This window comes from Nocardia sp. 852002-20019_SCH5090214 (genome assembly GCF_001665865.1).
Taxonomy (GTDB): domain Bacteria; phylum Actinomycetota; class Actinomycetes; order Mycobacteriales; family Mycobacteriaceae; genus Nocardia; species Nocardia nova.
In genome coordinates, this window is sequence record NZ_LZMK01000114.1 from 1 (window position 1) to 55,966 (window position 55,966).

Genomic DNA, 55,966 nt, shown 5'->3' on the forward strand with positions numbered 1-55,966 from the left:
CGAAGCGTAGGCCGAAGATACAGCTTTTAGGGTGGGCACGCCTTAAACTCGCACGGTGGCCATGAATCAACCCGACTTCTGGGTATGCACTTCCGGGACGGCGCTCCAACCCAGTTTTCGGCCCGCCTCGATTTTGGACCGACGGAGCGAGGGAGCGCAGCGACTGAGCGGAGGAGGGAAAAATCGAGGCCCAAGGGGCCGAAAACCCGCCGGAGCGAAGCGGAGGCCACAGGCAGAGTGACGGTGTTCATGGGAGCGGGGAGGGCAACACGCTAGGTTCTTCGGTGTGGGGACGGACGCGGCATTGGGAGAAGACATGAGTGCATCGGCTGTGAGCGATGAAAGCACCGTGGTTGCCGGGGTCGATCTCGGCGATCCCGAGCTCGCGGCGACCGTGCGCAACGGGCTCGACGAGGTGGAGAAGCTGCTGGTCAGCGAGCTCTCCGATGGGGAGGACTTCCTGCTGGAAGCCGCGCTGCACCTGGCGCGCGCGGACGATCGGGTCACCGGTGTCACCGTGCAGACCGAATCGGGCGCGCGGGAAATCCGCTGCGACATCCTCATCGTCGCCGACGGGGTGCGCTCGCCGGTCGGGAAGTTGCTGGGCCGCGTCTGGCATCGCCGCTTCGCCTACGGCGTGGCCGCACGCGCCTACATCCGCTCCGCCCGCAGCGACGACGAATGGATCACGTCGCATCTGGAATTGCGTGATGCCGAAGGCGGTCTGGTGCCCGGCTACGGCTGGGTGTTCCCGCTCGGCAACGGCGAGGTCAACATCGGCGTCGGCTCACTGGCCACCGAACGCCGGCCTTCGCATATCGCGCTGAAACCGCTTCTGCAGCATTATGTTTCGCTGCGCCGGCCGGAGTGGCAGTTCGAGGGCGAGGCGCGGGCCGTCGCCTCGGCGCTGCTGCCGATGGGCGGGGCGGTGTCCAATATCGCGGGCCGCAACTGGGTGCTGGTGGGCGATGCCGCCGGATGTGTGAATCCGCTCAACGGCGAGGGCATCGACTACGGGCTCGAGGGCGGGCATCTGCTGTCCGGACTGCTCGGCGAACCGGATCTGACCACGGTGTGGCCGGATCTGCTGCGGGCCCGCTACGGGCGCACCTTCTCGGTGGCCCGCCGGATCGCGGCGCTGGCCACCCACCCGCGGATGGTGCCGACCGGCGGACCGCCGGTGATGCGCTCGGCGCTGCTGCAGCGCACGGCCGTGCGGGTGATGGGCAATCTCGTCGACGAGGAGGATGCCGACCTCACTGCCAGGGCCTGGCGGGCGGCGGGCCGGGCATCGCTGCGTTTCGACGATCCGGCGCCGTTCAGCTAGCGATACGCGGCACCGACGGGCGGGCAGGAGGCAGCGTGGACAGTCGCAGCGAGAACGACCGCGGCGGCGCACGTCCGCGTCGCGATCGAACGCCGTCGGTGCCGGAGGACCTGCTGCCGCATCTGCGCCGGGCGCGGGATCTGGTGGATCGCGAATACGCCCGTCCCCTCGACGTGGACGAGCTGGCCGCGACCGCGGGGGTGTCGAAATATCACTTCCTGCGCTGTTTCGCCGCCACCTACGGCCGCACCCCCGCGCTGTATCTGGCCGAGCGGCGCATCGAACGCGCGCAGGACCTGTTGCGCGCCACCAACATCACCGTGACCGAGGCGTGCATGCTGGTCGGGTACACCAGCCTGGGCTCGTTCAGCCGCAAATTCACCGAACTGGTGGGGATGACGCCGTCGGCCTATCAGGCGAAATTCGCGGCGGACGGAGTCCCGCGCATTCCGGGGTGTTATGTGTTCATGCACGGGCTCTCCGATCGGAAACCGCCGGAGCCCGCGCCCGATCCCGGTGGCGCAATTTCGGAGAAGCCGGCGGGCGCCGCGGGCTCATAGCCTGAGCTCATGACGACCATCACCAACGTATCGCTGGTCACCGTGTATGTGACCGATCAGTCCGCGGCCAAGCAGTGGTACATCGACAAGCTGGGCTTCGTGGAAACCGCCGATATCTCCATGGGCGACAACGGTTTCCGCTGGGTCACCGTGGCCCAACCGGATCACCCCGAACTCGAGGTGACGCTGATGGTGCCGGGGCCGCCGCTCGACGAGACGATGGCCGAGGCGATCCGCCGCTCACTCGGCAACGGCACCATGGGCGCGCTGGGGTTGCGCACCGAGGACTGCCAGAAGGCCTACGAGGAGCTCACCGCCAAGGGCGTCGACTTCGTGCAGCCGCCCGCCGAGCGCCCGTACGGCGTGGAAGCGGTGCTGCGCGACAACTCCGGAAATTGGCTCGTCCTGGTCGAACAGCGTGAATTCGACGGCGGCGCTTTCGGTCCGGGGGCGCAGTAGCCGATCGTGCGACGGGTGCGAGCGGCCGCGCTGCTCGCACCCACTTTCCGCGATGTGCCGGATCTATGTCCCGGATTTGGCGGCGAAGTACTGCTCGACGAATTTGCGCTCGCTGTTCACCACCCGGTGCTGCAACTGTTCGGCCAGTGGCTCGATGGCCCCGCCGACCAGCGGCACCTTCACCTTCACGCTGCCGCTGACCTCCAGTTCGGAGCCGGTGCCCGCGGCCCGCAGCAGGTATTTGCCGGTCATCTCGGAGGAGATGCCCGAGGAGGTCGCCGAGAAGGTGCCCGCAGCGGAATTGCCCTCCAGCGGACCCCAGTCGTCGGTGCGTTCGAGCACCAGCTCGGCCTTGAGCACCTTGCGGACGATGGCTGGAACCTTATCCTGGCGGGCCGTCTCGGTCATGCGCAGATGGATGGTGCCGGGCCCGTTCGGGTGCGCCAGTTCGATGGTCGCGGTCTGTGCGCCCTCGAAGCGGGCCTGCCAGAATTCGTCGCTGGTGAGCGCCCGGTGCAATTCCTCGACCGGGACGGTGTATGACACGGTGAAGCGGAAGTTTCGGGACATGAGCGCACACGCTATCGGAAGCATGCAATAGCCTGTTGCGGTGTCGGAAACCACCGAGTCTGCTGCGCGCGAGCACCGAGCCGTTGCCGGTTCGCCTCGGCTGCGCCGGACCCGGATCACCCTCGTGGTGATCGCCACCGCGGTGAGCGTGCTGGCCGTACTGCTGGTGCTGGCGGCCTGGCGCGACGACATGTTGATCAGCTCCGACAAGGGCGTGACCAGCGCGGAAGTATTGTCGGCGGGCCGGCTGCGCTCCGCGGTCACCTACGTGACGCCGGACGGTGTCACACACAATCCGAAGGTGGGGGTGCTGTATCCCACCAAACTCACCGCCGGTGAGCGGATCAATGTCGAATACAGCCGCAGCGACCCGGAATTGGTCCGGGTCGCCGGGCGCGACGCCCGGGTCGCGGTCATTCCGGCGCTGTCGGTGATCGTGGTGGTGTGGGTGCTGGCGCTGCCGGTGCTGCTGGTGGTGCGCCGCTTCGAGCGCCGTTCGGTGCGCACCTCCGGCTAGCTGTTCGCCCGAACTTCGCACATCCGTCACATGGGTGTGGTGTCCTGGCGTGCCGCGCATCGCACACTGCAGGTGTGCGTGTAGCGATCGTCTCCGAATCGTTTCTGCCGAATATGAACGGTGTCGTGAACTCCGTGCTGCAGGTCCTGGCCCACCTGGACCGCAACGGACACGATGCGCTCGTCATCGCCCCGGACACTCCCCGCGGCCAGGCCGCGGCACCTCGCTCGTACGGCCGCTTTCCGGTGATCCGGGTGCCGGCGGTCATGGTGCCCCGGGTCAGTTCACTCCCGGTAGGCCTGCCGCAACCGCTGCTGACCTCGGCGATCGAGGATTTCGATGCCGATGTGGTGCATCTGGCCTCGCCGTTTCTGCTCGGTGCGGGGGGTGCGGCGGCCGCCTTGCGCCTGGATCTGCCGGCCGTGGCCGTGTATCAGACCGATGTCGCCGGATTCGCGGCCAGCTACGGATTGGGCGCGGCACACCGGGCGGCGTGGGCGTGGACGCGGCGCATCCACAATCGCGCGGCGCGCACCCTGGCGCCCTCGACAGCGGCGATGGACGACCTCGAGCGGCACGGTATCGCCCGCGTGCACCGCTGGGCCCGTGGCGTGGATGCCGTGCGGTTCACACCCGGCGCACGCGACGCCGACGTGCACGCGCGGTGGGCGGACGGCGACCGCCTGGTGGTCGGATTCGTCGGCCGGTTGGCGCCGGAGAAACATGTCGAACGTCTCGCCGCGCTGGCGAACGATCCTGATATCCGGCTGGTCGTGGTCGGCGACGGACCGGAGCGAGCGCATCTGCAACGCCTGCTGCCGACGGCCGTCTTCACCGGCGAACTCGGCGGCGCCGAACTCGCCCAGGCCTATGCGAGCCTGGACCTGATGGTTCACCCGGGCGAGCATGAGACCTTCTGCCAGGGCGTGCAGGAGGCGCTGGCCTGCGGCACTCCCGTGATCGGACCCGATGCCGGCGGTCCGCGCGATCTGATCGCCCACTGCCGCAACGGATATCTGCTTCCCGTCGACCGCTTCGCGGAACTGCTGCCGAGTGCGGTTGCGGCGCTTCGTGATCCGGCGTTGCGAGCCCGATTCGCCGGCGCGGCACGCAAATCGGTGCTGCACCGCACCTGGCCCGCGATCTGCACCGAGTTGATGGGGCACTATCACGAGGTGATCGGCGGGCAGGAAGCTCTGCACCGCAGCGCGTGAAACGCCGTATCGCAGGCGATCCAGAGACGACCCGGCGCGCCCGACGGTTCAGGCTGCCTTCCGGAGCAGACGGTCGATGACCCCTCGTGCCATCGCCACGCTGTCGTCGTCGCCGAGGCGCAACGCGACGTTGACGGCATTCAGGACGGCCGCGACCTCGAAGCCGGCCGCCTCGGGATCCACGTCGGCGATCTCGCCGGCGTCGACCGCGCGCCGGAACTGCGCTGCCAGAACGGCGACCCAGTCGCGCTGCTGTTCGCGCAATGCGTCGCGGACCGGCCCCGGCCGGCTGTCGAAAATGGGCAGATTCGCGCCCAAGAAGCATCCGCCGGGAAATACCGGGCGCTCGACATAGTCGATCCATCGGTCGACGAGGGCGCGAAGCCGCGCGATGCCCGCCGGGGCGTCCCGCGCCGGACGGACGACGGTCTCCACGAACACCTCCCGCGCCGCGTCGACGGTCGCGAGTTGCAGCTTCTCCTTGGTTCGGAACAGGGTCTGGATGCCGGCCTTGCTGACCTCGAGATCCTCGGCCAACCGGCCGAAACTCAGCCCGTCGAGTCCGTCCACCGAGGCGATCTCGATCGCACGGCGGGTCACCGCGCGGCGCGAGCGCGCACCGCGGCGTAGCCGCTGATCGGCACTTTCCGCTGTCTCGCGCTCCTCGGATACGACCATACGGTCGATCGTATGTCACCGATCGCCGCGAATCGACCTATTGCATTAAACATACGGTCGACCGTATTCTTTCGATCACATCGGCGCTCGACGGCACCGCCGATGGTGACGAGAAGGGATGCCTGATGGATGGCGTAACAGCCGAACAGTCCGTGACCGCGGACGAATCCACGCCGGTCCGGGACCGTTCGACGGCGATCGTGTGGATCCTGTGCTCGGCCGCATTCGTGGCGATGCTCGACGTCTTCGTGGTGAACGTGGCCTTCACGAAGATCGGCGAGTCCTACCGGGGATCGTCACTGGCCGATGTGAGCTGGGTGCTCAACGGCTACGCGATCGTCTACGCGGCCCTGTTGATTCCGGCGGGCCGATTCTCCGATCGTTTCGGCCGCAAGGCCGGATTCCTTTCCGGCCTCGGCCTTTTCACCGCGGCGAGCGTGGCCTGTGCCGCGGCTCCGACGCTGTGGGCGCTGGTGGCGTTCCGGCTGCTGCAGGCGGTGGGCGCCGCGGCCCTGACACCGGCCGGTCTGGGGTTGCTGCTCACGGTGCTGCCGCCGGCGCGGGTGCCGGGCGCGGTGAAGATCTGGGCCACGACGAGTTCGTTCGCCGCGGCCTGCGACCCGGTGGTCGGCGGAGCGCTGGTCGAGATCTCCTGGCGCTGGGTCTTTCTGATCAATCTGCCGGTGGGTGTGGTGACCGGGCTCGCGGCCGTATGGCTGGTGCCGAATCTCGCGCAGCGCACCTCCGCCCGCGTGCCCGATCTGCTCGGGGTGGTGGCGTTGATCGTGGCGATCGGGGCGCTGTCGCTGGCGCTGGTCGAAAGCGATGCGTGGACCGGCGGCGCGACGTGGACGGCATCGGCCGTGGCGGTGCTCGGCGCGGTCCTGTTCGTGCTGCGGATGCGCCGGCATCCGGATCCGGTGGTGCCGCCGGACCTGTTCCGGGTGCCGACGTTCGCCTGGGCCAACGCCACCGTGCTGGCCTTCTGCACGGCATTCGGGGCGTGGTTCCTGAGCATCACGCTGTGGCTCGAGAACGCGGCCCGTTTCGGCACGATCGAAACCGGGCTCGCCATCGTCCCCGGCCCGATCATGGTGCCGATCTTCGCCGCCGTAAGCCAGCGACTGATCCGGCGGATACCGGCGGGAGTCGTTGTGGCCCTGGGCAATGCGCTGTTCGCGGCCGGCGTCCTGCTGGTGCTGTTCACAGCCGCCACTCCGGTGCAGTACGCGACCGCGGTTCTGCCGGGGTGGGTGATCTCCGGCATCGGAATCGGTCTCGCCCTGCCCACGATGATCGCCTCCGCCGCCGTCGATCTGCCGCCGGAACGGTCGGCCACCGGCAGCGCCGTGGTGAACACCGCCCGCCAACTCGGCTACGTCCTGGGCGTCGCGGTGCTGATCGCGCTGCTCGGATCGCTGGACACCACCGACCGGATGGTGACCGCTTTCCGGCACGGCTGGCTGTTCGTCGCGGTCGTAGCCGTCGTCGGCGTGGCAACGGCATTCGGGATCACGCCTCGTGCCCGTCGCTCGAAATGAAGCAGGTCATCATGTCGAATCCCCCGATCACCTCCGCCGCCACGGCCGAGGAATCCGATCCGCTCTGCCTCTCCGAGACCACCGCGGCCGCATTGCTGTTCGATGTGCCGTGGCGACGATTCGCCGTGGCCGGCGACAGTCTGTCGGCCGGCGTCGGCGATCCCACGCCGGGCTACTCGAACGCGGGCTGGCCCGAGCGACTCGTGAAAGTACTGCGGCGCGTACGCCCGGACCTGCGCTATCTCTGTACGGCGAAGGTCGGGGCCACCACGGCGCAGACCTCGGCCCGCCAACTCGACCGCATCGTGGACTTCCGTCCGGACCTGCTGCATCTGCCGTGCGGTCCGAACGACATCACGCGGCGCGATCCCGACTTCGACGAGATCGACACAGCGATGCGGCGAATGTACGACGTCGCGGCGGGCACCGGCGCCCTGCTGACGACGTTCACTCTCGCAAGCGCCTATGTCGTACCGGCGTTTCCGGACTGGCCAGAGCGAATTCGCACCATGAACGACCTCACCCGCCGAATCGCCGCCGACTACGGGGCGGTCGTCGTCGACATGTGGGATCACCCGGTCAACGATCGCGACAACCTGCTCAGCGCGGATCGCATCCACTTCTCGACCTCCGGTCAGGCGGTGCTGGCGACCGAGATGGTCAAGCATCTGACCTACGCACTGTCGAGCCGGACGATCGAATAGCGCAGGCGCCCAATCCTCCCCGTGATCGCGCACCGGCCCGCGTCCCTGCCCCGGGCGGCGGACGCTAGGGTCACTTCCGTGGCGAAGACAGAGTCGTTTCGGGCCTCGTTGGACAAGCAACCGCATGAGGTCGCGTCCATGTTCGACGGGGTCGCGAAGCGGTACGACCTGACCAATACGGTGCTCACCGGCGGGCAGGACCGCTATTGGCGCTGGGCCACCCGCCGGGCGCTGGCCCTGCGGCCCGGGGAACGGGTGCTGGACCTGGCGGCCGGAACCGGCGTCTCCACCGCCGAATTCGCGAAGTCGGGCGCCTGGTGCCTGGCCGTGGACTTCTCCAAGGGCATGTTGGAGGCGGGGCGGTTCCGCCGGGTGCCGATGGTGAACGGCGACGCCACCGCCCTGCCGTTCGCCGACGACTCCTTCGATGCGGTCGCCATCTCCTACGGCCTGCGCAACGTCTCCGAACCGGACGCCGCCCTGCGCGAGATGCTGCGCGTCACCAAACCGGGCGGACGCCTGGTCGTGGCGGAGTTCTCCACCCCGGTCTTCGGGCCGTTCCGCACGATCTACATGGAATACCTGATGAAGGTGCTGCCGAAGGTCGCCGAGGCCGTCAGCAGCAATCCGGACGCCTACGTCTACCTGGCCGAATCGATCCGGGCGTGGCCCAATCAGCGGCAGTTGGCGATGCGGATCGCCGATGCCGGCTGGTCGTCGGTGCAGTGGCGCAATCTGACCGGCGGCATCGTCGCACTGCATCGCGGTTACAAACTGGGGTGAAGTAGCTCACCGCACGCCGTGGTCTCGCCCGCGGAAACGGCGCCCGACCGGGCGTGAACCGGAAATCTCACCGTGCAGATGCCGAAGTGGTGAGGATTTTCGTCATCTGCCGATAACGTTCGGTAAATCCGTCGCAACGGCGGCTCGCCATCATCGGGGATGTGTCGAGCGCCGAGAACTCCACGAGCACCGTCCGGACCGCGTGCTCCTACTGCGGCGTGGGCTGCGGCATCACGGTGCAGACCGAGCGGAACGCCGCCGGCGCACCCGTCATCGCGAAGGTGAGCGGCGACAAACTGCATCCGGTCAACTCCGGGCGGCTGTGCACCAAAGGCGCCACCCACCTCGAATTGATGCGTGCGCCCGGGCGGATGACGACCGCCCTGCACCGGCCCCAGCGCGGACGGGAACCGGTCGAACTGGCCGTCGAGGAGGCCGTGCGGCAGGCGGCACAGCGGTTGCGCGCGATCGTCGACGAATACGGTCCCGATGCCGTCGCGCTCTACGTCTCCGGGCAGATGTCGCTGGAAGCGCAGTATCTGGCGAACAAACTCGCAAAGGGCTACCTGCGCACGATCAATATCGAATCCAATTCACGGCTGTGCATGGCCGGCGCGGGCACCGGATACAAACAATCGCTGGGCGCCGACGGCCCGCCGGGTTCCTACGACGACCTCGACCGTGCCGATCTGTTCTTCGTGATCGGCTCGAATATGGCCGACTGTCATCCGATTCTGTTCCTGCGCATGGCCGATCGGCTCAAGGCCGGGGCCAAACTGATCGTGGTGGATCCGCGGCGGACCGACACCGCCGCCCGGGCCGATCTCTTCCTGCAGATCAGACCCGGCACCGATCTGGCGCTGCTGAACGGATTGCTGCACCTGCTGGTCGGCAACGGCGATATCGACACCGAATTCATCGCCGCGCACACCGAGGGCTGGGAGGCGATGCCGCAGTTTCTCGCCGACTATCCACCGGACCGCGTCGCCGAGATCACCGGACTGGCCGCGGACGATATTCGCACCGCCGCCGCGTGGATCGGCGCGGCCGGTGACTGGATGACGCTGTGGACGATGGGACTCAATCAGTCCACCCACGGCACGTGGAATACCAATGCCGTCTGCAATCTGCATCTGGCCACCGGCGCCATCTGCCGGCCCGGCAGCGGTCCGTTCTCGCTGACCGGGCAGCCGAATGCCATGGGCGGGCGGGAAATGGGCTACATGGGTCCGGGTTTGCCCGGCCAGCGCAGTGCCCTTGTGGAGGCCGACCGCCGCTTCGTCGAAACCGCATGGCACCTGCCGCCCGGCACGATTCGCGCCGAATCCGGACGCGGCACGATCGAGATGTTCCGGGAACTGGCCGAGGGAACCATCAAGGCGTGCTGGATCATCTGCAGTAATCCGGTGGCCTCGGTGGCGAATCGCAAAACCGTCATCGCCGGTCTGGAGGCGGCGGAATTGGTGATCACCCAGGACGCCTATCTCGACACCGCGACCAATGCCTATGCCGATCTGCTGCTGCCGGCGGCGCTGTGGGCCGAATCCGACGGCGTGATGGTCAATTCCGAACGCACGGTCACCCTCCTGCAGCATTCGGTGGATCCGCTCGGCGCGGCACTGCCGGATTGGGAATGGATCGCTCGGATCGCGACGGCGATGGGCTTCGACGGATTCGACTACCGCTCCAGCGCCGAGATCTTCGACGAAATCCGTGGCTTCGCGAATCCGGCGACCGGATACGACCTGAGCGGAATGAGTTACGCCGCACTGCGCGAGGGGCCGATGCAGTGGCCCTGTGCCGATTCCGCGCAGCGCCGCAATCCGATTCGCTATCGCACCGGCTATGCGGGTGCGCCGGCCTTTCCCACCGCGAGCGGCCGCGCCGTGTTCTGGCCCCGGCCGCATATGGCGGCCGCCGAAATGCCCGACGACGACTATCCCTTCGTCCTGAACACCGGTCGCGTCCAACATCAATGGCACACGATGACCAAAACCGGCCGGGTCGCGAAGTTGAACAAATTGAATCCGGCGCCGTTTCTCGAAGTGCATCCCGACGATGCGCGCGCGCTGGATGTGCGTCCCGGCGACCAGATCGACATCGCTTCTCGCCGTGGCCGAGCCGTGCTGCCGGTACGGATCACCGATCGGGTGCGACCGGGTTCGTGTTTCGCACCGTTCCACTGGAACGACGAGCAGGGCGAATATCTGACGATCAATGCCGTGACCAACGATGCCGTGGATCAGGATTCGCTACAACCGGAATTCAAGGTGTGCGCGGTGACGCTGCGACGCGTCGGCCCCGCCCGGGACACCCGCGACGGCATCGACGAGGACAACCGGGGCGGCACCGAACCGGACCACCGTGTCGACGCCGCGGGCGGCAGCCCGATCACATCCGGCGGCGCGCCGGCATCGCATCCACTCGCCGCCATGCTGGGACTCGATTCCGCGCGCGCGCCCATGCTCAGCGAGGCGGAGCGGATCTATCTGGGCGGGTATCTGGCCGCGCTGCAATCGCTTCCGGTTCAGGGACAGCCCGTCCTCCCGGAATCGGCGCCGCTGTCCGACCGCAGCCGCTGGTGGATCGACGGGCTGCTGGCGGGGATGTACTCGCGGGCGGCGGGCTCTCCGCCCGGCGCCACAGTGGCAGCACCCTCACCCGCCGCGCCGGTCGGTCCACAGCAACGGCCGGTGACCGTGCTGTGGGCTTCCCAGACCGGTACCGCCGAAGAATTGGCCGCGACGGTGGCGGCGGCGCTCGCCGAACGCGGGCACGCGCCCCGGCTGGTCGAGATGAACGCGTGCGATCTGCCCGAGCTGACCGGTGACGTACTGCTCGTCACCAGCACCTTCGGCGACGGCGGCCCACCGGACAATGCCGCCGACTTCTGGGATCGGCTGCAGGACAGTGGGATTCGGTTCAACGATCTGCGGTACGGCATCTTCGCCCTCGGCGACTCCTCCTACGACGATTTCTGCGGTTACGGCCGCAAGGTGGATCGGCTGCTGTCCGAACGGGGCGGTGTCCGCTTGCTGGATCGCGTCGACAGCGAACCGGATCACGATGATCTGTCGAACGAGTGGACCGCCGCGGTCCTCGCCGCGCTGGGTGACGGTCGCGGGAATGCGCCCACCGGCGACCATGGTGCGGGTGCGCCCAGCGGTAGCGGTGTGGCCGAGACGTCCGGCGGCTCCGGGGGTGTAGTGCCGTCCACCGGCGGCGGTCGTGCCGGCGCGCCCGCGGGGCTCGGTGTGCGCGTGCTCGACCGCGTCGAGGCCCGCTCCCCCGCGCCCACCCGCGCCCCCCGCTCGATCCCCGCGCCGTTCACCCGCAACGCTCCGGTCCTGGCCCCGCTGGTCCGCAACGAACTGCTGTCGCGGCCCGGATCCGGCAAGGAGGTGCGGCAGTTCGGTTTCGACCTGAGCGGTCTGGACGCCGGCTACGAGGTCGGCGACAGCCTCGGCATATGGCCCTCGAACGGGGTTGCCGCCGTGCGGAATTGGCTGGCGGCGACCGGGCTCGACGGCGCCCGGCCGGTGGAGATCGACGGCCGCGACGTGCCGCTGGAATCGGCACTACGCACGCATTTCGACATCACCAAGATCAGTGGCGATCTGCTGTCCTTCATCGCCGCCCGCAATCCCGGTCAGCAGTTGGCGAAACTGCTGCGCCGCGACAACCGCAACGAACTGGACCGCTATCTGTGGGATCGCCATGCCGTCGACGTCCTGCGCGACTTTCCCGTGCGGGCCGATCTGGTGGAGTGGCTCTCGGTGCTGAAAAAGCTGCAACCGCGGCAATATTCGATTTCGTCGAGCCCGCTGGTGAGTCCGCGCGAGGTACAGCTCACCGTCGGCGTGGTGCGCTACGGCGCGGCCGAGGACCCGCGCGGCGGAGTCTGCTCCACCTTCCTCGCCGACCGCGACGAAACCGGTGGCGTACCCGTATTCCTGCAGCGCGCACCGCATTTCCGCCCGCCGTTGGATCCGAACGCGCCGATGATCATGGTGGGCCCGGGCACCGGCATCGCGCCGTTCCGCGGCTTCCTGCACGAACGCCGCGCGCTGGGATGCCGCGGGCGCAACTGGTTGTTCTTCGGCGATCAGCACGCCCAGGACCACTTCTACTACCGCACCGAACTCGAGGACATGTTCCGCTCGGGCTTCCTCACCCGGCTCGACCTCGCGTTCTCGCGGGACCAGCGCGAACGGATCTACGTGCAGCACCGCATGATCGAGCACGGCGCGGAGCTGTGGGCGTGGTTGCGCGACGGCGCCCACCTGTACGTCTGCGGCGACGCCGCGCGCATGGCCCGCGACGTCGACGACGCCCTCCTGAAGATCGCCCGCATCCACGGCAACCTCGACGAGGATGCGGCGCTGGCCTTCAAGAAGCAGCTGACCGCGGAGAAGCGGTACGTGCGCGACGTGTACTGAGCGCGCTACGCGGCGACGATCGGCGGGTTGAGGCGCGCGAAATCCGGCAAGCGGTAGTAGGGGTAGTACGGATACGGCGGCGTCACGGCGCTGATCTTGTCCAGACGGGCCAGTTGCTCGGGGTCGAGTTGCCAGCCGACCGCGCCGAGGTTCTGACGCAACTGTTCCTCGTTGCGGGCGCCGACGATGACCGTCGCGACGGTCGGGCGGGAGAGCAGCCAGTTCAGGGCGATCTGCGGGACGGATTTCCCGGTTTCGGCGGCGAGTTCGTCGAGGACGTCCACGACGTCGTAGAGCAGTTCGTCGTTCACCGGCGGTCCGGCCTCGGCGGTGCGGTGCAGCCGGCTGCCCGCCGGAAGTGGTTGTCCGCGCCGGATTTTGCCGGTCAGCCGGCCCCAGCCCAGCGGGCTCCACACCATCGCGCCGACGCCTTGATCACGGCCGAGCGGCATCAGCTCCCACTCGTAGTCGCGGCCGACGAGCGAGTAGTAGACCTGATGGGCGACGTATCGCGGATGACCGCCCCGGTCGGCCGCCGCCAGCGATTTCATGAGCTGCCAGCCCGCGAAATTCGAGGCGCCCAGGTAACGGATCTTCCCGGCGCGCACCAGATCAGCGAGGGTGTCGTGCACCTCCTCGACCGGCGTCGCGGCGTCGAAGGCGTGCAGCTGGAACAGATCGAGGTAGTCGGTGCCGAGCCGGCGCAGCGCGGTATCGACGGCCGTGATGAGCCGGGAACGTCCCGATCCCGCCTCGGCGGCTCCGGGCCCGGTGGGCAGGCCCGCCTTGGTGGACAGCAGAACTCGATCCCGGCGGCCGCGAATCGCCTGGCCCAGAATCTCTTCCGAGGCGCCGTCGGAGTACACGTCCGCGGTGTCGAACATCGTGACGCCGGCCTCCAGCGCCACATCGACCATCCGGCGCGCCTGCTGGGCGTCGGTATCGCCCCACGCGCCGAACAGTTCACCGCGGCCACCGAAGGTGCCCGCCCCGAAGCTGAGAGCCGGAACGAGCAGACCCGAGGCACCCAGTCGACGATAGTCCATGATCAACCCCTAACGGAACTGAAGTTTCATTAATAGCAGAGACGATACACTCGATCGGACGCTAATGAAACTGGAGGACCGTTATGAGCTCGGACACCGCCGCACCCGGCTCGGTGCGCCCGGGGGGGCGCACGGCCCGCGTCCGTGAGTCCGTCCTGCGCGCGGCCGGGGATCTGCTGGCCGAACGCGGCTTCGCCGAACTCGACCTCGCCGAGGTGGCGGCCCGCGCGGAGGTCGGCAAGACCACCGTCTACCGCCGCTGGCGCACCCCGGCCGGGCTGGTGGCAGACCTGCTCACCGACATGGCGGAAACCTCACTGCCGCATGCCGACACCGGATCGCTGCGCGGCGACCTCACCGCCAATGCGCGCCTCGTCGCGCGCACCCTGACCGATCCACGTCAGGGGCCACTGTTCAAAGCACTTGTGGCCGCGGCCATCTGCGACCCCGAAACCACCGCGGCCCTGCACCGGTTCTACGACGTGCGGATCACCGAATGGGAGCCGTGCGTCGCGGCCGCGATGGAACGGGGCGAACTCGCCCCCGGAACCGATACGCGCGCAGTGGTTTCCGCGGTCTCCGCCCCGCTGTACTACCGCTTCCTGATCTCCGGCGACCCGATCGACGATGCGGTGGCGGTGACCGCCGCCGACGCCGCGGCGGCAGCGGCCACCGCAGGCCTGTTTCACCCGAAGTAGGTGTCCACACGCAGCTCATCAGTCGGCTCAGCATTCGCCGGGAGCAGGGTTCCCATCGCCGGGAATATGGAACCGGCATCGACCGCGGTAGTTGCCACACTTGGTGTGTTCGGACGGGTTCGGAATGTGTGTGCGGTGGCGTTCTGCGGGGGCAAGCGAGGATTGATGAGAGAGATACATCCCGATGTGCAGATCGCGCTCGACATGACGCGTGAACTGCGGAACCGAGTCGCCGATATGCGGGAACGAGCCGACGCGATCGTTGCGCGGCGGCCTTCGCCCAGCGGCCTCGTCATCCCCGAGGTCGACGCACAGGGCCGGTTGACGGACCTGTACCTTGCTCCCGGCACCTGCGATCGCTTCGGTAACCAGGAGTTGGCCCACGAGATCATTGCGGCGATCAAGGAGAGTACCGAAGACGCTCGGCGGCAATATCACATCGCGATGAACGGTCCCGACCATGTCCCACGGCCGCTGCGGGAGGTCGTCGCCGAGTGGCGACGGTCCGACACCACTTCCCGCTGACGGTCCCCATTTCTGGGAAGGCGGAACAATAGGACTGGAAATACTGGCGGGAGGATCGGCCGAGTATGCCGAATTACATGGACCAGGACCCGGATGACCTGCGAAGGCGGGCCGAGGACCATGGTCGGCGTGCGAAGAAGCTCCGTGAATGGGGACAGATTCCACACGACTGGCTATCGGAATTCCCGTCCGGTTACGGCACGATTGCCGAGCCGGTGCGCGCCGCGCTACAGGACTATTACCAACGCCGCCACGACAACGCGGAACGCCTCGCGGACAACCACGACCGAGCCCGGGACAGGCTGATCGAAGCCGCGAATGCCTTGGAGCACACGGAGAATACCAGCGGTCACCGCATCAGAAATGCCGGAGCTCCGAGTTCGCCGCCGGGCGACGGGCCCAACTCCCACGGGCTCATCGGTTCGCCACCACCACCGCGGCCTGGAGTCCCCCCGAGTTCGCCCCAGCCGTCACCGCTGGACCGGACGCCGACCGGGATGCATTCCGGTCCGGCCGAATCGACCACCGATTCGGACGGCCACGCTTTCATCTCTTCGGCACACGATCCCGCGCCTACCGGACCGAGTTTTCGATCGGCGAACACGACAATCGAGGACGCGGCGCCGGAAGGGGTGCCCGTTTCCGCGTTACCCGGCGCGTCCGAGTCGGGGCCGAGCCAGGTTGCGGAGTTCCGCGATACCGCTGCGACGGCCGAAGGTTATTCCTACGCTCCGGTGCCGCCGGCCGGTCCGCAAGGATTCGGATGGGCTCCCGGCGCGCCGCCTGGGCCGGCAGGCTCGGGTCCAGGGGTAGGCCCGCTCGGATCGGGCGCGACGCCATCCCTTCCACGCCCGCTCGCACCGGGCACCTTCGCTTCGGTAGCGCATGCGCCGGAGCGACGGCGCGCACTCCCACCCCTCGTGGTGGGCGACCCCGAGGACGATCTCGGCCTGGCCCGTACCCTCCTGTCCGCGATCCTGGCGGCCGTAGGGACCTCGACTCCCGACGTGAACTGGGCAGTCGCTGTCCTGCGTACACCGAACGGCGCTGTGGTCATGCTGACATCCAGCGAGGGGCGCGGGTGGCTGCCCGCCGGACTGCACCTTCCATCGGAAGTCGTTTCACCCTGGCAGTTGGCCGAGGTGTTCGGCGTATCCGGGCAGATCCAGATCGCACTCCTCGAAGACGTTCCCGATTCCGCCACAAGGCTGGTGAACTTCGCTCGATTAGCCGCTTCCCGGACCGGAGTGCGGCTCAGCGCGCTGGCGTCATCGGCGATGATCTCGAGCGAGATCATCGCCGATCTCGATGCCCACGTCGCCACGGAGGGCTTCATCGCCCCCGCTGAGGCCTGTGTCGATCTGTCGGTGCCCGGCCCGGGCTTGGTCGATCGGCTGGCGCTGACCGGGGCGGATTGGCTGAAGGCGCAAGCGGAAACGATCAGCGACCGGGATATCAGGGCGAGGTGTATCGAATTGGCCCGCATTGCGGACGAACGCCTGCGGTCCGTCTCCCCCGCCACCGATTCACAGGTCGCGACACGTCGCACTCGTCGAGCGCGGTTGCTGACCATCCTGGGGTCGGGGCCGCTGATCGAGCCCTATCCGGGGCGCCCGATCGGCGTATCCGCTGCCACGCCGAGCGGAGACCGGATGCGTGCGAAGGGTGCTGCAAGCGTCCTCGCCGGTGACACCGCTTCGGGCACCTCATCTGTCGCGGTATTGGAGCGACGTGCGGACGAATTGCTGGCACTGGCCGGCAGCCCGGCACCAGATCGTCAGACGCTGCGCGATGCGCTGTACGTGTATGGGGAAGTCGAAGCGAGTCCCCTGGTAGCCACCTTGCGGTTCGGCGCCGGCCCTTCCGCCGCAGTGGTGACGGCGGATTCGGCGGCTCCGGTTCCAGCGGTGGTGAACGGTTCAGCGGCGCCGGATAGTGCCGGCAGCCTGAGGAGGGCCTGATGGGCGACAAAGACGCAGATAAAGTCATCAGCGACATCGAGGATCGGGACAATTTCGGCGGCTGGGGTCCCTGGCAGGACGACCATCACTTCCAGGGTGACGAAGTGAAGAACACCCTGGAAGAAATCAATGGGCTGAGCGATGCCGACCTGAAGAAAGTCTTCGACAAACTGAGCATGGCTATGTCGAACGGCTATGTGGAATCACCGCTGACGCGACTGGCGAAAGATGCGAAAGATCAGGGATTCGATCCCAAGTATGCCACTCTGGTGGACTCCCTGAGTAAACCGGACCCGCAGGCTGTACTGGATGCGCGGAAAACCGAGAACGAGGCGAAGGAAAAGGTCACCTTCCGGGACGGATGGGGCTGGGAGACGAGGGATGAGAAAAATCATCTCGAGTGGGTGGACCTCTACGTCCCGAAGGGCGCCAGCGACTCGTTGACGGCATTGATCGGGGATACGCAGTTCACAATGCAGTGGGGATTCGACACCCTCGGCGCGCATGAGGCGAAGGACGCACCTCCGTTCAGCAAGATCCTCGATTCGGATCCGAATGTGAAAGAAGTCGACGGCTGGTCCCAGATCAAGGACGATCATGAGAAGATCGTGAAGCAGCTGACCGATCGACAGCATGACCAAGAGGCAAAGCTCAACGGTGTCAACCTCGATACCCTCGATACCAAGATTTTGGGGAAAAAAGTCTTCACCGACTTGAAGACGGTGAAAGACAATCTCAACGACCAACTGAAAATCGATTACCTCCCGGCGGACAACAAAGCGCCCGGCCCGTACTCCACCCGGGATGGTGACGACATAAACTACTATTCCGGTGATCCGCAGCATCCCATCAAGACCACTGTCTACCAGAAGTCCAGTGATGGCAATTTCTATCTGACCGCTCAGGCTGAGCAGATGTTCTACGTCTCCGCGATTCACGCGGCAGTCGACGATTGGCACGAAAAATACAAGGCCGCCATCAAGGATTACAGCGACAAGGCTGCGAAGGTCGACGGTGGCGACGACAACGGCGGCAACAACAACGGAGGCAAGAAAGACGGGGGTAACGACAACGGAGGTAACAACAACGGGGGCAACAACAACGGCGGTAACAACAATGGAGGCAACAACAACGGCGGTACTACGACCACCGGGCAGGATGCTCTGAACGGTCAGGGGAACGATCAACCCCAGAACTTCTCGGATCTGTTTCCCGCCGGTCTCACCGATGGAACCGCGACCGATCCGTCGGCGACCGGCGACGGCACGACAACCGACGCGACCGGCACCGACACAACCGGCACCGATGCAACCGGCACCGACGGCACACAGACCTCGACAACCGAGCCCGCATCATGGCTCAACCAAGCCATTGACGACATCAAGAACAGCGCCACCGCTGCGCCGGCGGCTGCCACATCGGCACAAAACTCCGCCCAACCGGTCAATCCCCTGCTGAACATGATGCCCGGACTGGGTTCAGCACTCGGGGGAATGGGCCAGGGCAACGGGCCGTTCGGGAGCGGTGTCGGAAACTCGGGAGGCGTCGGAAACCCGGACGGCACTTCTGGTTCACGTTTCGGCAGGCAAGGACAGCAGCCTCCGAGTGCACCGTTCGTGCAGCCTGCGGCGGCCACGAGTAGCCAACCCCTGACCGGGTTCCAACCCGGCGTGGTGTCCGCGTCGGCTACTTCGCCCGGACCCGTTCCCGCGAACAGCCATTCGATGGTCGACATGAAACTGCCGGATGGCAGCGCGCAGAAAGTCTCCGCTGTCGTGGCCGACGTCGTGAACAAGGAAATGAACAATCCGAACGGCTGTAACGCCGACGGCGCCTACGGCAACGCACTCGGCCAGTTGACACAGATCGACCCCTCAGCGGCGCACACGGGCGACATCGTGCGGTGGGGCAACCACAGTGCGGTCATCGTGCGGGAAGGCCCGGACAACGCGTATATGGTCGTCGACGGTCAGATGAAACCGCTCAACTTGATGACGCAAGGGTCACTGACGGACTACACGTTCTTCCATCCCTCCGGCGCAGACCCGAGTGATGCCGGGCAGAGTCAACGGAATACCGCGCAATCCGTCGCGGCGACGACAGCGACGGGCCCAGGCGTCAGCGCCGAGCAGAGCCGGCAAATATGACCGATGCCCTGGTCCGAAGTGCTGGAGATTTTCTCGTCGACGTCGCACAGCGCATGGCGCCGGATTGCGCGGCAGACGTCCTGCGCACTGCCCTGCGAAGTGCGTGTGCGGGACGCCTGAACGCGCGCGGACCCGACGGCAGACGTGCCAGTCAACTGACCAGCACCGGAATGCCCTTCGAAATCAGCCTTACCGGAGGACGAGGGGCACGAACTCCCGCCGTTCGTTACGGCACCGAGATCATTCCGCCGGGCCGAGGCAACTCGGCCAGGTTCATCGCGCTGTCGGCCGCAATCAGAGAGCTGGCCGCGCTGCTGCCCGTCGCCGACAGGTCGGTTGTCGAAACGATCGAAACCTTTCTCGAGGCGATCTATCCCCTCAGCCTGCGGCAGTCGGCGCGCAAACCGCTGTGGACATGGCTGGGGGTGGTCCATCACGCTGCATTGCCACATCGGCTGGCGGGTTTGAAGGTTTACGGCACCCCCAACGCCTCACCGGGAGCCTTCGAGCGACTTTGTCGGGCCTGGCCCGGTTTCGAGGAAGTGCTCACTCTGCCCGACGACGAAAAGTACTTCGCTCCCATCTTCGTTGCGATCGAAATCGACGCACTCGGCGAGGTCACTGAGAAGGCCTACCTGCGCCCTCGCTGTCGCGATGTCGTCCTGCCCATGAAGCTCGTGCGAAGTTTCGGCGATCCGGCCTGGGAGGTGCTGAGAGAGTTGGTCGAGTGCGGTGTGGACGCCGCCGGACTTTACAAGAACGACTTCATCGCATGTCGTGCCCGGCGCGGCGACAGAACTACCTTCACGCTGTCGTTCTGTCCGCGACGAGGTGAGAACATCGACGAACTCGCGTCCGAGCTCGCAGCACGGCACCACGGCACCCCGGACGCGATAGATGCGATGACCCACGCCGCGAAAACCACCCACGCCACCGTGACGTTCTCCGTTCTCGGCCTGGGGTTTTCGCCGGAATCCGGGATCGACAAGTTCACCGTGTACGGCACGCCGACCTGGGAACTGCCAGAACGCGGAATGCGCCTGCCGGTCTGATGCGCCGATCGGCGCTCAGGCCGGCCGGTACGGGTCGCGGCCGGTCAGGCCGAGCAGGCGCTCCCAGTCCGACGCATCGGCCGGGACCTCGATCACCGGGCCGAACAGACCCGGAACGCCTTCGCGCGGCGTATCGCGAAACTGCTCGAGCAGCACCGCCACATCCTTGTCGGCGGGCTCGAAGCGGCGGCCGGTGGCGCGGGCCAGATCCCAGCTGTGCATCACTACCTCGTTCAGGGCGAATCCGGCCATCGCGGGCGCGGGGGCGGTGACGCCGCCGACCTCGGTATCGCCCTCCCAGGCGGCCGGGTCGCGCCACGCCTCGGCGAGGGCTTTCAACTGCGTGGTGATCAACTCGCCCCAACCGCCGGGCAGGTCGGCGTCCGGCGCCTGCTCCGGCGGTGCGGAACGGCCGATGCCCTCCTTGGTGGCGCCCTGCCGGAACGCCTCGCTGAAGCCGATGGTGTGGAACAGCAGATCTCGCACGGTGACGCCCGGGCTCGGGGTCGCCGCGGGCAGATCCTCCGCGCCGATGCCGCTGACGATCTCGACCATCGCATCGGTGGCGCTCTCCAGATCGAAGTGGGGTGTCGCCATGTGATCCTCCTCCGAATACGGCCTGTACCGGCACAGGCACCCACAGAAGGGACGGGGCGAGCCGCCGGAATTCATCGGTGACAGCGCGCGAGCGGGTTGCCAGCCGGAGCGGGTGAGGGCATCCTCGACAGTGCCGGATCGCCGTATCCGACATGTCGGACCCCCAGCGGAAGGGAGCAACCGATGACCGATCCCACCATCGACACCACCTCCGTGGACATGGTTCCGGAGGCCGATCAGCTGGAGCAGAGCCTCGAGGTCGCTCCGGAGGAATCCGAAGTCGATCTGCCCGTGGCCACGGCCGACCGCGAAGCCGCCGAGGCCGACCTCATCGAGCAGTCGATTCCCGTGCCGCTCGACGACGAATACGACGAGCCCGAGGCCGAATACTGACCTATTCGATGCCGGCGCGCACCGCGGCATGCAACTCGCGCAGGCTGGATCGCTCGGTCGCGACCTCCAGCACGCGAATGCCGTGGGCGTGCCCGGTCAGTTCCACCGCCAGCTCGGCCGGATCGACCTGCCGATGCGGAATCCGGTAGGCGGCGCACAGCGCTGCCAGATCCATCCCGTGCGGAGTGCCGAAAATGCGCTCGAAGACGCCGGCGTACTGCGGATCACCCTGTTCGAGCAGTTCGAAGATGCCGCCGCCGTCGTCGTTGGCGACCACGATGGTGAGATCCGCCGGACGCGGCTCCCCCGGGCCGATCAGCAGGCCGGAGGCATCGTGCAGGAAGGTCAGGTCGCCGATCAGCGCGAAGGTCCGGCCGGGATGACTCAACGCCGCGCCGACCGCGCTCGACACCGTGCCGTCGATACCGGCCACACCGCGGTTGGACAGCACCTTCACCCCGGGATGGGGATGCGACACCAGCGCCGCGTCCCGCACCGGATTCGAGGCGCCGAGCAGTAGCTGGTCTCCCTCGCGCAGGGCGTCCATCACCACGGAGGCCACATGCAGGCCGGTCGGCTTGGGATGGCGGGCCAGTTCGGTCCGGATCGCGCGGCAGGCCATCGCGTCGAGTTCGCGGCACTGCTCGAGCCATTCCGGACGCGGCGCCCCGGAGGTGACCGCGCGGGTGCCGGTGCCGACGACATTGCCGGAGACATCGGGCCAGCGCGGGCCGGTGGTCAGGGCGAAGACGGTGACATCCGGATCGGCCAGCACCTTCGACACCTGCCGATGCAGCGTGGGACGGCCGGTGATGATCGCCTGCCGCGGCTTCAGCAACGGCAGCGCCAGCGGATGCAGGGCCGGGCCGGGCATCGCGGCGGTGGGCTCGGCGACCGTGGGCAGCTGCGCCAGCTCGGCGCGATAGCCCGCGCCGTGACCGGAGATGACGACGGTATCGGGCGTCAGATCGATCTCCAGCGGGACGTCCAGGGTCGCGTACTGGGTCTCGGTCCACGGCGCGTCACCGATGCGTCCGGCCGGAATCGGCTCGCCCGCAACGGCATCGGGGACCAGCGGTTCCCGCAGCGGGATGTCGAAGTGCACGGGCCCGGCGTTGCCGGACCGGGTGCCGCGCGCGGCGGCCAGGACGCGGCAGACCGCGGCCCGCCACACGCTGTTCTGGCTGCGGTAATCCGGTTCCTCCTCGGCCAGGCCCAGGCTGATCGCGGCCCGCACCTGACTACCGAACAGGCCGAACTGCTCGACGGTCTGATTGGCGCCGCTGCCCAGCATCTCGTAGGGACGGTTGGCGCTGAGCACGATCAGCGGCTGCCGGGCGTAGTTCGCCTCCAGCACCGCGGGCCCGAGGTTGGCCACCGCGGTTCCCGAGGTCATCACCACCGGCACGGGCGCCCCGGTGGACACCGCCATGCCGACCGCGAGGAATCCGGCGGTCCGCTCGTCGATGCGCATATGCAGTCGCAGCCGCCCCGCCGCATCGGCCGCCTGCAGCGCGAAGGCCAGCGGCGCGTTGCGCGAGCCCGGGCACAGCACGACATCGCGCACACCCCCGCGCACCAGCTCGTCCACCACGACCTGGGCCTGTGCTGTCGATGGATTCACACTCTCAGACTGTCAGACCTTCCGGCCGGAGGGGACGTCGACCCGCTCACACCTCGTTCATCGAGTTAGGTTTTGCTAACCCAATCTCCAGGCTGAGCGGTTCGGGAAGTCGACGCCGGGCTGATCGAGCCGGCCGCGGGCCCCCCGCCGTTCGGCATCCGGGGATCACACTCCATCCGGATGCCGAACGACGAGGTCGCAGAACCGCAACTCAGCCGGCGTGCCGCTGGACCAGGTCGCCGACGCGCGGGAGCGCCTCGACCACATGCTTTTTCGCCGACGAACGCAGCGACGAGTACGCCTTCTTCAGCGCCGGACGCGACGAGGCCTCGGCACGAGCGTCGGTCACCGCGAGCAGCGACTCGGCAACCTCGTCGGAGTTGGCGACCAGCAGATCGGCAAACGAGCCGCTACCCGCCGCCTGGTACTGAGCCCAGTACGGTTCCAGTCGCTCGACGAACTTGGGTGCGAACGACTCCAGCGCGTCCGAGACGATGGTCGGGCTGACCTTCTTCACCGCGGCGTAGCCGCCCTTCACGGCCAGGCCCGATGCACCCCCCTTATCCGACACCTCCGCATCCAGAACCTCCTGGGCGTCGGCCAGGAAGGCCGGGCGTTTGGCGTCATCGAGCAGGGATTCAGACAGTGCTGCAACCACTTTCAGGTTCCTCCGGATAGTTTTTCGATGAGCGAGCGCGGGTAACTATACGCATCGGACGCACCGGACACACCGTCCTCTCGCCGACTACGGCTGCCAGGGCAGCAACTGCACCATGAGCCCTTCACAATCGGCGAGCAACGTTTCGGATTCGTCGCGCAGTCGCGCGGAGACGAAAGTCTTGCGCCCCTCCACCCGATCGACGGTCCCCTCGACCGTCAGGGGCGTCTCCAACGGGGTCACCTTGCGGTAGTTGACGTGCAGAAATGCGGTGCGGCTGATCGGCCGGCCCGCATAGTGCACGAGCGAGCCGAACAGATCGTCGAACAGCAGCGGCAGCACGCCGCCGTGCACGGCGTTGTTGCCGCCGAGGTGAAATCGGCGGAATTCGCCGCGCATCCGGACACCGGTGGGACCGGCCTCGGTCATCACCCACGGCGGCAGCAGGAGGCTGCCGCGCCCCGGCAGCGCCGGCACGCGCCCTGACGGGCCCTGCAATTCCGGTGCGCGATAGGGCTCGAGCAGTTCGGCCAGCGCGTTGGCCTGAGCGAGGGCCTGCCCGAATATTTCGTCGGTACAGTCGACCGAGACGGTGAGGTCCTGGAGGGTGCGCATCGCCTCCAGGAACGGCGCGTAGTTCGCGCCGAGTTCGGCCTCCTCCACCTTGGGAAATCCGCCGTGCTTCTCGTACCGATCGGCATCGACCGCACTGGTGTCGATCGCCGGTTCCGCGCGCTCACTCATACCTGCACGGTAACGCCAGTTCTTACACCGTCCAACCCAACCCGTCGGTAGCTCTCCGGTTACAGGACGAATCGGACGAACATCACATTGCCGACGGCCCGCCCCGGCGGGGGCGAACAGCCGGTGACGGGTGGGGTGCATGATGGCTCGGGTGACGTTCAATCCGAAACTCTGGGAGCCCGTCGCGGGTTTCGAGGACCTGACCGACATCACCTACCACCGGCACATCGAACAGGGCACCGTGCGCGTGGCCTTCGATCGTCCGGAGGTGCGCAATGCCTTCCGGCCGCACACCGTCGACGAGCTGTACCGCGCGCTCGACCACGCGCGGACGACGCCGGATGTCGGTGCGGTCCTGCTCACCGGGAACGGGCCCAGTCCCAAGGACGGCGGATGGGCGTTCTGCTCCGGCGGCGATCAGCGCATCCGCGGGCGCAGCGGATACCAGTACGCCGAGGGTGAGACCGCCGACACCGTCGACAAGGCCCGCGCCGGACGCCTGCACATCCTCGAGGTGCAGCGGCTGATCCGGTTCATGCCGAAGGTGGTCATCGCGCTGGTCAACGGCTGGGCGGCCGGTGGCGGGCACAGCCTGCACGTGGTCTGCGACCTGACCCTGGCCAGCCGGGAGCACGCCCGGTTCAAGCAGACCGACGCCGATGTGGGCAGCTTCGACGGCGGCTACGGCAGCGCCTACCTGGCGAAGATGGTCGGGCAGAAATTCGCCCGGGAGATCTTCTTCCTGGGCCGCCCCTACACCGCCGAGCAGATGCATCACATGGGTGCGGTGAACGCGGTCGTCGACCACGACCGGCTCGAGGACGAGGCGCTGGAGTGGACCGCCGACATCCTCGCGAAATCCCCGCAGGCGCAGCGCATGCTCAAATACGCGTTCAACCTGACCGACGACGGCCTGGTGGGCCAGCAGCTGTTCGCCGGTGAGGCGACGCGCCTGGCCTACATGACCGACGAGGCGATCGAGGGCCGCGACGCGTTCCTGGAAAAGCGCGAGCCGGACTGGAGTCCCTACCCGTACTACTTCTGAGCGGCCTCCCGCCGACTCCGTGGCCGTCATTCGGTCACGGAGTCCGGCCGGATCGCGGCGGACCTCGCGAAGCCGCCTCTCGGCCCGAGGCGGTCCCTCTAGGCTCGATTCGTGGACATCCTCAGCAGTCGAATCATCCTGCGGCCGAGCGATTACGAACGCACGCTGGCGTTCTACCGAGACGGGCTGGAATTGGCGATCGCGCGGGAGTATCCGGGCGGCACGGTGTTCTTCGCCGGGCAGTCGCTGATCGAGGTGGCCGCGCACGGACGCGACGAGACGGCCCCCGCCGGCTTCGCGGGCGCGGTGTGGTTGCAGGTGCGCGACGCGAGCATCGCGGCCACGGAACTGGCGACCCGCGGCATCCCCATCGACCGGCCGCCGGTGCGCGAACCCTGGGGCCTGATCGAGATGTGGCTGCGCGACCCGGACGGTGTTCCGATCGTTCTGGTCGAGGTGCCCGCCGACCATCCGATGCGCCGCGACACCCGCAGGCCACCGGAATGACCCCGCCTTACCATCCCGGCCGGTCGGACATGTCGGGAACCTGGCCATCGCGTTAACGGATCGATAACGCACACTGGAGGCGTGACCGCCGAACTGTTCGTTCTGCTCATCGTCGTCGTCACGGCTCTCGTTTTCGACTTCACCAACGGCTTCCACGACACCGCCAACGCCATGGCGACCTCGATCGCCACCGGCGCCCTGCGCCCGCGCGCCGCGGTGCTGCTGTCCGGCGGGCTGAATCTGATCGGCGCCTTCCTCAGTGTCGAGGTGGCCGCCACGGTCGCCGAGGGCATCGTGCGGCTGGACGAGGTGGGCGGCGCGGACCTGCTCGCCATCGTCTTCGCGGGCCTCGTCGGCGGGATCCTGTGGAATCTGCTCACCTGGCTCTTCGGCCTGCCGTCCAGCTCCTCTCACGCCCTGTTCGGCGGCTTGATCGGCGCCACCATCGCCGCGCTCGGCTGGAGCGGGGTGATCTGGTCGGCCGGGCAGAAGGGCGTGCTCACCAAGATCATCGTGCCCGCGGTGCTGGCGCCCGTGGTCGCGGCACTGGTCGCCTCGATCGGCACCTGGCTGGTGTACCGGATCACCCGCAGCAGTGATCAGCGGATCGTGAACCGCAGTTTCCGATGGGGCCAGATCGGCTCGGCCTCGTTGGTGTCGCTGGCTCACGGCACCAACGACGCGCAGAAGACCATGGGCATCATCTTCCTGGCGCTGATCGCCTACGGGTCGGCGCAACCCAGCGACCCGCTGCCGCTGTGGGTGATCGTGGCCTGTGCGGTGGCCATCGCCGCCGGCACCTCGCTGGGCGGCTGGCGCATCATCCGAACCCTCGGCAAGGGTCTGGTCGACATCACCCCGCCGCAGGGCCTGGCGGCCGAATCCACCAGTGCCGCGATCATTCTCACCTCGGCGCATTTCGGGTTGCCGCTGTCGACCACGCAGACGGTGACGGGCGCCATCCTGGGTACCGGCATGGGCCGCCCGGGCGCCGAGGTGCGCTGGTCGGTGCTCGGGCGCATGGTGGTGGCCTGGGTGTTCACCCTGCCGCTGGCCGGACTGGCGGGTGCGATCTGCTGGGCGCTGGCGCATCTGATCGGCGGACTGCCCGGCGTGCTGGTCGTCTTCGCTCTCCTGATCGCGACGGCCGGCCTGATCTATCTGCGCTCGCGCCGGACCCCGGTGCACGCCGCGAACGTGAACGAGCAGTGGACGAGCCTGCCGGGGGCCGACGGCACCGGACCGGCCGTCGAATCCCGGTCCGCCGCCCCCGAGCAGACCGTGGGTACCCCCGATTCGGGGCCCGCCGATTCGGGGCCCACCGGTTCGGGCGCCGCGGACTCCGGTGACACGATCTCCCCCTCCGGCGACTCACGCGCCGCCCATCGCGCCGCAAGGAACTTCTGATGCAGACCCTGATCGACGATCTGACCGAGCTGTGGCGAGTGACCGCCGCCGCCTTGATCTTCGGGGCCGGATTGCCGGCGATCTTCGCGCTCGGGGTGCGGCTGCATTCGATCGCGGGAGATGCGCCACAACCGGATTCCACCCGCCGGCGCGCGGCTGCGGCCTGCGCGGGGTTGTGTTATTCGGTGGTATTGCTGACCGTCATCGCCGGAGTGTTGTTCGTTGCCAGAGGTTTTCTGGCCGCCCGACTCGGCATCCATCTGTTCGGTCAGGGCTGAGCTGCCGCGAGGCGCCGCCCCGATCGTCGAAAGGACATACGTGACCACCGAATCCGCATCGCCACAGCAACCCGAATCGAACGAGGCCGCGCCGTCGGTTCTGCAGAAGGTGCTGGGCTGGCTGCGCGCCGGATATCCGCAGGGTGTGCCCCAATCGGACTATGTCGCGCTGCTGGCCGTCCTGCATCGCCGGCTCACCGACTACGAGGTGCATCTGGTGGTCGAGGAGCTGGTGCGCGAACGCGCCGGCGACGACGAGATCGCCCAGGAGGAGATCGAGGCGGCGATCGCCCGAGTTGCCAAGGAGCTGCCGGGCGAGGACGATATCGCTCGAGTGGCATCGCACCTGGCAGCGGGTGGTTGGCCGCTGGCGACACCGACGTCGGACTGACCTTCTCCCCTTATTCAGCGAAGGAAGTGCGGACCCGTTCACGGGTCATCGACCTCGACATGACACGATCGCGAACGTGAGCACCACCCTGCGGACCCTCCCCATGCCCACCGGAGCCGCGGTGGGTGACATCTTGCCGCATCTGCGGGAAGCCTTGGAGGGCAACGGTCCGGCGTGGCTGCCGATCCCCACCGGCGATCGCCGGGAATCCCATCGACTCTCCAGCGCACTGCGCCCGGGTGAGGAGATCGACGACGACGTCGCCCTCGTGGTCACCACCTCCGGCACCACCGGCGTCCCCAAGGGCGCGATGCTCACCTCGGCCGCCCTGCGCGCCAGCGGCGATGCCACCCACGAGCGGCTCGGCGGTCCGGGCCAGTGGCTGCTGGCGCTGCCCACCCATCACATCGCCGGAGTGCAGGTGCTGTTGCGCAGCATCCAGGCGGGCACCGAACCGGTGGTGCTGGACGTCTCGGGTGGTTTCCTGCCCGGCGGGCTGGCGACGGCGGTGTCCGGTATGACCGCGCCCCGGCGCTACACCTCACTGGTGCCGACGCAGCTCATCAAGGCACTCGACGATCCGGTCGGCGCACAGGCGCTCGCGGCGCTGGACGCGGTACTGGTCGGCGGCGCGGCGACACCGCAGCCGGTACTCGACCGGGCCCGCGCGGCCGGCATCAACGTGGTCCGCACCTACGGCATGAGCGAGACCTGCGGTGGCTGCGTCTACGAGGGCGTGCCGCTGGCGGGTGCGAAGGTGCGCATCGAGGACGGACGGGTACTGCTCGGCGGGACCATGCTGGCCAAGGGCTATCGCGGCATCCCCGACCACCCGGCGTTCGCCGAACCCGGTTGGTTCCGCACCGAGGACGCCGGCACATTCGACAACGGCGTGCTGACCATCACCGGGCGCCTGGACGAGGCCATCATGACCGGTGGCCTGCTGGTGATCCCGCAGGTCGTCGAGGCCGTGCTCGCCACCCACCCGGCGATCAACGAGGCCGTGGTGCTGGGTCTGCCCGATCCGCGGCTGGGTCAGCGGGTGGCGGTGGCGGTGGTGCCCAATCCGGGCACGACCCCCACGCTGGACGAATTGCGCGCACATGTGGTTGCTGAGCTCGACCCGATCGCCGCCCCGCGGGAGCTGGCGATCCTCGACGAGATCCCGATGCGCGGCCCCGGCAAGCCGAATCGGGTGAAGCTGCGCGAGCACCTGCTGGAGCAGGCGACCCACTGACCGTGCCGCGGTGACACCGATCACCGCGTCGCAGCTCTGATCAACGCTTCCACCTGCGATGATGCCGCCACTTGCGTGGGCGGTGCGATATGCAAGCGGCCCGCGATCGCCCTTGCGCGACCGTGCAACAGCGGTGCAAGACGGGTGCAAGTCGGCCCCCGCACAGTTGTGGCATGACTTCTTACGCACCTGCTGATGCACTCGCCATCGAGGCGGACGGGCTGGTCAAGGTCTTCGGGGAGCAGCGGGCCGTCGACGGCGTGAGCCTGGCGGTGCCGCAGGGCGCCGTCTACGGCGTGCTCGGCCCGAACGGGGCCGGCAAGACCACCACCATCCGCATGCTCGCCACCCTGCTGCGCCCCGACGGCGGCCGGGCCCGGATCTTCGGCCACGACGTCGTGGCCGAACCCACCGCGGTCCGTTCGCTGATCGGTGTCACCGGCCAGTACGCCTCGGTCGACGAAAAGCTCAGCGCCACCGAGAACCTGATCATCTTCTCCCGGCTGCTCGGGCTGAGCCGGTCGCAGGCAAAGCGCCGCGCGGCCGAACTGCTCGAGGAATTCGGGCTCACCGAGGCGGCGACCAAGGCACTCGAGAACTTCTCCGGCGGTATGCGCCGGCGCCTGGACCTGGCCGCCAGCCTGATCGCGACGCCGCCGCTGCTGTTCCTCGACGAGCCGACCACCGGCCTGGATCCGCGCACTCGCGCGCAGATGTGGGAGACCATCCGCCGGCTCGTGCGCGAGGGCGCCACGGTGCTGCTCACCACGCAGTATCTGGACGAGGCCGACCAGCTCGCCGACCGCATCGCGGTGATCGACCACGGCAGGGTGATCGCCGACGGCACCTCCGACGAACTCAAGGGTTCGGTCGGGCAGTCCGCGCTGCAGATCACCGTCGCCGACCGCGACGCCATCGAACGCGCCCGCACCCTGATCGGCGAATTCCTCTCCCGCGCCGACGGCAAGCTGGTCGAGGCGAGCATCTCGCCCGAGGCCGGTCGCGTCACCGCCCCGCTCAGCGATCCGAGCGTGACCGCGGATCTGTTGATCCGGTTGCGCGACAACGATATCCGCGTCGACGAGATCACCGTCAGCAAGCCCAGCCTGGACGAGGTGTTCTTCGCCCTCACCGGCCACGCCGCCGAATCCGACGACGCCGATACCGATTCCGAGGGCACCGCGGCATGAGACCGGCCCCCGCCACGTTCCCCACTCCCCCGAAGGACATATCGTGACCACCACACTTCCCGCCCCCGCAACCGGCCGGCACGCCGCGCGCGCCGCGATTCCCGTTGCCAGCAACCGCATCTCACTGCGCCAGACCGTCGAGAACTCGCTCACCATGGCGTATCGCGGCATCCTCAAGATCAAGCACAATCCGGAACAGCTGTTCGACGTCACCGTGCAGCCGATCCTGTTCACCGCCCTGTTCGCCTACATCTTCGGCGGCGCCATCGGCGGCAGCGTGCAGGCCTACCTACCGGTGCTGATTCCGGGCATCCTGGTCCAGACGGTCGTACTCACCTCGGTCGTCACCGGCACCCAGCTGCGCGAGGATATGGACAAGGGCGTCTTCGACCGCTTCAAATCCCTTCCCATCGCCCGCGTTTCGGCACTGGCGGGCGCGCTGATCGCCGATATGGTGCGCTACGGCATCGCCACCGTCCTCACCATCGTGGTCGGCCTGATCCTGGGCTACCGGCCCGAGGGTGGCGTCGTCGGCGTGGTCGTCGCCGGTCTGGTCGTGGTGTTCTGCTCGTTCGCGGTCAGCTGGATCTGGGCGCTGGTCGGTGTCACCGGTAAGAGCGCCGCCTCGGTCCAGGGCATCTCGATGATGATCATGTTCCCGCTGACCTTCATGTCCGGAGCGTTCGCGCTGGTCAGCACCATGCCCGGCTGGATGCAGGGCATCAACAAGGCCAATCCCGTGTACTACATGGTGAATTCGTGCCGCGAGCTGATGAACGGCAACGTCTACAGCAGCAACCTGGCGTGGTGCCTGATCGGCTCGGCGGTCGTGATCGCGATCTTCGCCCCGCTGGCCATCCGGGCCTACATGCGCCGGGCGTGATCGAATCCACCACCACACTGTCCGCCGGTCGCGAAGGTGACCGGCGGACAGTGCTGTGGGCAGCCGTCGCCACCTCCCGCGGAGATCGCGCGACCGCCGCCTCAGGCGCCGAGCAGAGTTTCCAGTTCCGGCAGCATCGCGAGGATGCGCTGTGCGGCCGAACGGCGGTTGAGACTCGAGACCGCATCCTGTCCGGCATCGATCATCTCCGTACCGACGGTGGCCCGCGCCAGATCCAGATGCCGATTCCAGCGCATCGACGAATAGTCCTGGCGGCCGACAACTTTCATCGCCAGCGCCAACAGCGTCGCACCGGTTTCCGGATCGGTTCCGGTCCGGACCAGATAGGAACCGAGCGCACCGGCGGCGCCGCCGATCTGCGGAAGGTCGATGAACTGGGTGAGCCGCTCCCGCGCCACCCTGGCCACCTGACCGGGCAACTCCGGCACCTCGTGCACGGCGTCGTGGAGAATGTGGGCGTCGAGCACGGCGCTGGCGACGATGATGTCCCCCGGCCCCGGACCGGCCCCGGCATACGGCCAGTTGAACAGTTGCAGGCTGCGCCGGAACGTGCGCAGACCGCGCTCGATATCACCTTCCGCCAGTTCGAGTTCCGCCATCCCGGCTACGACGGCACCCTTGCGGTGGTTCGGCTGCGTCACCGGTTCGTCCAATCCGACGCCGTCGTCGATGACGCCCAGCGCGTGTTCGAGTTCCCGCCGCGCATCGGCCAGCTGTCCGGCGCCGACCATGGAGACCGCGAGGAAGCTGCGCAGTTCCACGCTCTCCTCGAAGCAGCGCAACTCCTGCATCAGCTCCACCGCGCGCCGGTAATAGGCCACGGCCTCCTCGTACCGCGCCGCCTGCGAGGCCATCTGCCCGAGATGCTGGGAGCACATCGCGGTGCCCCAGACATCGCGTCCCTCGAGCAATGCGAGAGCCTGGCGCGCATCGCGGATCGACCCGGCGGTATAGCTGGCGTTCTCGCGCATATTGGCGCGCAGCAGGAAGGCGAGCGCACGGACGAGGTCGTCGCCGGAGCGGGTGCCCGCCGCCATCAAACGCACGCCATAGGCGACATCGATTCGCGCGCAGAGCATGTCGCCGAGATACCGGACGCCGGGCGTGAGATCGGCGGTGGCGAGCACGCGGCGGGCCCGGGAGCGGATCACCGCGAGGGGCCGCACTCCGGGCTCGCCGAAGGCCAGATGCATCGCCAGGAATACGTAGCTCTGCAATTCCAAATCGGCCTCGATCCGAGTGCGCGGCCCCTCGGGCGGCGGCACCGGCACGACGCGGGGCGCCCAGCTCATCAGCTCCATATGCGCGCCACGCATCACCCAGAGCATGGCGACGGGCGCGAAAACCGAGAACACCGTACGGGAATCGGCATTTTCCACGGCATGGCGCAGCACCGCCAGCAGGTTGTCGAGTTCGGCGGCCAGCGACAGCACCGTGCGGACCTGATCCGGCCCGTCGTAGTTGAGTGCCGTGTGGTGCGCGAATTGCCGTGCCCAGCAGCACATCCGATCCATCACCAGATCGGCCTCACCGGTCGCGAGCAGCTGCTCCTCACCGAATTCCCGCACCGTCTCGAGCATGCGGTAGCGAGTGGCTACCATCTCGTCGTCGGCCAGCACGGTGAGTAGCGACTGGCTCACCAGCCCGTCCACAGCGGCCACCGCGTCGATCGAATCCGGGCCCGAGACCACGGATTCGGCTGCCTCCAAGGAGAATCCGGCGGGAAAGCGGCACAACCGCCGCAATGCCAGCCGCTGTTCGGGCTCGAGCAGATTCCAGCTCCACTCGATCACCGCGTGCAGGGTGCGGTGGCGTTCGGGTGAGCTGCGGTCACCGGAACGCAGCAGGGCGAAGCGGTGTTCGAGCCGGCTCTCGATCTCCTCCACGCTCATGGTCCGCACCCGGGCCGCGGCCAGTTCGATGGCCAGCGGCAGCCCGTCCAGGGTGCGGCACAAGCGCGCGACGACCGCCGGATCCAGCCTCGCCGAGGGTCGCACCGCCCGCGCCCGGCTGACGAACAGCTCGGTGGCCGGCGAGCCCTGCGCGCCGATCGCCAACGGCGGCAACGGATATACCGTCTCGGCGGTGATCGCCAGCGGCGCCCGGCTGGTGGTCACCACCGTCAGATGTTCACAACTGCCGACCAGGTCGGCGACCACCTCGGCGGCCGCGTCGATGAGATGTTCACAGTTGTCCAGGATCAACAGGACGGGACGCAGCGACAGCGCCTCCCGCAACCGGCGCCGGCCGTCGATGGTCTGGTTGCGGCGCAACACATTCGCTTCGCGGGAGTATTCGTTGACACCGAGAACCGCACCGATGGCCGCCTCGATCTCCGCGCACGTCGCGGCGTGGCGCTCACCGGGGTCGCCGTCGGAAGCGGCACGCAGCGAGGCCAATTCGACCAGCGCCACCGCCTGCTTGCCCGCGATACGCGCGCCCAGCTCGTTGGCGACGCGAGTCTTGCCGGTGCCGCCCGGACCGAGCACGGTGGTCACCCGGAACTCCTGGACGAGCTTCTCCAGTGCCACCAGATCGCCGTCGCGGCCGAGCAGCGGATTGGGGGCCGCGCGCAGGCCGAGCGCCGTATTCGGCGGCGCGGCAGCGGTTTCCGGGTGCCCGTACGGTTCCGATGACAGCGCGTGCTGGGCGGTGGACACCCGCTGTGTCGCGGAGGTGGCCTGCCCCGATTGCGGCTGCACCGCCGGATGGTCGCCGCGCAGAATCGCGGTGTTCAACGCCACGAGCGCCGGACCGGGGTCCGCACCCAATTCCTCACCCAGTCGCGTCCGCAGCCCGGCGAAGACCTCCAGGGCCTCGTTCGAGCGTCCGTCGCCGGCCAGCAAGCGCATCAGGGTGGCATGCGCGGGCTCGTCGAGCGGTTCGGCCGCGGCCGCCCGCCGCGCCACCCGCAACGCACCGCCGAGATCGCCGGCGGCCTCCCGGGCAGCCAGTTCCACGGTGTCCAGCGCCGACCAGCGCGCGGCCGCGAATTCGTGCAGCTCGTCGGCGACGGGACCGGGCGGCAGATCCGCGCCGGGTTCGCCCCGCCACAGCGCGCGTGCCCGCTGCACCAGGCCGAGGCATCCGGCGGTATCGCCGCGCTCGAACCGCAGCTGCGCCTCCCGTTCCAGGCCGCGGGCCAGGCTCAGGTCGACCTGCTCCTCGGTCAGCAGCAGCCGATACCCCGCCGGGCCGATTTCCAGTGCCCCCTCGGGCAAGACGGATCGCAATCTCGATACCTGCGTATGCAGGGCGTTCATCGGTGCGCGCGGCGGCTGCTCGCCCCAGACGTCGTCGATCAGCGCCTGGGCGCTGCGGCTGCGGCCGGGATGCACCGCCAGTGCGGCGATCAGCAATCGCGCCCGGGCGCCGGGCACCGCGACGAGATCCGTGTCACGGCGCAGCGCGACCTCCCCCAGAAGCGCCACGCGAACGCCCGTCTCGGGCAGCCTTTCGTCCCGGCCGCTGCTGTCCGGTCGGGTGTGCGTCGTCCCGGCATCCGCACGGGCGGAGCGCGATGTCGACCCGGAGCCGCTGTGATCAGGAAACATGCCGTCGCAATCGTATGTGACCGGTCGAATGAATATCGGGCGCTGCGCCGGGGCCGACCGCTCCCCGGGCCGCGTCACGTCGTGCAGTTTACTCCGATATATCGCAATAATGTTATCGACAGGGTCCGGCAGTGGTGCTGCGCTGACACTGCGCCGACGCTGCGCTGCCGCCTCCGAGCTACCACCACTAGGCTGCCGGATATGGCTAGTGCAGCACAATGGCTCGAAGGCGCCCGCCCGCGGACGCTGCCCAATGCGATCGCCCCGGTCCTCGTCGGCACCGGCGCGGCCGCGTCGCTGGACGCCGCGGTGTGGTGGAAGGCCCTATTGAGCCTGCTGGTTTCGCTGGCTCTGATCATCGGCGTCAACTACGCCAACGACTATTCCGACGGCATTCGCGGCACCGACGACGAGCGCGTGGGCCCGCTGCGACTGGTCGGTTCCGGTCTGGCGAGTCCGGCCGCGGTGCGCGGCGCGGCGATCGCCTGCCTGAGCGTGGCCGCGATCTTCGGGTTGATCCTGGTGATCACCACCGCGTGGTGGCTGCTGCTGATCGGCGCGGCCTGCCTGGCCGGCGCCTGGTTCTACACCGGCGGTAGTAAACCCTACGGCTACAGCGGTTTCGGTGAGATCGCCGTCTTCGTCTTCTTCGGCCTGGTCGCGGTGCTGGGCACCGAATTCGTCCAGGCCGAACGGCTCGACTGGGCCGGACTGGTCGGCGCGATCGCGGTCGGCGCGTTCTCCAGCGCGGTGCTGGTCACCAACAATCTGCGCGACATCCCCACCGATTCGGTGACCGGCAAGACCACCCTCGCTGTGAAACTGGGCGACACCCGCACCCGCACACTGCATCTGGTACTGATGGTGGTGCCGTTCGTGGCCTCGCTGCTGCTGGTGCTGCGCACCCCGTGGGCCCTGGTGGGCCTGCTCGCGATACCGCTCGCCGTGCGATCCAACGCCCCGGTGCGCGGTGGGCAGCAGGGACCGGGATTGATCCCCTCACTGCGCGATACCGGCTTGGCGATGCTGGGCTGGTCCCTGCTCACCGCCCTGGCGCTCGGCCTCGGCTGACGAACGGCCGCACCGCAGCGTCAGTCCCGGCCGCCCTCGGGAACCAAGACGCCGAGCACCCAGTTGACGAGGGTCACGATGACGGCACCGAAGACCGCCGCCCAGAAGCCGTCGACCCTCAGCCCGTAATCGGTGGTTTCGGTGATCTTGGCGGTCAGCCACAGCATGAGGGCGTTGATCACCAGCAGGAACAGCCCCAGCGTGACGATCACCAGCGGTAGCGACAGCAATTTCACGATCGGCTTGATCAGCGCGTTGACCAGTCCGAAGACGATCGCGACGCAGACCACGACGAGAATCTTGCCGCCGGTGCCCGCATCGGGCGGATCCTTCAATTCGATACCGCCGACCCAGGCCGCCGCGAGCCAGATCGCGAGGGCGTTGATCGCCAAACGGAGCAGAAGTGCCATGCCGCAATGCTAACGGCGAACGGGGCGGGTTACCGGTCACGCGCTGCGACCCCTCCCCGCCCCTGACGACGGGTGCGCTCGCCCCTCACGCCGCGCGGTCGAGCATCTCCTGGACCGCGCCGCGCACCCGTTCCATCCCTTCGTTCCCGCCCAGCAGTTCTCGCGTGGCCGGGTTGGGCGCGCGCAGGATGCCGAGCAGCACATGCCCCGCCTCGATGCGATCGTCACCGCGGGAGATCGCCTCGCGCAGTGACAATTCCAGCGTCTTCTTGGCCTCGCGGGTGAAAGGGATGTGACCGAAGCTCATTCCGCCGCCGAACCGGAAACGCCCGCGGCCCTTGTCCGGAACCGGCACGGCCTCGTCGAAGGCGCCCTCGCCGAAGGTGGCCTGCACACTGTCTCGCACCGCGTCCAGATCGATGCCGATCGACTTCAACGCGGCCGCGTCCTCCTCACCCAGCGGTTCCTCCGTCCGCACCCGGCTCGGCAGCGCGCGCCGAATCGCTTCGGCGGTGATGCCGTTGTCCTCCAGCACTTGTCGCAGCTGGTCGTCGGCGCAGGTCGCGAGCCCCAGCAGCAGATGTTCGACATCGATACTGGGCGAACGCAATTCACGCGCTTCCTCCTGCGCGTCCACGACGGCGGAGCGCGCCGCCTTGGCAAATCTCTCGAACATCAGCGGATTCCGCCTTTCCGGTTGTACTTCTGATGGACCGCCTGCCGACTGACCTCGAGCGCCTCGGCGATGGCTTGCCAGGACCAGCCCTGCTTACGGGCATTGGCCACCTGGATCGCCTCGAGCCGCTCGAGCAATCGCCGCAGCGCGAGCACCGCCCGCAGCCCGACCTGGGGGTCGGGACTGCCCGCGGCGGCCGCCAGCGTTGTCGCTTCACTCATGTACGTCAATTTACGTTGACATCGCGGGCGCGTCAATCAAAATTGACATCAGGTATGTTCACCCGCGGCGAACGGTGAGGAAGCGATTCCGCGGCTCAGGCGGTCCAGATACCCGTGGCCGTGAATTCGGCGAGAATCGCGTGCGAATCGGTGAGGTCCAGCCCCTGCTCCGCGACCCACTCGTCGTTGAAATACGTTCCGGCATAACGATCTCCGCCGTCGCACAGCAGCGTCACCACGCTGCCCTCGCGGCCGGCGACGATCATCTCGGCGATGAGGGCGAACGCACCCCACAGATTGGTTCCGGTGGACCCGCCCACCCGCCTGCCGAGCACGTCACTGGCGTGGCGGCAGGCGGCGATCGAGGCGGCGTCGGGTACCTCGATCATCCGGTCGACCACATCGCCGATGAACGAAGGTTCCACCCGCGGGCGGCCGATTCCCTCGATCAGCGACGGCATACCGGTCTGATATCCCGAGTCGGCGACCTCGTATCCGCCGTAGAACGCCGAATTCTCCGGATCGACCACGGCCAGCCGGGTGGCGTGGCGCCGGTAGCGGATATACCGGCCGATGGTCGCACTGGTACCACCGGTGCCCGCACCGACCACCACCCAGTCCGGCACCGGGTGGGTCTCCAAAATCATCTGCTGATAGATGGATTCGGCGATGTTGTTGTTACCGCGCCAGTCGGTGGCCCGTTCGGCATAGGTGAACTGGTCCATGTAGTGGCCGTCGGACTCGGCGGCCAGGCGCACGGCCTCGGTGTAGATATCGGGCGCGCGGTCGACGAAATGGCATCGGCCGCCCTGCGCCTCGATCAGGGCAATCTTCTCCGGCGAGGTCTTCGTCGGCACCACCGACACGAAGTCCAGGCCGAGCAGTTTCGCGAAATAGGCCTCGCTGATCGCCGTCGATCCCGAGGACGCCTCGACGATGGTCGTCCCCTCGCGCACCCAGCCGTTGCAGATCGCGTAGAGAAACAGCGAACGCGCCAGCCGATGTTTCAAGCTGCCGGTCGGATGCGTGGACTCGTCCTTGAGATACAGCCGCACACCCCACTCGGGCGGCAGCGGATACCGCAGCAGATGGGTGTCGGCGCTGCGCTGCGCATCGGCCTCGATCAGCCGCACCGCATTGTCGACCCACTCCCGCGAAGTACTGCGATCGCAGTACTTCACCGCAGTACCCGCTCGCTCACTGCGCCTCCCGTGCCATGCGGGACACCCGCACCCGATCGGCGCAGCGAGCCGCTACGCGATTGTCGCTCACTGCGCCTCCCGTGCCATGCGGGACACCCGCACCCGATCGGCGCAGCGAGCCGCTACGCGATTGTCGCTCACTGCGCCTCCCGTGCCATGCGGGACACCCGCACCCGATCGGCGCAGCGAGCCGCTACGCGATTGTCGCTCACTGCGCCTCCTCGCCGCGGAGGCGAGCTCGCAGGTTCGCTTTGTCGTTGCGGCGCTTCTCGTCGACCGCCGCGATGTCCTCGTTCACGCGCGCCCGCAGCCGCTTGAACAGCACCAGCGACAGCGGCATCGCCACGACCAACGCGAACAGCAGCGCGACGATCAGCGGGATGTCGACGTTCACCACGTGCGCCACCACCAGGATGATGGCGGCGATCACGGCGACCAGAGCCAGCCGGGCCAGGGTGTACAGCGCCAGATTGCGCGCGAGCCGCCGACCCGCCGAGGCCGGGGCCCGATCGCTCGCGGCGTCGTCGGATCGGGATGCTTCACTCACACGACCAGGGTAGGCGACGCCGCCACACCCGTTCCGACCTGCCCGGGTACCACCGAATTCGATCGCCGGATATTCGCCGAGGCAACGAACCCAGCCGTACGTATATCCGTTTTGTCTATTACTTCCCCTTTACCAACGTTAGATCGTTCGAACACCTGGGGGTCCGGGTGCAACGATGTCGCTATCTGATGAGGGATCTGTCGATTACGGAAAGGTTTGCGAATGACTGCGATCACCGCGGCGAGCCGCACGTTGGGTTCCGTCAACGGCCAGGAGGCCCTCCTGACCCCGGGCCAGGTGGCGGCGCTGTTCCACGTCGATCCGAAAACGGTCACTCGATGGGCACATGCCGGGCGGCTGGGTTCGCTGCGCACCCCGGGCGGACATCGCCGTTTCCGTGAGTCCGAAGTAATGCAGCTGCTGAAGTCGCTGACCACCGAGGCAACCCGCCCCTGAGCCGACAGGACCGCCCATTCCGGCGGTCACAGTGCGACAGGTACGCGCACGGGATTACCCTCGATGTCAGGAGGTGAGCGACGTGGCGTACCTGTTGGCACTCATCGCGGTCGTGGCTGTCGCGGTGCTGTGCTGGAAAGCGTTCGGACCGGAGCATGCGCCCCGGATCGGCATCGGACGAGGACCCGAGAAGAGACGTCGAGTCGTGGGTCCCGATGACGATCCCGAATTCCTGTGGCGGATCTCCCGCCAACGTCGCGACGGCGATTCCGGCTCGGATCACTGACGCGCATATCGTCACCTCGGGTGATGGGCCCTGAGGCGGGCTCAGCCGATGGGGCCGGCTGCGGCCAGCGCCGCCGAGACCGAATCGGCGCACGCGGGCAGTAGCGGCAGGCGCACGTGCGCGCTCGGTATCCGGCCCTGCGCCGCGAGCACCCCTTTCACCACGGTCGGATTGGCCTCGGCGAACAGTGCCCGCGCCAGCTCGACCAACCGGTTGCCGATTTTGCGCGCCGCCTCGATCCGTCCGTCCCGCCAGGCCGCGATCAACTCCGCATAGGCCGCGGGCGCCACATTCGAGCAGGTCAGAATGGCCCCCTGGGCGCCCATCGCCAGCAGCGGCGCCGCGTACAGATCGTCGCCGCACAACACCGTCGTCCGGTCGCCGACCGCAGCCAGCCACGCGACCGTGGTCTCGTCGACGACGCCGACGGCGTGTTTGAAGCCCGCGACATTCGGCAGTTCGGCCAGTTCCGTCAAGATTTCCGGATCGAGCGGCCGGCCCGTGCGATGTGGGACGTTGTAGATCAGCAGCGGCACCGGGCTTCGCTGCGCGAGCCGCCGGAAGTGTTCCACCACGCCGCGCTGCGAGGGTTTCGTGTAGTACGGCACCACCGTCAGCGCCGCCGAGACGCGCTCGTCCAGCGCGGCCAACGCGCGCTCGGAATCGGCGGTCGAATTCGAGCCGGTACCCACGATCAGCGGCACGTCACGCTCGGCGCAGACCTGGGCGCAGATGTCGACGACCCGGGCCTTCTCCTCCGCCGTCAGGGTGGCCGGCTCACCGGTGGTACCCAGGGCGACGAGGCCGGAGGCGCCCGCGTCGAGGACCTCGTGCGCGAGCCGGGCCAGTGCGTCGCAGGCCAGCTCGCCGCCCGCCGTGAAAGGCGTGACGAGTGGAACGAAGAGACCGCTGAACGTCATGCCACCTACCCTCGTCGAGGCGTTGATTCAGGTCCAGTTCACAAATCTTCTTTCGAGCTTAAGCTGAACTTATGCTCGATGTTCGCCGCCTACGGCTGCTGCGGGAGTTGGCCCATCGCCGGACGATTGCTGCGGTCGCCGAGGCCATGTCCTACACCCCGTCGGCGGTATCCCAGCAGCTCACCGCGCTGGAACGCGAGGCAGGAGTCACGCTACTGGAACGCAGCGGTCGCCGCGTCACCCTCACCGCGGCGGCGTGCCGCCTCGTGGAACACACCGAAGCGGTCCTCGCGATTCTCGAAGAGGCGGAGGCCGAACTGGCTACCGCCGAGCTCACCGGCGCTTTGCACATCGGCGCCTTCCCCACCGCCGTGCAGCGGATCCTGCCGCATGCGCTGGTCTCGCTCAGCCGGGCTCATCCGCGCTTGGAACTGCATGTGACGGAACTCGATCCGGCAGCCGTGCCCGCGGCACTGCGTGCCGGCACCCTGGATATCGCGCTCATCCAGGAATACGACTACGTGCCCGCCGAACCGGAGGCCGGCCTGGACACCGAACCGTTCCTGGAGGAACCGGTCTATCTGGCCGCCCGCACCACCCAGCCGCTGTCCGCCTACCGCGATGCGGCATGGATCTCCGGAACACCCGGCACCCTCTGCCACACCATGACCGTAAGAGCTTGCGAGGCAGCGGGTTTCGTTCCCCATATCCGCCATCGCTCCGACGATTTCGGCACCGTCCTCGCCCTGGTCGCCGCCGGGCAGGGCGTCGCGTTCATCCCCCAGCTCGCGATTCCCCTCCATCCCGAAACCGACACCACCCCGGTCGAATTGACCCCGCTCCCCATTCGCCGCCGCACCCGGATCGCCTACCGCGCCGGCACCCGTACCCATCCCACGATCTCCGCCGCCCGCACCGCGCTGCACGCCACCACCGGAACGATCCCCCCGGTGGAAGATCTCACCTGAAGCCGGCCGTCACGTCAGAGGCTCCGGCCGTCCACCACACCGCGGAGTTCTTCCGGCTCCCAGAAATCCCGCACGCCCGGAAGTTCGGACAGATAGCGCAGGATGCGGTCCGGCGGCCAGCCGTGGGATTCGCCGAGACCGCCGGCCAGCATGCCGAGGTAACGTGCGGACGGTTTGGTCAGGTCGCTGGTCAGCGGGCTGCCCGGGGAGGTGAAGGTCAGGACCGGAATGCCATCCACGTCGTCGACGTGCCACAGGGTTTCGTAGCGGCCGTCGCCGAGTTGGACGTAGCCCTGGCGAACCACCTCGGACGGATCGAAGTCGGGGCCGTCCCCGGGCTGGCGGTGCATCTCCTGGGCCATCAGATCGCTGAACTGCCCGACGGTCAACAGGTAACCACGCGCGGCCGCGCCGGCCGGCCAGTCCGAAGGTGGACGGTGGGCATAGAACGCGACGCCGCCGCTCCACACCGGGCTCTGCCCGGCGAAATAGACGCAGCCGGGCAGTGAGAGCGGCCGGTTCCGCGCGGGCGGCGTGGGATCCCGGAAACCCCCGTAGAGACGCGGGGTGCCCGGCGGGTTGCCGCCCGCCCGGTAGTAGGTGAACCGCTTCTCGAACAAATTGGATCCGTAAGCGGCGTACCAGACGAGTTCCGCGGTCATCGGAGCTCGTTTCCTTCCGGAGTGCGCACATGCCCGACCCTACGGGAGGACACCGCCCGGCCGTCGGCACTGCCTGTCGCCGAGCTCATTTCCCCAGGTCCTCGATGCGCCGGCGCAAGTGATCGAGCAATTTCTCCGGATCGTCGAATTCCGCGGGATCGATGGGCGTGCCGAAGTGGATACGCACCCGCTGGCGGCGGTCGAACGCGGGGCCGTCGCCGCGGGTGCGGCGCATCGGCAACACGCGGTCGGTCCCCGTGGTGCCCACCGGGACGATCGGAACTCCGGTCGCCAGCGCCAGTTTCGCCACTCCCGGTTTGTACGGTTCACTCTCGCCCGGTGCGACCAGTCGCCCTTCCGGATAGATGATCAGCACGCCGCCGTGCCGCAGAATCTGTTCCGCCTGCGCCATCGCCGACTGCCCGGACGCACTGTCGCGCCGCACCACCGGAATATGCCCCAGGCGCCGCACCAGCCACCCGACCACCGGCCACGACCACAGCTCGGCCATCGCGATGGCAATTGCCCTGCGCCGCAACGCTCCCCAGAGGAATACCGCGTCCAGCATCGAGATGTGATTGCTCGCCACGATCACCGGCCCCGACTTCGGCACCAGCTCTCGCCCCGTCACGGTGACGCGCACGACATTCGACCACGCCAGCGTGCGCAGAATTCGCCGCACGAACTGCGTGGTAAGCCATGCCCGCTTCCCCAGCCCCTTGGGCCGACGCCCGGATTGCTCGCGCCGACGCCCGGATTGCCCGTTCATCTCCACCCCCGATTCCAACGAACGGAGTCAATTCTCCCACGCGACACCGACATGTTCGGTCCCCGCTGTCGTGCGCCGGCGGGGACCGGCTGCCGATGGCGTGTGCGCGATCGATTCGGCCTCACGCCATCAGCACCGCGGCCGCCTCTCTATCGTGAACGGGTGAGTATCAGCGCGAACGATGATCCGCGCGGCACGAGTGCGGGAGATCGGCGGCGGGCGGAGTTGCGCGACTATCTGCGCAGCCGCCGGGAACGGCTCACGCCCGCCGAGGTGGGCCTGCCGGAGGCCGGGCGGCGGCGCACTCCCGGGTTGCGGCGCGAAGAGGTCGCCGTGCTGGCCGGGGTCGGCGTGTCCTGGTACACGTGGCTCGAACAGGGGCGCGATATCAAGGTCTCGGGAGAGGTGCTCGACGCGGTGGCCCGCGCGCTGCTGCTCGACGAGGCCGAGCGCGCACATCTGTATCGCCTCTCCGGTCTCAATCCGCCGCAGCGTGAGGCCGCGCCGTCGGTTCCGGCGTCTCCGCAGATGCAGGCCCTGCTCGACGCATGGGCTCCGCGCCCGGGATACATCAGGGACCGGCACTGGAATTTCACCGCCGTCAACGATGCCGCGCGCCGCGTATTCGGTTACGGCGACACCGATCACAACTGCCTGGTGTCCTACTTCACCAATGCCCGCTACCGCGTCCTGCATCAGCAGTGGTCGGAGAATGCGCCCGGCGTGGCGGCCGGCTTCCGCGCCGACTCCGCCCGCTATCCCGACGATCCCGAATTCGACCGTATCGCAACCGATCTCGCCCAGGTCAGCCCGGAGTTCGCCGAACTGTGGGCCCGCCACGACGCCGCCGAACACAGCGTCGCGGTGAAGGCCGTCGAACATCCCGACGTGGGCTTGCTGATCTTCGACGCCACGCTGTTCCCGGTACCCGACCACCCCGGCCACCACCTGATCCTGCACAACCCGCGCCCCGGCACCGACACCGCCGAACGCCTGGAACGGCTGTTGCAGCCTGGTGGTGCCACACCCAGGATGAGCTGACACTGCCTCCTCGACTTCCGCGCGCCGAGGATCGTTGTCATGAGCACTACACAGATGCAGGCGATCACCATCCCCGAATTCGGTCCCGCGGAGGTGCTGCGGCCGGCCACCGTCGGCATCCCGGAACCCGGTCCGGGCCAGGTTTCCATCGACGTCGCCTACGCGGGAGCCAACTTCGCCGAGGTGCTGTATCGGCAGGGCGTCGTCGGTGTGCCGTTGCCGTTCGTGCCGGGTATCGAGGTTTCGGGCCGGATCCGGGCGGTGGGCCCGGATGTGACGGACCTGACGGTCGGCCGGCCGGTCGCGGCGCTGACCATCGTCGACAGTGGCGGCTACGCCGAGGTGGTCGTCACCTCCGCGGCGTTGGTCGCACCGCTGGACGGCCTCGACCTGAGCCTGGATCTCGCGGCGGCGCTGCCGTCCAACAGCACCACCGCCTTTCTCGTCCTGGACCGCGTGGCGCGCATCGAACCCGGCGAGAGTGTGCTGGTGCACGCGGCAGCGGGCGGCGTCGGCAGCCAACTCGGCCAGGCCGCGCGATTGCTCGGCGCGGGCCGGGTGGTCGGCACCGTCGGCAGCGCCGAGAAGATCGAGGTAGCCAGGTCTTTCGGCTATGACGAGGTGATCCTGCGCGAGGACATCTCCAGTGCAGGGGAATTCGACATCGTGGTCGATATGGTCGGCGGCCCGGCCCGCCGCGCGAGCCTGGACCGGCTTCGTCCGCTGGGCCGAATGATCGTGATGGGCAACGCGTCCGGCGCCGAGGACGTCGGAGTTTCGGCGAACGAGCTGTGGTTCACCAACAAGACGATCTCCGGATTCAATCTCGCCGCTTTCGCCGCCGCCTACCCCGACGAAGCGGGAGCAGCCCTGCGGCGGGCAGTCGAAGCAGCCGCTCGTGGCGCACTTCGCGTCCAGGTCGAGTCCCTGCGGTTCGACCAGGTTGTCGAGGCCCACCGTCGCCTCGAATCAGGAACGAGCACAGGCAAGTTGGTGTTGGCGACGGCGAAGGGATGACGGCCGCGGCCGGGAGGAGCTCCCGTTTGCGGCCTCGGCGCCCGGGTACTGCTGAGAAGCCGCACACCGGAATCCATTCGGCCCGGACGCTCGCGGCACAGAAGGAGTGATCATGAACTTGTTGCTGGCTGCCGCCCACACCGATCCGGAAGCGGCCGGATTCATCCTGCGCGGTGTCAAAGGAATCTTCGTCGCCATCGGCAGCATCATCGCCGCGTTCATCTGCGCCGCCATCGCCGCAGCCAAGGGCCGCAACCCGTTCGGGTGGGGGCTACTGGGGCTGTTCTTCAGCATCCTGACCCTCATTGTGGTCGTCGTCATTCCCAGCAAGAAATCCTGACCGCTCGATTCGCATGACGTCGGAGGTAATGGACTCGCATCGCCCGCACGGGCAGAGTCGGACCGGTGAATGATGCCGCGCTCACCCGCACCGTCGTCGAAGATCTGCTGGCCCGCATGGCCGCCGGCGATCCGGAGAACATCGCCGCGTTGTACGCCCCGACGAGCGACTGGAAACTGAACTGGCCGGAAGACGAGCACGGCCGCGTCGCCACCCCGTGGATCACACACCGCTCCACCCGCGCCGACGCGGCCGCGCATTTCCGCGCGATCGCCGAGCACCATATTCCCGAAGAGGTCGATACGGTGGTCGAGCGAATTCTCGTCGACGGCCCGGATGCGGTGGTACTGGGCGAAATTCGCCAGACCGCGCGCGCGACCCGTCGCCCCTACCGCGCACGGTTCGCCCTTCACCTGACGGTCGAGAACGGCCTGATCACCCGTCACCACGTCTACGAGGACAGTCTTACCGTCGCCCGCGCGTTCGATCCGGAGTGACGAAACCCCTGAACTTTTCGTGCAAACCCCGCCGGTTTTTTGAGTTTTCCGTAAATCTCGCGGAGGTTTGCACGAAAAGTTCGGCCCCGGATTTTCTGCTAGAGACCAGCGCCGATCCACGCCGCGAATCCCAGCAACCCCTCGGACTGACGGCGCTGCGCGGCGGCGATGCCGTACACGGTTTCGCGCACCGAAGGATGCAGTCGCGTCTGCTGCGGCGCCGCGGCGCGGGCTTTGTTGAGCGCCGCCAGCGCTCGATCCGGCTTACCGGACATCAACCACGCCCGCGCATTGTCCTGCCAGTGATGCCCGACGCGCGGTGCGGCGACGTCGGACGGGATCCGCAGTTCCGCGCCTTCGCGGGCCGCCCTGCCGGGATCACCGGCTTCCAATTCCACGGCGCAGGCATGGATCTCGACGTTGCCCGGGCCGAAATCTGTTGTGTACAAGTCGCTCTCATGGCTCATCGGCCGCGCGATGTCACGCGCGGCGGCGATGTGGTCCTGCGCGAGTTCCAAACGGCGGCCGCGTGCGGCAACGATCGCCGCCCGCAGGTGCCCGTAACCGCGTAAAACCCGCTCTCCCTCGGCGTCCCCCGGTACCAACGCCATCCCCCGTTCCACCAAATTCATTGCCACATCGGTTGAATCGTGCGCCATGAGCAGCCGCGAGCGCTTCATCAGGCTGCGAACCGCATATCCGGGGTCGTCGGCGCGCGACGCGACGGTATCGAGCCGGTCGAGCACCAGAGCGGTCAACGACGAGTATCCGAGCCGACAGCATGCTCCTTCCGCGGCGATGTAGGCCGCGCACAGCATGCCGTACGCCGCGGCGCGCTCGGCGTCATCGGACGCCATCTCGGCCGCACCGTGCAGACGTCGAATCAGGTTCGGCAGCAATGCAAGAGCGCGACGAGTGCGATCGTTGTGCAACGCGGCTTCGACGGTATCGAGTTCCGCACGCAACTCCGCAGTGGTCGTCGGCTCCAGCGCCTGGACATACGAGCCTTCGGCAAGCACGGCGCGCAACCCGGGAAGGCCTTCGAGGGGGCCGTCCTCTTCGAGCGTCTCGAGATAGGGCGTGCCCTGCAACCTGTCCGGGTCTACCCCCAACGCCCTGGACACCGCCGCGATGAACCCGGGCGACGCGACCTCTCGGCCCTGCTCGACCGCCTTCACCATCGACAGCGAGTAGTTCGCGCGCGCCGCCAACTGACGCTGCCCCAAACCGGCAATCTTGCGTTCGGATGCGATCCGCCGCCCCACGTGTTCGCCCATGCTCCGAGAGTAGATCGATACCGCCGCCCTGTCCCCCTGTCCCTTCACTGGTCCTCGGGGCTCCTACCTGCGTCGAATCTGACATACACAGACAGGAGGGGTAGGGATGAGAACACGTCCGACGGCGCTGGCCTGGATCGATCCGGAGGTCAGCACCGCACCGAATTGGGATGCGGCACAGGTGAAACGGCTCGCCCGCCACCTCGGCTACGCGCTGGTCTGGCCGGTTCCGCATCGAACGATTCCGCTGATCGACCAGATCCGCACTGCCGATGTGGATGCCATCGTCATGCCCACACCCGCCCATCTCGACGCCCGCACCCTCGACCTGGTCATGCACCTCGCAGACATCGAAACCGCCTGTCCTCGATTGTCTTTCGCACGATGGAACGCCTCCGGAGCCCGCGCGTGACTCCGAGCGAGCGCGCCGTCCTGCGTACGCTCGCGCCGGGCGGCCTCCTCACTGCCGCCCAGTTGCAACGGGCCACAGCTCACACCACTCGAAGCATCCGCAACGCGCTGGCTCGCCTGCACGCGCGCGGCCTGATCGTCCCGAGCCGGGACCGCGCCCGATGGCAGCTGAGCCCGCGTGGTCGCGCCGTCGCCGCGACGATCCGGTGATCGGCCTGCTGATCGCCGCGGGAATTCCGACGACCGTATTTATCTGGGCCGCATACTGGCCGACCTGTACGGGCGAAATTTTGTTCCGGCCGAGGCGTTCGTACTCGGCGGACGATCTCCACCGCACCGCATCGCCGCCATCGACGGCGACGACGGCATCGAACGTCCCGCAGGCCGGCATGACCACCGGGCCACCCCGGACGTCCGCGGAGAGCCTGCGACGCCGTGACCGCCCGCGCCCACCGGCGAATGTCAACGGCGCGGCTCGAGAGGAGGCAGTGCCCCACCCGCTGGGCGGCTCAGACCCACAGACGTGGGGCACCGGTTCATCCCCTAACAACGGAGGCCGACGTATCCGCTCCCCATGGAGGGCAACCTCCGCGCACACACGGTAACCGGTACAACCCCTCCGGTTAGGTCGCATTAATGCGATTGCAATGAATCGTTACCTACCCATCGCGGCCGCCCCATAACCCCGCAGGTACGGCAGATTTCGATGTCTACGCAGGTTGACAGGGTTTTGTTCCGGGTCCGCTCCACGTTTTCGACGTCCAGCGCGAAGGTCGCAAGATTGCGCAACAGGACTGCCCGCGCCGGCGCCTCACCCTGCGGCGGCGAGTGCGGCCGCCATGCGGTCCAGCAGAAGTTGCCGCTCTTTCCTGGTGGGGGCGAGTTCGGCGGCTCGTTCCAACTCGGCGGCGGCGTCGTGATGCCGGCCGAGCCGGGTGAGGAAATCGCCGCGGACCGCGCCGAGCAGGTGGTATCGAGCCATCCGCCGGTCGGCGAGCAGCGGCTCGGTCGCGGCCAGTGCGGCTTCCGGGCCGTCGACGTGGAGAAGCGCGACGGCCCGGTTCATCTCGACCACGGGAGACGCGGTGAGCTGGGCGAGAGCGTCGTAGAGAGCGAGGATGGCGACCCAATCGGTATCACCGAAGGCGGCGGCGCGGGCATGACATGCGGAGATCGCCGCCTGCAGCGAATACGGCCCGAGCGGACGCCCCAGATCGAAGGCACAGTCGAGCATGCCGAGACCGTGTTCGATCAGCGTGCGGTCCCAGCGGCGGCGGTCCTGATGCTCGAGTTGGACCGGAATGCCGTTGTCGTCGACGCGGGTGCGGAATCTCGACGCCTGCAGTTCCATGAGCGCCGCGAGGCCGAACACCTCGGGCTCCGCCGGGAGCAGGCCGGCCAGGACCCGTCCCATCCGCATGGCCTCGGTCGCGAGGTCGGCACGGACGACGCTCTCGCCGGAGGAGGCCGAATATCCCTCGTTGAAGATCAGATACAGGACCTCGAGCACCGCGCGCAGGCGCTCGGGCAGTTCCCCTGCCGAGGGCGCCTCGATCGGCACCCGAGCCTCCGTCAGCGTGCGCTTGGCGCGCGAAATGCGCTGACCGATGGTCGCCGAGGGGCAGAGGAACGCGCGGGCGATCTCCTCGGTGGTCAGGCCGCCGAACAGCCGCAGGGTGAGTGCCACCCGCGACTCGGGCGAGAGCACCGGATGGCAGGTGGTGAAGACCATGGTGAGCAGATCGTCCGGAATGGGGGTGAGCGCCTCGGCGCTCACGTCCGGCAATTCGCCGTCCTGCCCGGCGAGCAGGAGCGGCGCCTTCTTACGCGCCGTCTCCTCCCGCCGGGCACGGTCGATCGCCTTGTGCCACGCGGTGCTCATCAACCATGCGCCCGCCCGGGCCGGCACGCCCTCGGCGGGCCACTGCTCCAAGGCGGCCACGAAGGCCTCGGAGGCCAGATCCTCGGCGATGTCGAGGTCCCCGATGCGGCGGGCGAGCGTGGCGATCAGCTGAGGAGCCTCGATCCGCCACAGCGCCTCGACCGATTCGCGCAGTTCCATCGGTCGGCCGGGTTCAGTCCGAGGGCCGGTGCTGCAACTGCTCGCTGCGGGCCAGGGTCTCGGCGTCGACGGTCTCGGCGAAGTCGTCCATGTCGAAGAGCGGGCGAATCTCCAGAACCTGGGAATCTCCGTAGGACGGATCGAACGGGCAGCGCTTGGCCCACTCGACGGCCTCCGCCAGCGAGCTGACCTCCCAAATCCAGTATCCCGCAATGACTTCCTTGGATTCGGTGAACGGGCCGTCCACCACCGAGGTCCCGGACGTCGAGAAGGCGACCTTCGCCCCGGTGCTGCTCGGTTGGAGGCCCTCGCCGCCGAGCATGATGCCGGCCTTCACCAACTTCTCGTTGAAGGCCTGCATCTTTTCGAACATCTCCTGGGTCGGCTGCCCCTTGCCCTCGTCGGCGGCATCGCCCTTGGTCATCACCATCACGCGCATGACGAAACCTCTTTCTCAGTTGGTGCCGGCCACGCGGCGCAGCAGGTCGGCGATGTATGCGGGATCGACAGCGTCGCCCGCGCGGAAGTCGACGGCCTTGCGGTCGCCGGAGCCCAGCGAACGAAGCACCCCCGGCACCGGCTCGATGTCCTGTGCGCCGAAAACCATGAACGAGACCTTAGCCGCGGCCACGTGCACCACCGCGACGTTCGTCCCGTCGACCGTGAAATGTGGCTTGCCGTACCGGAATACCTCCACCACACCCGGCAGGGTGTTGTGCACGGTCTCGCGCAGGCTCGTGCAGATTCCGGTCTGCCAGTTCTTCTTACCGTCGATGTAGGCGGTGACGTCGGTGTTCATCTCGTTCTTCCCTCCGTGGCTGGGCCGGCCGGTCCGGCTCTCGACAACTCCTTCGCGCGACCGTCCGGGATTTCGACATGGAGGAGAGAATTTTTTTTCCGGGGAGCCCTTGGTCACGGCGGCACCGACGTTCGGCCCTACCGGTGCGACGGGTGAGGTGAATACGGTCGAGACACGAGCGGCGCCGGAGTCGCATCCGCGGCGATCACGGCGGCTGTTCCTCAGCGAAGGCAAGCCGATGACGGACACGCGCGAATCTCATCTCAGCCAGTCCGACCTGTTCTCGTGGAGTATGGAGCGCGACGCGATCCTGCGCTCGACGATCGTCTCGGTCGTGATGCTCGACGCGGAGCCGGACTGGGAACGCCTGGTGCAGGCCATCGATCGCGGCACCCGGGTCGCCCCCCGATTCCGGGATCGGCTGGTCGCCCTACCTGCGGGTCTCGCGCCACCACGCTGGGAAGCCGACCCCGATTTCGACCTGTCCTGGCATATGCGGCGGGTCGCCCTGCCGGCCGCGGTCGACCGCACGGCGGTATTCGAATTCGCTCGCGTCGAGGCCATGACGGCCTTCGACCCGGTCCGCCCGCTGTGGCAGGTGACCGTGCTCGGCGATGTGACCGGTGGCGGCAGCGCGCTGGTGCTCAAGGTGCATCACTGCCTGACCGACGGATTGGGCGGCATCCAATTGGCCAACGAGATCGTCGATTTCACCCGGGCCGGCGGCGAACCGCGTCCGGATCCCGAGCCGGCCCCGGAGAGCCGCGGTGGACTGCTCGACATCGTCGGGTGGAACTGGGCGGTGGGATCGGAGTTGCTGCGCGGCGGACTCGCGCATGTCCTGCCGCTGGCCCGGCATGCCATCACCCACCCGCTGGGCACCGTCCGCGACGGCGTGGCTCTGGCCGTATCGATCGGCAAACTGGCCCGGCCGGTGGTCGACACCCTGTCACCCGTGATGACGAAACGCGGTCTGGCACGCCAGTTGTCGACCGTCGACGTGCCGATGGAGCCACTGCGCCGAGCCGCGCACTCGGTCGGCTGCACCGTCAACGACGCGTTCCTGGCAGGGGTGGTGCTCGGTCTGCACCGCTACCACGAACTGCACGACGGGCAGGTCGAGCGGTTGCGGGTCACGATGCCGGTCAGCGTGCGGAAAGCCGACGACCCGATCGGCGGAAATCGCATCACTCTGGTCAGATTCGCACTCCCGGCCGACATCACCGATCCCACGCTGCTCATGCCCGTGCTCGACGGAATCGTGGTCGGCTGGCGCCACGAGCCGGCGATCCCGTATTCGGCCGCCGTCGCCGCCACGCTCAACCGATTGCCGGTCGCCATGGTCACCGCCATGCTCAAGCACGTGGACTTCGTGGCATCGGACGTCCCGGGCTCACCGGTGCCCATCTTCATCGCCGGCGCCGCGGTGGAGCGGATGTACGCCTTCGGCCCCACCATCGGAACGGCCTTCAACGTCACCCTCATCTCACATATCGACACCTGCTGCGTAGGCATCAACGCCGACAGCGCCGCGGTGCCCGACGTGGATGTCTTCACCGATTGCCTCGACGAGGGCTTCCGCGCCGTGCTGGCGGTGGGCGAACAGGCCGGTTGAGATACGCGCAGCTGCCGCAGCCGGTGCTAGGTGTAGTAGTTGCCGACGCCGGTCTTCAGCCCGGCCAGCTGGGCGGGATCGTGGCCGAACACGACGGTGGCGCCGGTCCGGTCGGCGATGGCGCGGATCTTTTCGACGGACTGGAACCAGGCGACGGTGTCGTAGACGATGCCTGCGGCGATGGCGGGCGGCCCGTAGCTTTCGCTGCGGTACAGCGAGTCCGAGCTGAACAGCATGGCGCCGGTGTCGGCGAGGTCGACCAGCAATGACAGGGTCCCCGGAGTGTGGCCCGGGGTGCGCAGCAGCGTGACACCGGGCAGCAGCTCGGTGTCCTCGTCGATGGTGGTCAGCTCCAATCCGTCGTAGTCGGGCCGGAAGTAGGCGCCGTTGCTGTAACCGTCGAAGCCGAACGCTCCCTTCTTCTCCTCCGCGTCGACGACGATCGTGGTGCGAGTGCCGGCCCACAGCTGCGCGTTCCCGGCATGGTCGCCGTGCAGGTGGGACAGCACCAGATAGTCGATGTCCCCCGGCTCGAGGCCGAGCTGCCTCAGCCGCGAGTCCAGCCACATGTCCTCGGTGACGGAATCGACCGGAAAGAACTTGTCCATACCGGTTGGGCCCCAGCGCTTTTCCCAGTCCCGGGGAACCCCGGTGTCCCAGAGCAGCTTCGTGCCGTCGGGATGCTCGATATACACCACGTAAGTGGGGACCTCGACCCAGTCGCGGGGCGGATGCTTGTCGGCACTCGTGGCCATATGCCCCGGGTCGATCAACAGCCAGGTGAGGTCGCCGTGCATGGTCCCGCTCGGCAGGATCGTCAGCCTGATCTTGTCGATCCCGGCCGGACCTCGATCCGCTGTCCCCGTACTGCCAGATGTAGCACCCATCCGATCAGCCCCTTCGCCTCGGCGCCTTCCCTGGCTGACAGATCGACCCTATGACTGCGGTCGGGTCCACGGCTAGAGGACCAAGGGCCCAGGTGCGGAATCGGGCGGATGCAGCGCCCGACGTCGGTGAGACACCGGCGTGGGCCCGCGGACGGAGCTAGTTGAGGCCCGCGTACGAGTGCAGACCGCTCACCACGATGTTGATGATGAACAAGTTGAACAGCATCGCGACGAAGCCGGCGACGTTGATCCAGGCGGCCTTGGTTTCGCGCCAGCCGGAGGTCGCGCGGGCGTGCAGGTACGCCGCGTAGATGACCCAGGCGATGAAGGAGACGGTTTCCTTCGGGTCCCAGCCCCAGAAGCGGCCCCACGCGCTTTCGGCCCAGATGGCGCCGAGGATGATGCCGGTGCCGAAGAGGGGGAAGGCCACGACCGTCGTGCGGTAGGCGAGGCGGTCGAGGGTGCGGGCGTCGGGGAGGCGGCGGGCGAGGGCACCGAGCGGGTTGCTCGACTCCTGGCCTTCCGGCTGGTGCATGCGCAGCAGGAACAGCAGGCTCGCCACACCGGAGAGCATGAAGATGCCGCTGCCGATGCTGACGATGGTGACGTGGATCGGCAGCCAGTACGACTTCAGCGCCGGAACCACGGGCGCGGCGTCGGCGTAGAGCACCTGGCCGGCCAAAAACATCAGGATCAGCACCGGAACCAGCAGGAACACCCACATCGCGCGGTACCGGCGGTCGTGGATGAACACCAGGCCGGTGACCATCGCGGCCGCGGTCGCCATGGTGATGAATTCGTACATGTTGCCGAGCGGGAAGCGGTGGGTCGCGAAGCCGCGCAACACGATCGAGGCCAGGTGCAGGCCGATCGCGACGAAGACGACCGCGAACGCCATATTGCCGAGCTGCTCGGCCAGCGAACGCTTCGGAGCCGGCTCCAGTTTGCCGGGCACGACCGGCCGGTCCGCGCTCACTCCGGAGGAGGCGCCGACGCCGACCAGTTCGCGTTCACGCTCCTGGGCGCTGGTCACCTTCTTCTTCGCCGAGGCGTACTGCACGATCAGCATCGCCAGCACCAGCAGGTAGACGACGAACGCCGTCTTGAAGGCGAGATTGCTGTAACCGGCGAGTGTCTCGTCGATCGGCATGTTCACTCTCCCGTGCTCTCGGTCCGGGCGACCGGGCGCTGATCCGTGGGGCTGCCGATGTCGGTGCGGTCGGAGCCCAGCAGCCGCGTCAGCAAGCGGTCGAACTCGCCGCCCCAACCCGCTTGGTCGGTGCGGGCCAGCCCACCCATTTCTACTACAGTACGTCGTTCACCGGAACCGCCGTCGTCCGGGCCTTCCGGATAGGCGCGCAACCAGATCCGCCGCCGCTTCACCAGCAGTGAGACGAGCAGCCCGGCCATCATCGTCAACGCGCACACCAGGACCCAGTTCTGCGCGGGGTCGTGGGAAACCTGCAGGTTCGCGTACTGCTGCGCCCCGTCGAAGGTGACCTTGGTGCCGTCGGCCAGTGTCGCCGATTCACCGGGCCGCAGATTGACGCGCTGCTGCTTCGTCAACCGGCCCTGTTTGATCATCTCCGGATCGAGCGAGAACAGCGACTGCGCGCGCCCGGTGTCGAGTCCGGTCTCGCCGCGATAGATGTCGATCGCCACCGCCGGATCGGTCAGTCCGGGATACGAGGAGGTCAGCAGGCTGCCGTGCATCAGTGCAGTGGGCGCGAACAGGCCCTCGATCGCGATCTGGTTCTTGCGCCGCTCGTCCTCGCTGCCGTACATGCCGCCCGGCGGGTCGAACCGCATCACACCGCTGGACAGGAAGGTGGCGCCGTCGTCGGGCCGCCACTGGATGGTCTCGGTGCGCTTCTGCCCGTTCGGATAGGTGACGGTGAACGTCGGCGCGTACCCGTGCCCCTGCAGGTAGACGCGGTCTCCGGCGACGCGCAGCGGATGGTTGACCTGGATGGTGGTGTCACGCCAGGTGTCGGTCGCCAGATCATCGCCGGTCTGATACGAGATGTCGGCGGTGAACATCTCGGCCTGGCCGTTGGGCAGATAGTCGGCCTTGAAGTCCTTGACCCGCACGCAGACCGGGGTCAGCCCGGTGCCGTCGTTGACCCGGCCGGCCTTGAAGGAGTCGAAGACCGCGGGTGAGGTGGTGCAGAATCCGGGACCGCCGTCCGCGACGACGATCACGTTGCCCTCGTAGCCGAACAACTTGCCCGCCGCCACCGCGACCAGCAGGCCGACCAGGGCCAGGTGGAAGACCAGATTGCCGAGCTCGCGCAGATAACCCTTCTCCGCCGAGAGGGTCACCTCACCGGGACGGCCGTTGCGCGCCTCGGATCCGTCCCGCACCACGGTGCGCCAGCCGCGCAGCCCGCGCCGCGCCTGCTCGATCGCCTCGGCAGGGGTGTCGCCGGTGGTGGTCGCGGCGTGGTGCGGCAGCCGGGACAGGTTGCGCGGCACCATGACCGGCGGTGTGCGCAGCGCCTTGTAGTGATCGAAGACGCGCGGCACGATGCAGCCGACCAGCGATACGAACAGCAGAGCGTAGATCGCGGTGAACCAGAAGCTGGAGAACACGTCGAACAGCTGCAGCCGGTCCATCCACGGGCCGAGGGTGCCGCGATCGGCGATGTACTTGTCGACCTTCTGCGGGTTCAGACTGCGCTGCGGCAGCAACGCCCCCGGAATCGCCGCCAGTGCCAGCAGGAACAGCAGCATGAGCGCGGTGCGCATACTGGTCAATCCGCGCCAGGCGTTGCGCAGCAGTGCGAACGCGCGGAGCGGCAGCGACTGACGCGGCGGCTTCGCGGCGGTGGACGGGGGCGTCATCGTGGCAGTCATGGGGCTCAGATCGGCAGGGTTACCTGGGAGACGAAAACATTGCGGATCCATCCGACGAACTGATCCCACATCCCGGTGACCAGTGCGATGCCGACCACGACGAGCAGGATGCCGCCGATGATCTGGATGGTGCGCGAATTGCGCCGGAGCCAGCCGACTCCGCGCAGCGCGGTGGCCGACCCGAACGCGAGAATCACGAACGGCAGCCCGAGTCCGAGGCAGTACG

59 protein-coding genes and 1 pseudogene (1 of these 60 cut by a window edge) are annotated in these 55,966 nt (G+C 67.8%); 36 read left to right on the forward strand and 24 right to left on the reverse strand.

What is annotated here, in order from left to right; genetic code table 11:
- Positions 1–316: 316 nt before the first annotated feature.
- From A5780_RS08995 to A5780_RS09005, 3 genes are all read left to right on the forward strand, one after another.
- Entirely contained in the window at positions 317–1,327 is a 1,011-nt protein-coding gene (locus A5780_RS08995; RefSeq protein ID WP_304528417.1) for an FAD-dependent monooxygenase, read from the forward strand.
- A 98-nt stretch (positions 1,328–1,425) separates the two neighbouring features.
- A complete protein-coding gene (locus A5780_RS09000) occupies positions 1,426–1,887 on the forward strand; it encodes a helix-turn-helix transcriptional regulator (RefSeq protein WP_030516268.1) in 462 nt (153 codons plus the stop codon).
- A 9-nt stretch (positions 1,888–1,896) separates the two neighbouring features.
- A complete protein-coding gene (locus tag A5780_RS09005; protein WP_063015382.1) occupies positions 1,897–2,346 on the forward strand; it encodes a VOC family protein in 450 nt (149 codons plus the stop codon).
- Between the two features lie 63 nt (positions 2,347–2,409).
- Here A5780_RS09005 and A5780_RS09010 read toward each other — a convergent pair whose 3' ends face one another.
- Complete coding sequence (locus A5780_RS09010) at positions 2,410–2,916, reverse strand: DUF2505 domain-containing protein (RefSeq protein ID WP_063015383.1); 507 nt, start codon at positions 2,914–2,916, stop codon at positions 2,410–2,412.
- A gap of 40 nt (positions 2,917–2,956) precedes the next feature.
- Here A5780_RS09010 and A5780_RS09015 point away from each other — a divergent pair, with 40 nt between their 5' ends.
- Together A5780_RS09015 and A5780_RS09020 are read left to right on the forward strand one after the other, a co-directional pair.
- Positions 2,957–3,433 (forward strand): DUF3592 domain-containing protein, encoded by a 477-nt coding sequence (locus A5780_RS09015; protein WP_064908209.1) that lies wholly within the window; start codon positions 2,957–2,959, stop codon positions 3,431–3,433.
- A 74-nt stretch (positions 3,434–3,507) separates the two neighbouring features.
- On the forward strand, positions 3,508–4,647 hold the full coding sequence (locus tag A5780_RS09020; protein ID WP_064907263.1) for a glycosyltransferase family 1 protein: 1,140 nt from the start codon (positions 3,508–3,510) through the stop codon (positions 4,645–4,647).
- A gap of 48 nt (positions 4,648–4,695) precedes the next feature.
- On the opposite strand, the gene A5780_RS09025 is transcribed toward A5780_RS09020, so the two are convergent.
- Positions 4,696–5,325 carry a TetR/AcrR family transcriptional regulator gene (locus tag A5780_RS09025; protein WP_064908210.1) on the reverse strand — a complete coding sequence of 210 codons (630 nt, stop codon included), beginning with the start codon at positions 5,323–5,325 and terminating at the stop codon, positions 4,696–4,698.
- A gap of 125 nt (positions 5,326–5,450) precedes the next feature.
- Here A5780_RS09025 and A5780_RS09030 point away from each other — a divergent pair, with 125 nt between their 5' ends.
- The 4 genes from A5780_RS09030 to A5780_RS09045 all read left to right on the forward strand — a co-directional run bounded on the left by A5780_RS09030 (position 5,451) and on the right by A5780_RS09045 (position 12,792).
- Positions 5,451–6,866, forward strand: a complete 1,416-nt coding sequence (locus A5780_RS09030; RefSeq protein WP_082976357.1) for an MFS transporter — start codon at positions 5,451–5,453, stop codon at positions 6,864–6,866.
- Positions 6,867–6,877: 11 nt separating this feature from the next.
- Positions 6,878–7,570: an SGNH/GDSL hydrolase family protein gene (locus A5780_RS09035; RefSeq protein ID WP_064908227.1), complete on the forward strand. Its 693-nt coding sequence runs from the start codon at positions 6,878–6,880 to the stop codon at positions 7,568–7,570.
- A gap of 78 nt (positions 7,571–7,648) precedes the next feature.
- Positions 7,649–8,353 (forward strand): demethylmenaquinone methyltransferase, encoded by a 705-nt coding sequence (locus A5780_RS09040; protein ID WP_063015423.1) that lies wholly within the window; start codon positions 7,649–7,651, stop codon positions 8,351–8,353.
- Positions 8,354–8,502: 149 nt separating this feature from the next.
- Positions 8,503–12,792, forward strand: a complete 4,290-nt coding sequence (locus A5780_RS09045) for a bifunctional nitrate reductase/sulfite reductase flavoprotein subunit alpha (RefSeq protein WP_064908211.1) — start codon at positions 8,503–8,505, stop codon at positions 12,790–12,792.
- Between the two features lie 5 nt (positions 12,793–12,797).
- On the opposite strand, the gene A5780_RS09050 is transcribed toward A5780_RS09045, so the two are convergent.
- The gene (locus A5780_RS09050; RefSeq protein ID WP_064908212.1) at positions 12,798–13,838 is read right to left on the reverse strand and encodes an aldo/keto reductase; all 1,041 of its coding nucleotides are present in this window, start codon (positions 13,836–13,838) and stop codon (positions 12,798–12,800) included.
- An 83-nt stretch (positions 13,839–13,921) separates the two neighbouring features.
- Between A5780_RS09050 and A5780_RS09055 the strand changes: the two genes are divergently transcribed.
- The 6 genes and pseudogenes from A5780_RS09055 (at position 13,922) to A5780_RS09080 (ending at position 20,221) form a co-directional block, all read left to right on the forward strand.
- Positions 13,922–14,536, forward strand: a complete 615-nt coding sequence (locus A5780_RS09055; RefSeq protein ID WP_063015389.1) for a TetR/AcrR family transcriptional regulator — start codon at positions 13,922–13,924, stop codon at positions 14,534–14,536.
- Between the two features lie 165 nt (positions 14,537–14,701).
- Positions 14,702–15,061, forward strand: coding sequence for a hypothetical protein (locus tag A5780_RS09060; protein ID WP_174554991.1), 360 nt, complete (start codon positions 14,702–14,704; stop codon positions 15,059–15,061).
- 77 nt (positions 15,062–15,138) lie between these two features.
- Positions 15,139–15,411: pseudogene (locus A5780_RS43045) on the forward strand (type VII secretion target); the annotation flags it as partial.
- A gap of 573 nt (positions 15,412–15,984) precedes the next feature.
- Positions 15,985–17,022, forward strand: a complete 1,038-nt coding sequence (locus tag A5780_RS41770; RefSeq protein ID WP_228794482.1) for a hypothetical protein — start codon at positions 15,985–15,987, stop codon at positions 17,020–17,022.
- Positions 17,022–19,169 carry a hypothetical protein gene (locus tag A5780_RS09075; RefSeq protein ID WP_063015392.1) on the forward strand — a complete coding sequence of 716 codons (2,148 nt, stop codon included), beginning with the start codon at positions 17,022–17,024 and terminating at the stop codon, positions 19,167–19,169. Before A5780_RS41770 ends, A5780_RS09075 begins: the two co-directional genes overlap by 1 nt.
- On the forward strand, positions 19,166–20,221 hold the full coding sequence (locus A5780_RS09080; RefSeq protein ID WP_064908213.1) for a hypothetical protein: 1,056 nt from the start codon (positions 19,166–19,168) through the stop codon (positions 20,219–20,221). The genes A5780_RS09075 and A5780_RS09080 overlap by 4 nt, the downstream gene beginning before the upstream one ends.
- Positions 20,222–20,236: 15 nt before the next feature.
- On the opposite strand, the gene A5780_RS09085 is transcribed toward A5780_RS09080, so the two are convergent.
- On the reverse strand, positions 20,237–20,818 hold the full coding sequence (locus A5780_RS09085; RefSeq protein ID WP_064907257.1) for a TIGR03086 family metal-binding protein: 582 nt from the start codon (positions 20,816–20,818) through the stop codon (positions 20,237–20,239).
- Between the two features lie 183 nt (positions 20,819–21,001).
- Between A5780_RS09085 and A5780_RS09090 the strand changes: the two genes are divergently transcribed.
- Positions 21,002–21,211 carry a hypothetical protein gene (locus A5780_RS09090; protein ID WP_063015395.1) on the forward strand — a complete coding sequence of 70 codons (210 nt, stop codon included), beginning with the start codon at positions 21,002–21,004 and terminating at the stop codon, positions 21,209–21,211.
- Position 21,212: 1 nt separating this feature from the next.
- Here the strand turns inward: A5780_RS09090 and menD are convergent, their stop codons facing one another.
- From menD to A5780_RS09105, 3 genes are all read right to left on the reverse strand, one after another.
- Positions 21,213–22,835: a 2-succinyl-5-enolpyruvyl-6-hydroxy-3-cyclohexene-1-carboxylic-acid synthase gene (menD, locus tag A5780_RS09095; protein ID WP_064907255.1), complete on the reverse strand. Its 1,623-nt coding sequence runs from the start codon at positions 22,833–22,835 to the stop codon at positions 21,213–21,215.
- Positions 22,836–23,046: 211 nt separating this feature from the next.
- Entirely contained in the window at positions 23,047–23,493 is a 447-nt protein-coding gene (locus tag A5780_RS09100) for a hypothetical protein (RefSeq protein ID WP_030516248.1), read from the reverse strand.
- Positions 23,494–23,580: 87 nt separating this feature from the next.
- Complete coding sequence (locus A5780_RS09105; protein WP_064908214.1) at positions 23,581–24,237, reverse strand: PaaI family thioesterase; 657 nt, start codon at positions 24,235–24,237, stop codon at positions 23,581–23,583.
- A gap of 142 nt (positions 24,238–24,379) precedes the next feature.
- Between A5780_RS09105 and A5780_RS09110 the strand changes: the two genes are divergently transcribed.
- The 8 genes from A5780_RS09110 to A5780_RS09145 all read left to right on the forward strand — a co-directional run bounded on the left by A5780_RS09110 (position 24,380) and on the right by A5780_RS09145 (position 31,175).
- On the forward strand, positions 24,380–25,282 hold the full coding sequence (locus A5780_RS09110; RefSeq protein ID WP_174553946.1) for a 1,4-dihydroxy-2-naphthoyl-CoA synthase: 903 nt from the start codon (positions 24,380–24,382) through the stop codon (positions 25,280–25,282).
- A gap of 111 nt (positions 25,283–25,393) precedes the next feature.
- A complete protein-coding gene (locus A5780_RS09115; RefSeq protein ID WP_063015398.1) occupies positions 25,394–25,789 on the forward strand; it encodes a VOC family protein in 396 nt (131 codons plus the stop codon).
- Positions 25,790–25,870: 81 nt separating this feature from the next.
- Positions 25,871–27,196, forward strand: a complete 1,326-nt coding sequence (locus tag A5780_RS09120) for an inorganic phosphate transporter (RefSeq protein ID WP_082976360.1) — start codon at positions 25,871–25,873, stop codon at positions 27,194–27,196.
- A complete protein-coding gene (locus tag A5780_RS09125; protein WP_063015400.1) occupies positions 27,196–27,474 on the forward strand; it encodes a hypothetical protein in 279 nt (92 codons plus the stop codon). Before A5780_RS09120 ends, A5780_RS09125 begins: the two co-directional genes overlap by 1 nt.
- A gap of 40 nt (positions 27,475–27,514) precedes the next feature.
- A complete protein-coding gene (locus tag A5780_RS09130; protein WP_082857116.1) occupies positions 27,515–27,865 on the forward strand; it encodes a DUF3349 domain-containing protein in 351 nt (116 codons plus the stop codon).
- A gap of 103 nt (positions 27,866–27,968) precedes the next feature.
- The gene (gene menE / locus A5780_RS09135; protein ID WP_064907273.1) at positions 27,969–29,102 is read left to right on the forward strand and encodes an o-succinylbenzoate--CoA ligase; all 1,134 of its coding nucleotides are present in this window, start codon (positions 27,969–27,971) and stop codon (positions 29,100–29,102) included.
- Positions 29,103–29,275: 173 nt separating this feature from the next.
- Entirely contained in the window at positions 29,276–30,292 is a 1,017-nt protein-coding gene (locus tag A5780_RS09140) for a daunorubicin resistance protein DrrA family ABC transporter ATP-binding protein (protein WP_030516240.1), read from the forward strand.
- 43 nt (positions 30,293–30,335) lie between these two features.
- Entirely contained in the window at positions 30,336–31,175 is an 840-nt protein-coding gene (locus A5780_RS09145) for an ABC transporter permease (protein ID WP_063015402.1), read from the forward strand.
- Positions 31,176–31,276: 101 nt separating this feature from the next.
- On the opposite strand, the gene A5780_RS09150 is transcribed toward A5780_RS09145, so the two are convergent.
- On the reverse strand, positions 31,277–34,627 hold the full coding sequence (locus A5780_RS09150; protein WP_231982901.1) for a BTAD domain-containing putative transcriptional regulator: 3,351 nt from the start codon (positions 34,625–34,627) through the stop codon (positions 31,277–31,279).
- A gap of 324 nt (positions 34,628–34,951) precedes the next feature.
- Here A5780_RS09150 and A5780_RS09155 point away from each other — a divergent pair, with 324 nt between their 5' ends.
- On the forward strand, positions 34,952–35,821 hold the full coding sequence (locus A5780_RS09155) for a 1,4-dihydroxy-2-naphthoate polyprenyltransferase (RefSeq protein WP_064907254.1): 870 nt from the start codon (positions 34,952–34,954) through the stop codon (positions 35,819–35,821).
- Positions 35,822–35,841: 20 nt separating this feature from the next.
- Here the strand turns inward: A5780_RS09155 and A5780_RS09160 are convergent, their stop codons facing one another.
- The 5 genes from A5780_RS09160 to A5780_RS09180 all read right to left on the reverse strand — a co-directional run bounded on the left by A5780_RS09160 (position 35,842) and on the right by A5780_RS09180 (position 38,877).
- Complete coding sequence (locus A5780_RS09160; RefSeq protein ID WP_030516236.1) at positions 35,842–36,231, reverse strand: phage holin family protein; 390 nt, start codon at positions 36,229–36,231, stop codon at positions 35,842–35,844.
- Positions 36,232–36,316: 85 nt separating this feature from the next.
- Positions 36,317–36,907 carry a Clp protease N-terminal domain-containing protein gene (locus A5780_RS09165; RefSeq protein ID WP_063015403.1) on the reverse strand — a complete coding sequence of 197 codons (591 nt, stop codon included), beginning with the start codon at positions 36,905–36,907 and terminating at the stop codon, positions 36,317–36,319.
- On the reverse strand, positions 36,907–37,128 hold the full coding sequence (locus A5780_RS09170) for a helix-turn-helix domain-containing protein (RefSeq protein ID WP_030516234.1): 222 nt from the start codon (positions 37,126–37,128) through the stop codon (positions 36,907–36,909). Before A5780_RS09170 ends, A5780_RS09165 begins: the two co-directional genes overlap by 1 nt.
- A gap of 95 nt (positions 37,129–37,223) precedes the next feature.
- Entirely contained in the window at positions 37,224–38,309 is a 1,086-nt protein-coding gene (locus A5780_RS09175; protein WP_064908215.1) for a PLP-dependent cysteine synthase family protein, read from the reverse strand.
- Positions 38,310–38,538: 229 nt separating this feature from the next.
- Complete coding sequence (locus tag A5780_RS09180; RefSeq protein WP_030516232.1) at positions 38,539–38,877, reverse strand: DUF4229 domain-containing protein; 339 nt, start codon at positions 38,875–38,877, stop codon at positions 38,539–38,541.
- A 222-nt stretch (positions 38,878–39,099) separates the two neighbouring features.
- On the opposite strand from A5780_RS09180, the gene A5780_RS09185 reads away from it, so the two are divergent.
- Entirely contained in the window at positions 39,100–39,333 is a 234-nt protein-coding gene (locus tag A5780_RS09185; protein WP_051025198.1) for a BldC family transcriptional regulator, read from the forward strand.
- Positions 39,334–39,415: 82 nt separating this feature from the next.
- Entirely contained in the window at positions 39,416–39,619 is a 204-nt protein-coding gene (locus A5780_RS09190) for a hypothetical protein (protein WP_030516230.1), read from the forward strand.
- 41 nt (positions 39,620–39,660) lie between these two features.
- Here the strand turns inward: A5780_RS09190 and dapA are convergent, their stop codons facing one another.
- The gene (gene dapA / locus A5780_RS09195) at positions 39,661–40,539 is read right to left on the reverse strand and encodes a 4-hydroxy-tetrahydrodipicolinate synthase (protein ID WP_064908216.1); all 879 of its coding nucleotides are present in this window, start codon (positions 40,537–40,539) and stop codon (positions 39,661–39,663) included.
- A 71-nt stretch (positions 40,540–40,610) separates the two neighbouring features.
- On the opposite strand from dapA, the gene A5780_RS09200 reads away from it, so the two are divergent.
- Complete coding sequence (locus A5780_RS09200; RefSeq protein WP_064907250.1) at positions 40,611–41,507, forward strand: LysR family transcriptional regulator; 897 nt, start codon at positions 40,611–40,613, stop codon at positions 41,505–41,507.
- 14 nt (positions 41,508–41,521) lie between these two features.
- On the opposite strand, the gene A5780_RS09205 is transcribed toward A5780_RS09200, so the two are convergent.
- Together A5780_RS09205 and A5780_RS09210 are read right to left on the reverse strand one after the other, a co-directional pair.
- Positions 41,522–42,169 carry a hypothetical protein gene (locus tag A5780_RS09205; protein WP_063015407.1) on the reverse strand — a complete coding sequence of 216 codons (648 nt, stop codon included), beginning with the start codon at positions 42,167–42,169 and terminating at the stop codon, positions 41,522–41,524.
- Positions 42,170–42,254: 85 nt separating this feature from the next.
- Complete coding sequence (locus A5780_RS09210; protein ID WP_064908229.1) at positions 42,255–42,938, reverse strand: 1-acyl-sn-glycerol-3-phosphate acyltransferase; 684 nt, start codon at positions 42,936–42,938, stop codon at positions 42,255–42,257.
- A gap of 162 nt (positions 42,939–43,100) precedes the next feature.
- On the opposite strand from A5780_RS09210, the gene A5780_RS09215 reads away from it, so the two are divergent.
- The 4 genes from A5780_RS09215 (at position 43,101) to A5780_RS09230 (ending at position 45,833) form a co-directional block, all read left to right on the forward strand.
- On the forward strand, positions 43,101–43,979 hold the full coding sequence (locus A5780_RS09215) for a helix-turn-helix transcriptional regulator (RefSeq protein ID WP_231982902.1): 879 nt from the start codon (positions 43,101–43,103) through the stop codon (positions 43,977–43,979).
- A gap of 39 nt (positions 43,980–44,018) precedes the next feature.
- The gene (locus A5780_RS09220) at positions 44,019–44,996 is read left to right on the forward strand and encodes a zinc-binding dehydrogenase (protein WP_064908217.1); all 978 of its coding nucleotides are present in this window, start codon (positions 44,019–44,021) and stop codon (positions 44,994–44,996) included.
- A 112-nt stretch (positions 44,997–45,108) separates the two neighbouring features.
- Positions 45,109–45,336, forward strand: a complete 228-nt coding sequence (locus A5780_RS09225; protein ID WP_227463165.1) for a deoxyribodipyrimidine photolyase — start codon at positions 45,109–45,111, stop codon at positions 45,334–45,336.
- A 65-nt stretch (positions 45,337–45,401) separates the two neighbouring features.
- On the forward strand, positions 45,402–45,833 hold the full coding sequence (locus tag A5780_RS09230) for a nuclear transport factor 2 family protein (protein ID WP_082940530.1): 432 nt from the start codon (positions 45,402–45,404) through the stop codon (positions 45,831–45,833).
- Positions 45,834–45,931: 98 nt separating this feature from the next.
- On the opposite strand, the gene A5780_RS09235 is transcribed toward A5780_RS09230, so the two are convergent.
- The gene (locus tag A5780_RS09235; RefSeq protein WP_231982903.1) at positions 45,932–47,098 is read right to left on the reverse strand and encodes a helix-turn-helix domain-containing protein; all 1,167 of its coding nucleotides are present in this window, start codon (positions 47,096–47,098) and stop codon (positions 45,932–45,934) included.
- Between the two features lie 118 nt (positions 47,099–47,216).
- Between A5780_RS09235 and A5780_RS09240 the strand changes: the two genes are divergently transcribed.
- From A5780_RS09240 to A5780_RS09250, 3 genes are read left to right on the forward strand one after another with little or no spacing between them, the layout of a single operon-like run.
- A complete protein-coding gene (locus A5780_RS09240; protein ID WP_063015411.1) occupies positions 47,217–47,522 on the forward strand; it encodes a hypothetical protein in 306 nt (101 codons plus the stop codon).
- Complete coding sequence (locus A5780_RS09245; RefSeq protein WP_146098770.1) at positions 47,519–47,731, forward strand: helix-turn-helix domain-containing protein; 213 nt, start codon at positions 47,519–47,521, stop codon at positions 47,729–47,731. The genes A5780_RS09240 and A5780_RS09245 overlap by 4 nt, the downstream gene beginning before the upstream one ends.
- Positions 47,700–47,960: a hypothetical protein gene (locus tag A5780_RS09250; RefSeq protein ID WP_063015413.1), complete on the forward strand. Its 261-nt coding sequence runs from the start codon at positions 47,700–47,702 to the stop codon at positions 47,958–47,960. The genes A5780_RS09245 and A5780_RS09250 overlap by 32 nt, the downstream gene beginning before the upstream one ends.
- 372 nt (positions 47,961–48,332) lie before the next feature.
- On the opposite strand, the gene A5780_RS09255 is transcribed toward A5780_RS09250, so the two are convergent.
- From A5780_RS09255 to A5780_RS09265, 3 genes are read right to left on the reverse strand one after another with little or no spacing between them, the layout of a single operon-like run.
- Positions 48,333–49,583 (reverse strand): RNA polymerase sigma factor, encoded by a 1,251-nt coding sequence (locus A5780_RS09255; protein ID WP_064908220.1) that lies wholly within the window; start codon positions 49,581–49,583, stop codon positions 48,333–48,335.
- 13 nt (positions 49,584–49,596) lie between these two features.
- On the reverse strand, positions 49,597–50,022 hold the full coding sequence (locus A5780_RS09260) for a YciI family protein (RefSeq protein WP_030516215.1): 426 nt from the start codon (positions 50,020–50,022) through the stop codon (positions 49,597–49,599).
- A gap of 15 nt (positions 50,023–50,037) precedes the next feature.
- Positions 50,038–50,382, reverse strand: a complete 345-nt coding sequence (locus tag A5780_RS09265) for a DUF1801 domain-containing protein (RefSeq protein WP_064907247.1) — start codon at positions 50,380–50,382, stop codon at positions 50,038–50,040.
- Between the two features lie 238 nt (positions 50,383–50,620).
- Here A5780_RS09265 and A5780_RS09270 point away from each other — a divergent pair, with 238 nt between their 5' ends.
- Complete coding sequence (locus A5780_RS09270; RefSeq protein ID WP_064908230.1) at positions 50,621–51,997, forward strand: wax ester/triacylglycerol synthase domain-containing protein; 1,377 nt, start codon at positions 50,621–50,623, stop codon at positions 51,995–51,997.
- A 26-nt stretch (positions 51,998–52,023) separates the two neighbouring features.
- Here the strand turns inward: A5780_RS09270 and A5780_RS09275 are convergent, their stop codons facing one another.
- From A5780_RS09275 to A5780_RS09290, 4 genes are all read right to left on the reverse strand, one after another.
- Complete coding sequence (locus A5780_RS09275) at positions 52,024–52,884, reverse strand: N-acyl homoserine lactonase family protein (RefSeq protein ID WP_064908221.1); 861 nt, start codon at positions 52,882–52,884, stop codon at positions 52,024–52,026.
- 157 nt (positions 52,885–53,041) lie between these two features.
- The gene (gene ccsB / locus A5780_RS09280) at positions 53,042–54,034 is read right to left on the reverse strand and encodes a c-type cytochrome biogenesis protein CcsB (protein ID WP_030516211.1); all 993 of its coding nucleotides are present in this window, start codon (positions 54,032–54,034) and stop codon (positions 53,042–53,044) included.
- 2 nt (positions 54,035–54,036) lie between these two features.
- On the reverse strand, positions 54,037–55,740 hold the full coding sequence (locus A5780_RS09285; RefSeq protein ID WP_064907243.1) for a cytochrome c biogenesis protein ResB: 1,704 nt from the start codon (positions 55,738–55,740) through the stop codon (positions 54,037–54,039).
- A gap of 5 nt (positions 55,741–55,745) precedes the next feature.
- Positions 55,746–55,966, reverse strand: partial view of a cytochrome c biogenesis CcdA family protein gene (locus tag A5780_RS09290; RefSeq protein WP_064907242.1) — the end only. 616 nt of this gene lie beyond the right edge of the window; 221 of the gene's 837 nt are visible here — the last part of the coding sequence; its start codon lies off the right edge, out of view; the stop codon is at positions 55,746–55,748.

Bases quoted from the DNA above. Each gene is read 5' to 3' on its own strand.
- A5780_RS08995 (WP_304528417.1), top strand. From the start codon at position 317: ATGAGTGCATCGGCTGTGAGCGATGAAAGCACCGTGGTTGCCGGGGTC.
- A5780_RS09005 (WP_063015382.1), top strand. From the start codon at position 1,897: ATGACGACCATCACCAACGTATCGCTGGTCACCGTGTATGTGACCGAT.
- A5780_RS09010 (WP_063015383.1), bottom strand. From the start codon at position 2,916: ATGTCCCGAAACTTCCGCTTCACCGTGTCATACACCGTCCCGGTCGAG.
- A5780_RS09025 (WP_064908210.1), bottom strand. From the start codon at position 5,325: ATGGTCGTATCCGAGGAGCGCGAGACAGCGGAAAGTGCCGATCAGCGG.
- A5780_RS09030 (WP_082976357.1), top strand. From the start codon at position 5,451: ATGGATGGCGTAACAGCCGAACAGTCCGTGACCGCGGACGAATCCACG.
- A5780_RS09035 (WP_064908227.1), top strand. From the start codon at position 6,878: ATGTCGAATCCCCCGATCACCTCCGCCGCCACGGCCGAGGAATCCGAT.
- A5780_RS09050 (WP_064908212.1), bottom strand. From the start codon at position 13,838: ATGGACTATCGTCGACTGGGTGCCTCGGGTCTGCTCGTTCCGGCTCTC.
- A5780_RS09055 (WP_063015389.1), top strand. From the start codon at position 13,922: ATGAGCTCGGACACCGCCGCACCCGGCTCGGTGCGCCCGGGGGGGCGC.
- A5780_RS09060 (WP_174554991.1), top strand. From the start codon at position 14,702: ATGAGAGAGATACATCCCGATGTGCAGATCGCGCTCGACATGACGCGT.
- A5780_RS09075 (WP_063015392.1), top strand. From the start codon at position 17,022: ATGGGCGACAAAGACGCAGATAAAGTCATCAGCGACATCGAGGATCGG.
- A5780_RS09080 (WP_064908213.1), top strand. From the start codon at position 19,166: ATGACCGATGCCCTGGTCCGAAGTGCTGGAGATTTTCTCGTCGACGTC.
- A5780_RS09085 (WP_064907257.1), bottom strand. From the start codon at position 20,818: ATGGCGACACCCCACTTCGATCTGGAGAGCGCCACCGATGCGATGGTC.
- A5780_RS09090 (WP_063015395.1), top strand. From the start codon at position 21,002: ATGACCGATCCCACCATCGACACCACCTCCGTGGACATGGTTCCGGAG.
- A5780_RS09105 (WP_064908214.1), bottom strand. From the start codon at position 24,237: ATGAGTGAGCGCGCGGAACCGGCGATCGACACCAGTGCGGTCGATGCC.
- A5780_RS09110 (WP_174553946.1), top strand. From the start codon at position 24,380: ATGGCTCGGGTGACGTTCAATCCGAAACTCTGGGAGCCCGTCGCGGGT.
- A5780_RS09125 (WP_063015400.1), top strand. From the start codon at position 27,196: ATGCAGACCCTGATCGACGATCTGACCGAGCTGTGGCGAGTGACCGCC.
- menE (WP_064907273.1), top strand. From the start codon at position 27,969: ATGCCCACCGGAGCCGCGGTGGGTGACATCTTGCCGCATCTGCGGGAA.
- A5780_RS09140 (WP_030516240.1), top strand. From the start codon at position 29,276: ATGACTTCTTACGCACCTGCTGATGCACTCGCCATCGAGGCGGACGGG.
- A5780_RS09155 (WP_064907254.1), top strand. From the start codon at position 34,952: ATGGCTAGTGCAGCACAATGGCTCGAAGGCGCCCGCCCGCGGACGCTG.
- A5780_RS09160 (WP_030516236.1), bottom strand. From the start codon at position 36,231: ATGGCACTTCTGCTCCGTTTGGCGATCAACGCCCTCGCGATCTGGCTC.
- A5780_RS09165 (WP_063015403.1), bottom strand. From the start codon at position 36,907: ATGTTCGAGAGATTTGCCAAGGCGGCGCGCTCCGCCGTCGTGGACGCG.
- A5780_RS09170 (WP_030516234.1), bottom strand. From the start codon at position 37,128: ATGAGTGAAGCGACAACGCTGGCGGCCGCCGCGGGCAGTCCCGACCCC.
- A5780_RS09185 (WP_051025198.1), top strand. From the start codon at position 39,100: ATGACTGCGATCACCGCGGCGAGCCGCACGTTGGGTTCCGTCAACGGC.
- dapA (WP_064908216.1), bottom strand. From the start codon at position 40,539: ATGACGTTCAGCGGTCTCTTCGTTCCACTCGTCACGCCTTTCACGGCG.
- A5780_RS09200 (WP_064907250.1), top strand. From the start codon at position 40,611: ATGCTCGATGTTCGCCGCCTACGGCTGCTGCGGGAGTTGGCCCATCGC.
- A5780_RS09205 (WP_063015407.1), bottom strand. From the start codon at position 42,169: ATGACCGCGGAACTCGTCTGGTACGCCGCTTACGGATCCAATTTGTTC.
- A5780_RS09210 (WP_064908229.1), bottom strand. From the start codon at position 42,938: ATGAACGGGCAATCCGGGCGTCGGCGCGAGCAATCCGGGCGTCGGCCC.
- A5780_RS09220 (WP_064908217.1), top strand. From the start codon at position 44,019: ATGAGCACTACACAGATGCAGGCGATCACCATCCCCGAATTCGGTCCC.
- A5780_RS09225 (WP_227463165.1), top strand. From the start codon at position 45,109: ATGAACTTGTTGCTGGCTGCCGCCCACACCGATCCGGAAGCGGCCGGA.
- A5780_RS09240 (WP_063015411.1), top strand. From the start codon at position 47,217: ATGAGAACACGTCCGACGGCGCTGGCCTGGATCGATCCGGAGGTCAGC.
- A5780_RS09255 (WP_064908220.1), bottom strand. From the start codon at position 49,583: ATGGAACTGCGCGAATCGGTCGAGGCGCTGTGGCGGATCGAGGCTCCT.
- A5780_RS09260 (WP_030516215.1), bottom strand. From the start codon at position 50,022: ATGCGCGTGATGGTGATGACCAAGGGCGATGCCGCCGACGAGGGCAAG.
- A5780_RS09265 (WP_064907247.1), bottom strand. From the start codon at position 50,382: ATGAACACCGACGTCACCGCCTACATCGACGGTAAGAAGAACTGGCAG.
- A5780_RS09270 (WP_064908230.1), top strand. From the start codon at position 50,621: ATGACGGACACGCGCGAATCTCATCTCAGCCAGTCCGACCTGTTCTCG.
- A5780_RS09275 (WP_064908221.1), bottom strand. From the start codon at position 52,884: ATGGGTGCTACATCTGGCAGTACGGGGACAGCGGATCGAGGTCCGGCC.
- ccsB (WP_030516211.1), bottom strand. From the start codon at position 54,034: ATGCCGATCGACGAGACACTCGCCGGTTACAGCAATCTCGCCTTCAAG.
- A5780_RS09285 (WP_064907243.1), bottom strand. From the start codon at position 55,740: ATGACTGCCACGATGACGCCCCCGTCCACCGCCGCGAAGCCGCCGCGT.